The sequence below is a fragment of the Neotamlana nanhaiensis genome, from assembly GCF_000943555.1.
Taxonomy (GTDB): domain Bacteria; phylum Bacteroidota; class Bacteroidia; order Flavobacteriales; family Flavobacteriaceae; genus Neotamlana; species Neotamlana nanhaiensis.
In genome coordinates this window covers 1-57,671 of the sequence record NZ_JTDV01000017.1, presented here as the reverse complement: position 1 = coordinate 57,671, position 57,671 = coordinate 1, and the positions used below count along the sequence as shown (strand labels likewise).

Sequence of the window (57,671 nt, the reverse complement as noted above, 5' to 3'; positions counted from 1 at the left end):
AAGAAGTTACTGCCTTGGAAAACCGTTTCGAACGCACCAAAACTTATCGATTTTAGTTATAAATTAGATAAGAACGGCATCGTTTCCGCGAAAGCGCAATACGAATTAAAGGATGTATTTGCCAATTTAACTCTAAACTACACCTTTAACAGTTTAGGCGTTTTAAACGTTTCGCAAGATTTACAAATTGAAGCCGATAAAGAAACGCCGTTATTACCAAGATTCGGAATGAAATTAACACTTCCTGATGGTTTCGACGCTCTTAATTATTACGGTCGCGGCCCATTTGAAAACTACAGCGATAGAAATTACAGCAGCGATGTTGGATTATACAAACAAACAGTTAGCGAGCAATATTATCCGTACATAAGGCCACAAGAAACTGGTAACAAAACCGATGTGCGCTGGTTAACTTTAATGGGTAAAAACACACAACTTTTAGTAACCTCTAACGCATTGTTTAGCAGTACTGCATTACATTTTTTAGATGATGATTTAGATGATGGCCTTGAAAAAGACCAACGCAATGCTTCGGATATTTCCGAACAAGACCTAACCACATTAAAAATAGATTTAACGCAAATGGGCGTTGGAAGTATTGACAGTTGGGGCGCATGGCCAATGGAAAAATACTTACTAAGAGCCAAACATTACAATTACCAATTTACCATAACACCTTCAACGAAATAACAATGAATCGTTTAAAATATATTATTAGCTGTTTACTAATCGCCTTATGCTTTGCTTGTAAAGAAGACAAAGTGTTTACCGAAGCGGATATAAACATCATACCAAAACCGAAAGCTTTACAACTGAATAAAGGTAGTTTCGAGTTTAACGACAATACGGTATTTGTAGTTTCAACTGAAGCGCAAAAAACGATTTGCAACTCCTTTATAAATCAATTTAAAACCGCCACAGGTATTAGTTTGTCTATTGTAAACGAAGCGCCAAGTAATAATTTTATAGCTTTAAAAACAGACGATTCTTTAGCTGCTGAAGCTTACACTTTAAACGCTAACAATACGAATGTTAACATTTCGGCAAGCAGCGATGCAGGCTTTATTTACGGCCTTGAAACGCTATTGCAACTTTTACCAACCGAGATTGAAAGTACTGAAGTGGTTACTAACATCGAATGGATCATTCCAGCAGTAAGCATAACCGATGAACCTCGTTTTAAACACCGCGGTTTGATGTTGGATTTATCGCGTCACTTTTTCGAGAAATCGTACATAAAACAAACCATTGACCGTCTTGTAAAACATAAAATGAATGTGCTACATCTGCATTTGGTAGACGACCAAGGTTGGCGTATAGAAATTAAAAAGCATCCAAAACTTACCGAAGTTGGCGCATGGCGTGTAAACCAAGAAGATGCTGCTTGGAACGCCAGAACTACCAACAGTCCTGACGAAAAAGGCACTTACGGTGGCTTTTTAACCCAAGCCGATTTACGAGAAATTGTAGCGTATGCCGAAGAAAAAAATATAGAGGTTATTCCAGAAATTGAAATGCCCGCACACGTGAGTTCTGCCATTGCTGCTTACCCAGAATTATCGTGTTTTGAAAAACCTATTGGTGTACCTTCTGGTGGCGTTTGGCCAATTACCGATATTTATTGCGCTGGTAAAGACAGTACGTTTGAATTTTTAGAAGATGTATTGCTAGAAGTGATGGCTATTTTTCCATCGGAGTACATTCACATTGGTGGCGATGAAGCCACAAAAACCAATTGGGAGGTTTGCCCACATTGTCAAAAGCGTATAAAAACCGAAGGACTTGAAAGCGTTGAAGAACTGCAAAGCTATTTTGTAAAACGCATGGAAAAATTCATCAACTCTAAAGGCAAAAAATTAATTGGTTGGGATGAAATTTTAGAAGGCGGCCTTTCGCCAAAAGCAACAGTAATGAGCTGGCGCGGAACAAAAGGTGGTATTGAAGCTGCTAAACAAGGGCACGATGTAATTATGACGCCCGAAGCCTATTGCTATTTCAACTTTTATCAAGGCCCACAAAATGAGGAACCAACAGCTTTTAACGCCTATTTACCATTAAATAAAGTGTATGAATTTAATCCGGTTCCAGAGGAATTTACCGAAGATCAAGCGCAACATATTTTAGGTGCTCAGGCAAATTTATGGGCAGAATTTATTGCAAGCGATGATGCTTCAGAATACATGATGTTCCCTAGACTTGCCGCTTTAAGTGAAGTCCTTTGGTCGCCACAAGACCAAAGAAATTGGGAAGATTTCTCTAAACGTTTATTCACTCAGTTTAAGCGTTACGATTATGCTGGTATTAACTATGCAAAAAGTGCTTATTTGGTAACGGCTTCAGCGAAAGCGGATATCGAGAATAACAGTGTAAAATTAGCCTTGAAAAATGAGTTTCCTAATCCGGATATTCGATATGTTTTCAATGATGATTCCATAGAAAACAATGCTACAAAATACACCGATACGCTTACCATAAACGAAACTACTATTGTAAAAGCATCGTTATTTAAAGACAATAAACCTGTTGGCAAAACCTATGTTGATACGATTAAGTTTCATAAAGCGTCTGGTAGTAAAATCAGTTTTGCTCATCCTTATCACGATAACTATCAAGCTGACGGTATTCAAGGATTAGTGAATTCCATTCGTGGTTCTAAAAACTTTCATGACGGACAATGGCAAGCGTGGATTGGCAACCCTATGGAAGCTACAATTACACTTGATAATATCACCGAAATTGAATCGGTTAGCGTTGGTTTATTAGAAAACCAAGGTGCTGGTATTTATTTCCCAGAAATGGTTGAAGTATTGCTTTCTTCCGATGGTAAAACGTTCGAAAAAGTGGGCGAAGTAAAAAGTACCTTATCAAAAAGTACTGGCGCACTCTTAAAAGATTTAAAAATAACCTTCAATAAATCCGAAGTAAAATTCATAAAAGTGATTGCAAAACCGCATGATGCTGGTTTTAAAGGCAACAATACTTTTGTTTTTGTTGATGAAATTATAGTAGAATAAATAAAACGATATAAATTAAAAACCCTATGAAGAAAAGACTAGCATTAGTAGTATTAATATTTTCTGCAAAACTATTTTCGCAGGCCATTTATGAAGATGAGCGCTATATTCCTGAAACCGATCCATTAGTACTTGAAAAATTAGATGAATGGCAAGACCTTAAATTCGGACTTTTAATGCACTGGGGCACGTATAGCCAATGGGGTATTGTAGAGTCTTGGTCGTTATGTCCTGAAGATTACGGTTGGTGTGAGCGCACAAAAGGTAGCGATCCATCTAACTACAATCAATATGTAAAAGATTACGAGGCTTTAAAAAAGACGTTTAATCCTATTAAATTCGACCCAACAAAATGGGCAAAAGCCGCTAAAGATGCGGGTATGAAATACATGGTTTTTACCACAAAACACCACGATGGTTTTAACATGTTCGATACGCAATACAGCGATTACAAAGTAACCGATCCTGAATGTGCGTTTAGCAGCAACCCAAAAGCAAACATTGCTAAAGAGGTATTTAGCGCTTTTAGAGATGAAGATTTATGGATTGGTGCTTACTTTTCTAAACCAGATTGGAACAATAAAAGTTACTGGGATCCTTACTTCCCTGCATTAGACAGAAACGTAAACTACGACCCGCTGGCTTATCCTGAAAAATGGCAGAGTTACGTAGATTTTACGCATAACCAAATTTTAGAATTGTTAACCGATTATGGTAGCGTAGATATTTTATGGCTTGATGGCGGTTGGGTGCAAAAACTAGCTCCAGAAACCATTAAAAAAGATTACGAAGCTAAATTTGCCGAAAACAAATCGGGTAACGGTTTTATAAAACACCGTGTGGTTGATCAAGATGTTAAAATGGACGAACTTGTTGTAAAAGCGCGTGAAAAACAACCAGGTTTAATTGTGGTTGATAGAGCGGTACACAGCAAAAACCAAAACTATTTAACGCCGGAAAACCGCGTTCCTGAAAAAACATTGCCTTACCCATGGGAATCTTGTATTACTTCTGGCGGCGGATGGTCGTACACTCCAGATGCTAAATATTTAACTGGAAGAGAAGGTATTCATATGCTTGTTGATGTTGTCGCAAAAGGCGGAAACTTACTATTAAACGTAGCGCCTAGTCCTGAAGGCGAATGGCAAGAAGGTGCTTACGATTTATTAGAAGCTTACGGCGATTGGTTAGATGTAAACGGTTCTGCCATTTACAACACAAAACCTATTGCGCCTTTTAAAGAAAACAACATTTGTATGACCCAAAATAAGGACGAAAATGTGTTTTTATTTTATCTAGCTAAAGAAGGTGAAACTAAAATACCGTCAGAAATTGTTATAAAATCAATCAACCCAAAAAGAGGTGCAAAAATTACCATGTTAGGTTCTAAAACACGCTTAAAATGGGAGAAATTAGATGAAGGTTTTAAAGTAACCATTCCAGAAAGCTTAAGAAACAATTTACCTTGTAAAGAAGCTTGGACGCTTAAAATCAATAAAATTCAATAATATAAAGTAGTCTGTTTTCTTGACTTCAAAACACCATTGTTTAACTTAAAAACCATGAATAAATATATAACTGAAGTTGTTGTAGATGCTGTAGATTCAGCTTTAAACGCCCAAAAGGCGGGTGCAAACCGTATTGAATTATGCGATAATTTAATTGAAGGCGGCACCACACCAAGTTACGGTATGTTGGCTGTTTTAAGAGAACTGCTAGATATAGATATTCATGTGATGATAAGACCTCGTGGTGGCGATTTTTTGTATTCGCATGTAGAATTTGAAGTCATGAAAAGGGACATTGTAGCCGCAAAGCAATTGGGTGCCAATGCGGTTGTTTTTGGTATTTTAACTAAAGATGGACATATTGACAAAGTTAGAACTCAAGAACTTTTAGAACTGGCTCACCCGCTTTCGGTAACTTTTCACCGCGCTTTTGATAGCGCCAAAGATCCTTTTGAAGCCTTAGATGATTTAATTGAAATAGGCGTTTCGCGATTGCTTACTTCAGGGCAAGAAGCCACAGCATTACAAGGCGCTAACACCATTAAAGCATTAAAAGCGCAAGCAAATGGAAAAATTACAATCATGCCAGGTAGCGGTATTAATCCAGAAAACATAACAGAGCTCGCAAACATTACCAACTGTAACGAGTTTCATTTTAGTGGTAAAACAACCATTAAAAGCCATATGGAATTTTCTAAAACTTTAAATGTTGGGCGTAAGCAAGATGATGATGCCAACGACCGACAAATAGCCAGCACTAAAATCATTAAATCGATTATTGACAAACTAAACACCGTAACATTTTAGCATAAAAATGAGTGTAAACAAAACATATATCGTTGCTATATTGATAGGTTTTATCAGCCTCTCAATTACAGCGCAACAACCCGCCGATTACGTTAATCCGTTTATAGGAACATCAAATTACGGCGCAACTTACCCGGGCCCAATTGCGCCACGTGGTATGGCGAGTATTAGTCCGTTTAACGTTGCAGGTTCACAAAATAAACTCGAAAAAGATAGTCAATGGTTATCCAACCCTTATGTTCACGAAAACACCTTTTTAACTGGTTTTTCTCATGTAAACATGAGTGGTGTGGGTTGCCCAGAACTTGGCGTACTTTTACTCATGCCCACAACTGGTGAGGTAGAAACCAATCATTTAAAATACGGTTCAACCTACTCTAACGAAGAAGCAAAAACCGCATATTACAGTTCTACCATCGATAAATATGATGTTAAAGCTGAATTTACGGCATCAACGCGAGTTGGTGTAAGTAAGTTTACGTTCCCTAAAGGACAAGCCAATGTGCTTTTAAATCTTGGTTTAGGTTTAACAAACGAAGAAGGCGCCATGGTAAAAGTGGTGTCGTCAACAGAAATTGAGGGTATGCGTAGCGTAGGCACATTTTGTTATAATAGTCCAGAAGATGCTTATCCAGTATATTTTGTGGCAAAATTTTCGAAACCTGCCGATAGCTTTGGCGTGTGGAAAAAACCAGAAACCTACGAAGGTGTTGAAGCCCAATGGATGACCTACAACGGAAAAACCCGCCTGATGGAAGGCACTAAAAAAATGGTTGTTGGTGATAGTATCGGTACTTACTTCTCATACAATTTTAAACAACCCGAAACTGTTGAAGTTAAAATTGGCGTATCGTACGTTAGCATTGAAAACGCTCGCGAAAACCTTGAAAAAGAAACTCAAAACAAAACTTTTAACGAGGTTTACCAAGAAACTTACAACGCCTGGAACGAGCAATTGTCGAGAATTTTAGTGGAAGGCGGCACCGAAGACGACAAAACCATATTTTACACAGCGTTATATCACACGCTTATTCACCCCAATACTTTAAACGACTTTAACGGTGAATATCCAGAGATAAAAACCAATAACATTGGTAAAACCGATGGCACACGTTACACAACCTTTTCGTTATGGGATACGTACAGAAATTTACATCAACTGATGAGTTTGGTGTACCCAAAACAACAATCGAATATGATTAAAAGCATGCTCGATATGTACGATGAAAATGGCTGGTTACCAAAATGGGAACTCAACTCTACCGAAACTTTCACAATGGTTGGCGATCCTGCAAGTATTGTAATTACTGATACTTATTTAAAAGGTATTCAAGATTTCGATGTTAACAAAGCTTACGAAGCCATGTTAAAAAGCGCTGATGCTTTAGAAGATAATCCGTTACGAAATGGCATTAAAAATTATATTGAAAAAGGCTACGTAACGACCAACGAAAAAGGACCAGTTTCAACCACTCAAGAATACAATGCCGCAGACTATTCTATTTCACTTTTAGCGGATGCTTTAGGTAAAAAAGATGATTACAACCGATTTAAAAAACGTTCGATTTCTTACCGTAAACTCTACGATAAAAACCTTAAACTATTACATCCAAGAAATGCCGATGGCAGTTTTTACGAACCTTTCGATCCAAATTCGGGTGCTAATTTTGAAGAAAACGTTGGCTTTATTGAAGGTAATGCTTGGCAATATGCTTTTATGGTGCAACATGATGTAAAAGGACTTATAAAATTAATGGGCGGCAAAAAGCCATTTGTAAATCAGCTTCAAAAGGTATTCGATATTAATCAATTTGATATGGCTAACGAGCCAGATATTCATTATCCGTATTTATTCAACTACATCAAAGGTGAAGAACACCGTACTCAAAAATTAGTCGATCAATTAATTCATAAATACTTTACCAATCAACCAGCAGGTTTACCAGGAAATGACGACACAGGTACCATGAGCGCATGGTTAGTCTATTCCATGATGGGGTTTTACCCAATTACACCAGGCGAACCCGTTTACACAATTACGACACCAGTATTTGATGAGGTAACTATTTCTCTAAATCCGGAATATTACAACAGCAAAAACATTACAATAACCCGTAAAAAGAATAACAACAACGCCATAAAAACCATCAAATTAAATGGAAAAACGCATAACAGTTATTTCGTTACTCATGACCAATTGGTTAATGGCAAGGTGTTAGAAATCATTCAGAACTAATAATAGCAAACAATAAAAATGAAAAAAATAGCAATTGTAGCATTTTTAATTTCAAGTTTTTACACCAACGTAAATGCGCAGAAATATCCGTATCAAAATGCGAAACTTTCGGTTGAAGACCGTGTAACCGACCTTTTAAGCCGTATGACTTTAGAAGAAAAAGTGCGTCAAATGGATATGTATAAAGGCGAGTTTTTCAAGGAAAATGAAGACTTTTCAAAATCGAAAACAAAAGCTAAAATTGGCGATTTAGGTGTTGGTGCCATCCACGATATTTATCCGCGTTCAGCGAAAATGATAAACGACCTTCAAAAAAACGTCATTAAAAGTAACCAATGGGGTATTCCTGCGCTAATTATGTGTGAAATGCTACATGGTTATTTAGATGAAGGTAGCACCGCATTCCCTATGAATATTGGTCTTGGAGCCACTTGGGATACCAAATTACTTGAAAAAGTAGGTAAAGTTATTGGTAGCGAAGCGCGTGCGCATGGTGTACATTTTGGTTTAGGTCCCGTGTTAGGTATAGGTCGCGAACCACGTTGGGGTCGTGTGGCCGAAACTTTTGGAGAAGATACTTATTTGGCTGGCGAACTTGGTTTAGCAATGGTAAATGGTATGCAAGGCGATACTTTGGCATCGAACAGCTCGATAATTTCAGAACCTAAACACTTCGCAGTGCATAGTCAACCACAAGCAGGTGGAAATTCATCGCCTGTAATTGTTGGAGAACGTACTGCTCGCGAGGACTTTTTGGCGTCTTTTGAAAAAGTATTTACCAAAGGTGGCGCGTTAGGAACTATGTGTGCTTATTCAGAATTAGACGGCGTGCCTTGTGCCGCAAACCATTGGTTACTTACCGACGTGTTACGAAACGAATGGGGTTTTAAAGGAATCGTGGTGTCTGATTTAGGCGCAATAAAATACATCCAAACCACGCATTACGTAGCCGATTCTCCAAAGGAAAGCATCCGTCAAGCGGTTGAAGCTGGTGTAGACATGCAGTTCTACGATTTTACAAACGAATTTTGGCAAGATACTTTAATCGAATTAGTAAACGAAGGCAAACTATCAATGGAAGCCATCGATCGTGCTGCAGGTGGCGTGCTTCGTTTAAAATTCACTTTAGGTTTATTCGAAAATCCTTATACCGAAAAAGGCTTAATTGAAGCGCGTTTTCATTCGCAAGCACATCAAGATATTGCGCTTGAAGCAGGTAGAAAATCAATCAGTTTACTAAAAAACAAAGACAACGTTTTACCGCTTAGCAAAGATTTAAAAACTATTGCCGTTATTGGTCCAAATGCCAATGCATCACGTTTAGGCGGTTACTCGGTAAAAAACAAAGTAGCAACCACAGTTTTAGAGGGTATTAAAGAAACTGTTGGCAGTAATACCGAAGTACTTTACGAAGAAGGCGTGCCGTTAATTATAAAAGGACAAATTATTCCATCAAAATATTTATTTACTCCAGATGGGAAACAAAATGGCTTGAAAGGTGAATATTTTAACAACCGTAATGTTGAAGGTGAGCCTGCATTAACTCGAATTGATGACAAATTAGAATTCGATTGGCCATGGAACCCAGGTGAAGGTGTTAACGATGATGATTTTTCTATCCGCTGGACAGGAACTATTAAATGCGACCAGAGTTTTGATGGTTGGATTGGTTTAAGTTCTGATGATGGTATTCGTATGTGGATTGATGATGTTTTAGTTATCGACAACTGGACCAAAGGAGCAACAAGCATTGTTACAACGCCTAAAAAAATTGAAGCTGGTAAAAGCTACAACGTTCGCATAGAAATGTGGGAAGGCGGCTGGGGTGCCCGTGCGCACTTACGCTGGAATTTAGAAAAAATCAATTTGCAACCTGCTATAAACATTGCTAAAAAGGCTGATGTTGCCGTTGTAGTTATTGGTGAATCTCGCGAGCTTGTTGAAGAGAATCGTGATGTCGCTACTTTAGACTTACACGGTATGCAACAAGAATTAATTGAAGCTATTGAAGCTACTGGAACACCTGTTGTTTGTGTATTAATGAACGGAAGACCTTTATCTATAAATTGGATAAACGATAATGTTCCTGCCATTCTTGAAAGTTGGTTCCCAGGTGAAGCTGGTGGTAGCGCTGTTGCCGATGTACTTTTTGGTGATTATAACCCAGGCGGACGTTTACCGATAAGCTTCCCAAAATCGGTTGGACAATTACCAATTTATTACAACCAAAAGCCATCTGCGATTCATCGTTATGTGAGCGAAAGTGAAAATCCGTTATACACATTTGGTTACGGATTAAGTTATACAACTTTTGAGTATTCTAATTTAAAATTGAGTTCTAACTCCATTTCAAAAACAGGTAGCTTAACGGTAAGTGTTGATGTAAAAAACACAGGGCATTATGACGGCGATGAAGTGGTGCAGCTTTACATTAATGATATTTATAGCAGTGTAACCACTCCAAAGCAAACCTTAAAAGGCTTTGAGCGTGTGTTTATTAAAAAAGGAGAAACAAAACATATTGAATTTACACTAGCACCAGAAGAATTAGCCATCTGGAATCGAGACATGAAACGTGTAGTAGAACCAGGTGAATTTAAAGTTATGGTTGGTGGTAATACCAAAGACGTTTTAAGCGCAAATTTTAACGTAAAAGAGTAAATTAACCTTAGTTTAACAAAAGTCTTAACTAAAGATTTTTTAAACAAAATCGGTTTTTAAAGAAGAAGTATTAATAATTATATTTTATTTCTTCTTTTTTTGTACAAAAAATCGTGTTTTTATAGGTTTTCAATAATCATATCATTACCTTAAAAAACAGTATTCACAGGTATTTTCTCGCAAGAAAGTGTGTTTTTTGCACCCTCAAATTAAAAAAAACTACCAACACCTTTTCAGAATTGTTGTTGGTCGAAATTATGCAAATCTTAACGTTTTAGATTTATAGATTTAACGTATTAATAACCTATTAAAAAAAACTAAAAATTATTAACTAAAAATGAAATTATGATTCAAAACGTATTAAAAGTACTGTTCGTATTTTGCATTTTTTGCTTTCAAAATAGCAATGCTCAAACTACTGTAACAGGAACCGTAACCGATGCCGGTAACGGTTTACCATTGCCAGGTGCTAGTATTCTAGTAAAAGGCACCACCAATGGTGTCTCGACTGATTTTGATGGAAATTATTCTATCGATATTTCTCAAAGTACAGCAACATTAGTTGTATCGTATGTTGGGTATGCTTCAAAAGAAGTAGTTTTTACAGGTCAAACTTCTATTAACGTAATACTTGCAGAAGATGCAGAACAACTTAATGAAATTGTAGTTACAGCATTAGGTATTAAACGTGAGAAAAAATCGTTAACCTATTCAGCCCAAACAGTTTCTACCGAAGAACTTTCAGAAGCAAGATCGCTTAACGTAGCTAACTCATTATCTGGTAAAGTAGCAGGTTTAAACTTCTCTACATCTAGCAGTGGTGTTGGTAGTTCTTCAAGAATTACAATTAGGGGTAACCGTTCGTTAACTGGTAATAACCAACCATTATATGTTATTGATGGCGTACCAATGGACAATACGGTTTCTTCACCTTCTACAGATATTGGTGGGTTTACTACCTTTGATGGTATTTCAAACATAAATCCAGACGATATCGAGTCTTTATCTGTATTAAAAGGTCCTTCAGCTGCTGCTTTATATGGTTCACGTGCAAGTAATGGTGTAATTGTTATTACTACCAAAAAAGGTTCGGCATCAGATAAAGCAAGAATTACAGTTTCTTCTAACTTTACCACATCAAAAGCCTATAACCTACTAAACTTACAAAACGAGTATGGACAAGGTAACACTGGTATATACGACGCTAATAGCAAAACAAGTTGGGGACCTGCTATGGAGGGTCAATCGGTTTCTGCATGGCAACTAGAACACAACCCTAATTATAATGGTCCTGCTACTTATGCTTTTAATGCTCAACCAGATAATGGTATGGATTTTTTCCAATCGGGTTACAACTGGTCACGAGGTATTTCTGCTTCAATGGGTAGCGAAAAAACTCAAGGTTATTTCTCTTATACCAACACAGAAGCTGAGGGTATTGTTGGTGGTAATGAGTTAGACAGACACAACCTAGCATTACGCTTAACAAGTGATTTAACAAATAGATTACATTTAGATGTTAAAACCAACTTTATATCTCAAAAAATTGAAAATGCTATTGGAGCTGGTGAAGGGCAAATTGGTGAAGCTGTTTACACCATGCCAAGAAGTTTACCTTTCAATCAATACAGTGACTATGAATATGTTGATGATTCTGGACAATTACAATACAACTACATTAATGCTAACACTTTAAGCACACTTGGTAACAACCCATTTTGGCTAGCAAATAGAAACTTAAGAACAGATGAAAGAAACAGAATTATAACATTTGCGTCTTTAACTTACGATTTTACAGATGAATTAAGCTTAATGGTTAGAACAGGTTTAGATCAATATACAGATAAAACAAATATTTCTCGTCATGCTGCTGTAGCAATTTTAAATCAAGATTTTGGTTCGTATTCTGAAGCTATTACAGAAGTATCTGAAATAAACTCTGATTTCTTGTTAAGCTATAATAAAGATTTAGGAGATTTTAAATTAAATCTAAATGCAGGTGGTAATGCATTAATTCAAAAAAGAAATGGAATTAGTAGCGGTGGTACTTTAAGTAAAAGAAACTATTTTGCTTTAACCAACTTGCAAACAACAAGTGTAACTCCAGATTATAGTCATAAAAAAATAAATTCACTTTACGGTTCTGCTCAATTAGCTTTTAAAGAATATTTATTTTTTGATGTTACAGCTCGCAACGACTGGTCTTCAACACTTCCTGCTTCAGACAGATCGTATTTTTATCCGTCATTTGGTTTAACAGCTATTGTAACCGATATGTTCGACATTAAATCTGATGCGTTATCCTTCTTGAAATTAAGAGGCTCGTTTGCGCAAGTTGGTAACGACACAGACCCTTACCTTTTAGCAAACCAATTAACCTATTACGGTTTTAATGGAGGTGTCGCACAAACATCAACATTACTAAACAATCCAAATTTAAAACCAGAAATTTCAAGCTCTACAGAATTTGGTTTCGATGCACGTTTTTTAAAAAATAAAATTGGTTTAGATTTTACTTGGTTTAAAACAAACACATCTGATCAAATTTTTACAATTAATGTTCCTGAATCATCAGGATATTCAAGACAAGTTGTTAATGGTGGAGATATCGAAAACACAGGTTTCGAAGTTGTACTTAATGCAAGTATTGTAGAAACTGATAGTTTTTCATGGGATGCTACGGCAAACTTCTCAACTTACGAAACAAAAGTTATCGATATTTTAGAAGGACGTGACCAACTTAATCTTTCTACTGGTTCTGAAAGACTTGCTCAAGCCATTATTACCAAAGGAGGTAATTTTGGAGATTTATATATTCGTGGATTTGCTCGTAATGAAAATGGTGACATTCTTGTTAATGCTGACACTGGTTTACCACAATTTACATCTGGTTTTGATGTACTAGCAGGTAACTTTAACCCTGATTGGACTGCTGGCCTAAATAACCAATTTAAATATAAAGATTTCTCTTTAAGCTTCCTAATAGATTTCCGTATTGGAGGTGAAGTAATCTCATACTCTCAAGCTAGAATGGCTGGTGCTGGTGTTAGCGATATTACACTTGCTGGTAGAGATGGTTTTGTTGTAAATGGAGTTATCGATAATGGCGATGGTACTTACTCGCAGAACACAACCTCTGTAACTGCAGAAACTTACTGGAGCGAAGTAGCTAGTAGAGACCCTAAATCTGCCGAAGACTTTGTTTTCGATGCTACAAACATAAGATTACGTGAATTAATTTTTGGATATTCTGTACCAAATAAATTCTTAAATAAAACACCATTTTCAGGTATTGATTTATCAATAGTAGGTAGAAACTTATTCTTCTTTGTAAATAAAGCTGAGTATTTCGATCCAGAACAAGGTGTTAGTGTTGGTAACCTTCAAGGTATCGAATCTTTTAACATTCCATCTACTAGAGATTTCGGATTCAATGTTAAATTAAACTTTTAAAAAATAAACTATGAAAAATTACATCATTAAAATTTTTGCAATCGCATCACTATTACATGTAACAGGTTGTACATCAGATTTTGACGAAGTTAATACCAATCCTAATACATTAACTTCTGATCAATTAGACGAAACACTTGCTGGACCAACATTTGCCAATGCTCTTTACAAAGGAACTGGTAATGCCTCTTGGAGTTTACCTGGAGACGATTATGGTACTTACGGTTTAGCTACTGCATTACACTCAATGGTATTTGCTCATTATATGACACCAGGCTGGGCGGCAGAAACCGATGCTAACGGTATTAACGACGGTTGGAGAAGTAGAGGTTGGTTACGTTTTTATACGCTTGCAGTACCTTCACTTTTAAACACCTACAGCGCAACAGAAGGAAATGCTGAAGCTACAGCTATTTTAGACATTTGGAAAGTATATATGTTTCATCGTTTTACAGACCACTGGGGACCAATACCTTACACCGAAGCTGGTATTGGAGGTTCTAGTGTACCTTATGATGCTCAAGAAGATATATATGCCGATTTTTTTAATCTTCTAGAAAATGCCAATGCAACATTAAGTGCTTCAAGCGATAGTAGTGTTGGTGTATTTAGAGATTATGATGCTATTTATAGTGGCGATGTTGAAAAATGGAGAAAATTTGGAAACTCTTTACGTTTGCGTTTAGCATTAAGAATTTCAGATGTAGATCCTTCGTCTGCAAAAACGCATGCAGAGGCTGCTGTAGCTGCTGGTGTAATGACAACAAATGATGATAGTGCTATTTACGAAGTTACACCTGATACCTATAATAACTTTGTTGATATTATGAAATATTGGGGCTTTTACATGACTGCTGATATGGAAAGTATTTTAAAAGGATATAACGACCCAAGAATGGCTATTTGGTTTGGTAAAGTATCTGATGAAGATTCTCCTTACTACGAAGACTATGTTGGTTTACCTAACGGCGGAGGCGCTTTGTTAGACAGAACAGCTAGCAATTTAAGTTTAACGAACCAAGAAACAACATTTGCCGAAGCTACAACAAAAGATATTGAAATTATGGTAGCTTCTGAAACTAACTTCAACAAAGCCGAAGGAGCTTTAAAAGGCTGGAATATGTCTGGAAATGCACAATCATTTTACGAAGAAGGTATACGCTTATCGTTAGAGCAATGGAATGTTGATGCCGATGCTATTGCTCCATACCTATCAGGAACAACAACTGCAGTAGTACCTACTTTTGGTGATTTGTATGCAGACTCTACTCCTCCTGTTGATGTTCCTGTAGCTTGGGCTTCAACTGAATCCGATCAATTAAAACAAATTGCAGTACAGAAATTTTTAGGTTTATACCCAGAATCTTGGGAAGCATGGGCTGATTTACGTAGAACTGATGCCGATATTTTATACCCACTAATTACAACTCTAAATGCTTCGATAGGTACTGGTGTTATGAAACGTATTACTTACTTACCAAACGAGTATAGTACAAACGGTAATGCTGTGAACGAAGCTACTTCTTTATTAGGAGGTGCTGACAATGGTAACACAAACCTATGGTGGGACGTTAACTAATAATATTCACTAACCATTTCATTTTATAAATAAAAAAGGAGAGATTTAAAACAACTCTCCTTTTTTTAATCATAAAAATTAAACACCAAAACCTTAAATAGCAGGCTAATACATTTTCTTATGTCTAATCAAAATAACAACAACACACTTATCCCCATTTTTATTATAGCGGGACTATTTTTTATCTTCGGATTTGTTACTTGGATTAACGGTGCACTCATTCCGTTTATGAAAGCTATTAACGAGCTTACCTCAGCACAATCACTACTGGTTGCTTCGGCGTCTTACATTTCGTTTGTGGTAATGGCTATTCCATCATCTAAAATATTAAGTAAGGTAGGTTACAAAAAAGGTATGTCTTTAGGATTATTCATCATGGGTATTGGTGCCCTAGTTTTTATTCCTGCCGCCGAAGCCAGAACCTATTGGATGTTCTTAACAGGTATTTTTATTCAAGGTGCAGGCATGACCTTGCTTCAAACTGCTTCCAACCCATACATAACTATTTTAGGTCCCATTGAAAGCGCTGCGAAACGTATTTCTATTATGGGTATTGCCAATAAAGTGGCTGGGGCTTTGGGGTCTTTAATTTTTGGAGCGCTTTTACTATCTGGAATCGACGAAATTAATGCTAAACTAAACACGGTTTCAGATTCAGAAAAACAAACCCTGTTAAACACCATGGCAGACAGTGTAGTTACGCCTTATATTGTTATGGCCTTAATATTATTCATTTTAGGTATTTTAATACGAAAAGCGCCTCTTCCAGACGTTGAAGCAACCTCAACCGATGATTCTGCCGATGGAAAAACCTCAAAAACCTCAATATTTCAATTTCCCCATTTATGGTTAGGTGTTATCACCCTGTTCTTATACGTTGGTGTTGAAGTTATTGCCGGCGATACCATTATTGCATACGGTATTTCTTTAGGTTTTCCTGCGGCCGATGCTAAATTTTTTACCACGTTTACCCTAATGGCTATGGTGGCGACTTATATTTTAGGTGCGATACTTATTCCTAAATACATATCCCAAACGCTTGCTTTAAAAGCTAGTGCTATTTTAGGAGTAATCTTCTCGCTTTGTATTGTATTTACAACCGGATTTACTTCTGTTGCTTTTGTAGCTGCTTTAGGAGTTTCGAACGCTTTAGTATGGCCTGCAATGTGGCCTTTAGCATTAAATGGCCTTGGAAAATTTACTAAAACAGGTTCGGCTTTATTAATCATGGGCATTTCTGGTGGTGCTATTATTCCGCCGTTATACGGAAAATTGGCCGATACACAGAAAGCGACTTATCTAGCCGAAGGTGTTGCAGAATCAGTAGCTACAGCAAATTCAGCTACTTATGGTTATTGGGTTTTACTGCCTTGTTATTTAGCTATTTTTTATTACGCAGTTCATGGTCATAAACTAAGTACAAATAAATTTAAATAATATTCTATGGCTTTTTCATTGAAATATATTTCTCTTTTACTGATAATTACAATTGTTTCCTGTGATAAAGAGGGTGAAAATCCAAAAATTAGCAGTATTCAAAAATCTTTTGTTTTCACAAAAAAACCAACCAACAATTGCCATGCGGCAACCTTAATAGAGACAAAGCCTAATAATTTATTGGCGGCTTGGTTTGGCGGAACTTATGAAGGCGCCAAAGATGTCGGTATTTATACATCTTTCTTTAAGGATGATTCGTGGTCTACTCCGAAGTGCTTGATAGAACCTCTAATAAAAGAAAAGGATACCTTGCCCTGTTGGAACCCGGTTTTGTTTAAAAGTAAGAGTAATAACGTGTACCTGTTTTATAAGGTTGGTAAAAACCCAAGAGAATGGTTTGGAGCAATGATCGTTTCAAAAGATGATGGGGAGACTTGGAGTGATCCAGAATATCTGCCTGAAGGAATTTTAGGTCCTATTAAAAATAAGCCTATAGAGATATCTCCTGGGATACTTTTATGCGGTAGCAGTAAAGAAAATATAAAAAATAATGAATGGCGTGTGCACATAGAAAAGTATTACGAAAGAAATAAAAAATGGCAAAAGATACCCATTGAAAATAAAAAGAATTTTGATATAATTCAACCTACATTTTTAGAGCATTCTGGTATTTTGCTCCAGATACTTTGTAGAAGCAAACATGGCAAAATAGTAAGTTCTTGGTCTGATGATTCTGGAAATACTTGGAGGCGTACAGATACAATAGATATTATTAATTCAAATTCTGGAATTGATGCTTTAACTTTAGGGAAGAAATCTTTTTTAGTTGTTAATAATCCATTGTCACCAGGAAATGATTGGTATAATGGGCGTAATGTTTTAGACGTTGAACACTCTAATGATGGATTGAAATGGAAAAATATTTTAACTCTTGAAAAGAAGGAAACGGGGCAGTTTAGTTATCCTGCCATAATCCAAACTAAAGATGAAAAAGTACATGTTTTATATACTTATAACAGGGAATATATTAAACATGTTTCATTCAAATTTAGGGATTAGTATGTTGTTTTTTAGTTGTGTAAAATGCTGATATAAAAATAATTAAGTTGGGTAAGTTGGCTCCTGTTACCATTGCTCTCATCAAAATCTGTGTAATTAGGCTTGCAGTACTGGAAGCCTCTGTTGGAATGATGAATGAGCTTTTGATTGGGGTATTTCCTGTTTTTAATGCCATATCGAGCGCATCTGTGCAAAGCGATGTTCTCATATGATTTCTAGCTTGTAGCCCATAATTTTCTAAGAATAGGCATCAGCAACCAAAGCTAGATAGTAGTGTCCTTTTTCAGTTTTAATGTAGGTTATGTCTCAGACCCACAGCTGTTCAGGTCGGGTATGAAGGTGGTCTTGGACTAGGTTTTTATATTTTTTATACAGCTTTGAATAAATTTGATAAGTGAATTTCATAAACTCAATTGGTAGAGTGTCCTATTTAAAATTTTGTTTTTAAATAACTAAAAATAAGTGATTTGGGTTTTATTTCAGAATCCTGTCATCCCGACATAAAAAAAAGCCTGAAAGTTTATATTTTCAGGCTTTTTTTATTTCAAAAAGTTATTACTAATCTTCGTTCGAAGGTTTTCCAATGGTTGCTAAAATACCACCATCAACATAAATGACTTGTCCGTTAACAAAGTCGCTTGCTTTCGAGCTTAAAAATATAGCAGCACCTTGTAAATCGTCAGGATCTCCCCAACGCGCAGCAGGTGTTCTATTCACAATAAATTCGTTAAAAGGATGACCATCAACCCGAATAGGAGCGGTTTGGCTTGTAGCAAAATAACCTGGGCCAATACCATTAGTTTGTATGTTGTGTTTTGCCCACTCCGTAGCCATATTTTGAGTAAGCATTTTTAGGCCACCTTTTGCAGCAGCGTAAGCACCAACGGTATTTCTGCCTAACTCACTCATCATTGAGCAAATGTTAATAATTTTACCTTCCTTACGCTTAATCATGCCTTTTACAACGTGTTTCGACATAATAAACGGACTTACTAAATCTACTTTAATAACAGCTTCGAAATCTTCAACTTCCATTTCTTCTAGTGGCGTTCTTTTAATAATTCCAGCGTTATTCACTAAAATATCAATATTACCAACTTCCTTTTCAATAGCGGCTATATTCTCTATTACTAAAGCTTCATTTGTAACATCAAATAAATAACCGTGAGCTGTAATACCAAGTGATTTATAGTAATCAACAGCCTTGTCTAGTTTATCTTGCGATGAAGCACCATTAATAACTAGTGTAGCTCCAGCTTTACCTAAACCTGTAGCCATGGCTTGTCCTAAACCATGCGTGCCACCTGTTACTAGCGCTACTTTTCCTGTTAAATCGAATAAATTTATAGACATGGTGTTATTTATTTTAATTCGTTAATTTTACAATGATCCATATCGCCATAATCTAAATTTTCACCAGCCATTCCCCAAATAAAGGTATAATTACTAGTACCAGAACCAGAGTGAATAGACCATGCTGGAGAAATTACAGCTTGGTTATTTTGCATCCAGATATGACGTGTTTCTTGTGGTTGCCCCATAAAGTGACACACCGCTTGGTCTTCAGGTACATCAAAATAAAAATAAACTTCCATTCTACGGTCGTGTACGTGCGCAGGCATAGTATTCCAAACGCTACCAGATTTAAGCTCGGTCATTCCCATTTGTAATTGGCAAACATCAACAACACTATTTACAATATATTTACGAAGCGTTCTTGCGTTTGCAGTTTCTGGTGCTCCAAGTTGAACAACTTCAACATCGTTAATACCTATTTTTTTAATAGGATAGGCTTTGTGAGCTGGTGTAGAGTTTATGTAAAACATAGCAGGTTCGCTTTCAGATTTACTTGTAAAGCTAACCGCTTTGTTACCTTGGCCAACGTATAAGGCTTCTCTGTTATCTAGGTCGTAGGCTGTTCCATCTACGGTAACAGTACCAGAACCACCAATATTTATAATTCCTAACTCGCGTCTTTCAAGAAAATATTCTGCCTTTAAAGGATCGATAGTTTCAAGTTTTAATTCAGATTTAACGGGTACAGCACTTCCTGAAATAAAACGATCGAAATGCGAATACACCAAATTTAATTCATCTGGACGCATTAAATTATCAATTAAAAACTCGTCTCTTAATCGTGTTGTATCGTAAGATTTAACGTCTTGAGGCGACGATGCATACCTTACTTCATAGTTGTTTTTCATTTTATTTAGTTTTAATAAATTTTCTAATTAGTAAAAACATTGTAAATATACTAAAATTTGCTAATATACAATCGATTGGATTTTATATATTTGTAAAAAATAAGCTAAATTTTTCAATCTACTAATTGAATAGTAAACCTACCATACACGATATTGCCAAAGCATTAGGCATAGATAGCTCTACGGTTTCTAGAGCTTTAAATGATAGCCCAAGAGTAAGCCAAAAAACCAAGAAAAAAATAATAGCAAAGGCGCAAGAACTTGGTTATCAGCGAAATTTATTGGCTTCAAATTTGCGAAAAAATGTTAGCCGAACCATTGGGGTGGTTGTTCCTAGAATTTCGCGATATTTTTTCTCGTCTGCCATTCAAGGTATTGAAGAAGCCGCATATTTGGCTGGTTATAACGTTATTATTTGTCAGTCGTTAGAAGAGTTGGAACGAGAGCAGAAAATTGTAGAAGGTTTAATAGCAAACCGTGTTGACGGATTACTCATTTCCATATCTATGGAAACCTTAAATTACAATCATTTACAAGCGGTTATAAATAGCGATATTCCACTCGTTTTTTTCGATCGATACTGTAATTTGCAAGGTTGTAGTAATGTATTAATTGATGATTTTAACTGTGGGTTTAATGCTACCGAACATTTAATACAACAAGGTTGTAAAAACATTGTTCATTTTTCTGGACCGCAGTATTTAAAAATATACGAAAACCGTCTTGAAGGTTACAAAGCTGCATTAAAAAAATATGAGGTAACATTTCAGCATATTATAAGTTCAAAACTTATGGAAGTTGATGGTTACAATAGTATGATATCTGCTTTAGAAGCGCATCCAAATATTGATGGTGTGTTTTCTGCAAACGATGTTGCTGCCGTAGGAGCCATGACGTATCTTAAAGCACAGCAAATTAAAATTCCAGACGATGTGGCTATAGTTGGTTTTAGTAACGAACCTATTTCTAGAGTTATTGAACCAGCTTTAACAACCATCGATCAATCTGGGTTAAAAATAGGCGAAAAAGCAACAGCCTTATTGTTAAATTATATTGCAAATAAAGAAGCTTCAAACGAAACGCAAACTGTTATGGTCGATTCAAATTTAGTAATTCGATCGTCTTCTAAAAAAATGATTTAAAAGTTAAGCGGAAGTGTTTTCGGACTAAATAAATATCTCAGGCTATGAAATTACATTTATTAGATAGAAGTAGCTTAAACAACAGTTCGTTTAGAGCCCGAATTAACGAATATCCTAATTTTTTAAAGGTATGGCATTATCACCCCGAAATGGAATTGGTAGTTGTTTTAAAAAGTGAAGGCACTTGTTTTGTTGGCGATAAAATTGAAAAATTTCAGCCTAAAGATGTCGTTTTATTAGGCGAAAACCTGCCGCATATGTGGCAAAACGATGCCAAGTATTTTAAACCAGAATCTACATTAACAGCAAAAGCGATTGCTGTACATTTTAGAAAAGATTTTTTGGGTCAATACTTTTTTGAAACCCCAGAAATGATTCATCTTTTAGAATTATTTGATCGCTCTAAGTTCGGTCTAAAATTTATAAATGTTTCTGAAGCATTAATCAATGACATTACTAATTTGTTAGAGTTAGAAGGCTTCGAAAAAACCATTACACTACTGCATATTTTAAACAAACTGGCTAAACATAAACAAGCTATAAAATTGGCAAGTCAAGGTTATGTAAGCGCTTTTAATGTTGCTAAAGGCGAGGTTTTATATAACGTACAAGCCTATATATTTAAAAACTTTAATAAAGATATTACCTTAGTTGATGTTGCTAAAATTGCCAATATGAACAGTTCGGCATTCAGCAGATATTTTAAACGTGTTAATCGTAAAACATTTTCAAAATATCTTACCGAAATTAGGGTAGGTTATGCCTGCAAGATGCTTTTAGAACATAAATACAATATCGCTGCGGTTTGCTATGAGTCTGGTTTTAAAAATATATCGAATTTTAATAGACAATTTAAAACCGTAATGGACTGTACTCCAACCCAATTTAAGGCGAATTACAAAACAGAATCGTCAATTGAGTGATTTGCGATTTTTGCGCCAAAAAATTCATTTTGTTTCATTTAAGCAAAAAAAGTATCAGTATTTATCAAATTATAGTTAGATATGTTGTTTGTTACAGTGTAATATTGCCTCAATAAACAATTAAATTAAATACGACCCAGAACAATTTATACTTCTCGGTTTTTATAAATACCAACTAATTACATGTCAAAATTTAGTTTAAAAAATAAAGTTGCCATAGTAACTGGCGGCGGTAGTGGTATAGGAAAAGCTATATCGTTAACATTTGCTCAACAAGGCGCGCAGGTGCATATTTTAGATTTTAATTTAGAAGCAGCTCAAGAAACTGTTAAAGAAATTGAAGTGACTCAAGGCAGTGCTCAAGCTCATAAATGCGATGTAGCCAATAAAGCAAATGTAGATAGCATTATAAAAACTATTACCCAAAACGGCAACATCGATATTTTAATAAATAATGCAGGAATAGCCCATGTTGGCAATATTGAAGCTTGCGAAGAAGAAGATTTAGATCGTTTGTATAACGTTAACATTAAAGGCGTTTACAACTGTATAAAATCCTGTTTACCAGCTTTAAAAAAATCGGGGAACGGGGTTATTTTAAACTTAGCCTCAATAGCTTCAACTGTTGGTATTAACGACAGGTTTGCCTATTCCATGACCAAAGGAGCGGTTTTAACGATTACTTATTCGGTTGCAAAAGATTATTTAAAAGATGGCATTCGTTGTAATTGTATTGCGCCAGGTCGGGTACATACGCCTTTTGTTGATGGGTTTATCAAGAAAAATTATCCAGGAAAGGAAAGCGAAATGTTTGAAAAATTATCGCAAACACAGCCTATTGGTCGTATGGGGAAACCTCAAGAAATGGCCGATTTGGTGTTGTTTTTATGTTCAGATGAAGCTGGATTTATAACAGGGTCAAACTACGCCATCGATGGTGGTTTTGTGACCTTAAACGGAAATTAATAAAAATACTCAATAAAAATATTTAAAAATGAAACTAATAAGATTTGGAGCTGTAGGAGAAGAAAAACCTGGGGTTCAATTAGCTAACGGAACAAAAATAGATGTCTCTGGTTTTGGACAAGATTACAATGAAGATTTTTTTGGAAATGAAGGCATAGAAAAATTAGAAAAATGGCTAGAAACTAACCAAGCTAGTTGTCCTGAGATTGATGATAGTGTACGTCTTGGTGTGCCATTAACGCGACCATCAAAAATTGTGTGTGTGGGCTTAAATTATGCGCAACATGCAGCCGAAGCAGGCATGGATATTCCTAAAGAGCCTGTATTGTTTTTTAAATCTACCACTGCACTAGTTGGGCCCAATGATGATGTTGTCATCCCTAAAAACAGTGAGAAATCCGATTGGGAAGTTGAGCTTGCCATAGTTATTGGTAAAAGAGCTTCGTATGTTGAGGAAGCCGATGCGTTTGATCATATTGCTGGCTATGTGTTGCATAACGATGTTAGCGAACGTGCTTTTCAAATTGAAAAATCTGGACAATGGTGTAAAGGTAAAGGTTGCGATACATTCGCACCAGTAGGTCCTTTCATTGCGACAAAAGATGAAATTAAAGATCCAAATAATTTAAACCTATGGTTAAAATTAAATGGCGAAGTGATGCAAAATAGCACCACATCCGATTTCATTTTTAATGTACAACACGTGGTAAGCCATATCAGTCAGTTTATGACGCTTTTACCAGGAGATATTATTTCTACAGGTACGCCGTTTGGAGTTGGTTTAGGTTTAAAACCGCCAATGTATTTAAAGGAAGGAGACGTTATGGAGCTTGGTATTGAAGGCTTAGGCGTCTCAAAACAACAGGTTAAAGCCTATAAAAAGTAAAGTTTATAACTTTCTCTTTTACCAACTAAACTGAACCAACCACCTAAAGACCTAAACTAAATTTTTATGAATACCGTTAAGAAAACACCCGTAGTTTCAAAAAAAGTATTATTTCCATTTATTCTAGTTACCTCACTTTTTGCACTTTGGGGTTTCGCAAATAATGTTACCGATCCTATGGTAAAAGCCTTTAAAAAGGTATTGGAACTTTCAAATGCCCAAGCTTCTATGGTGCAAGTTGCTTTTTATGGGGGCTACTTTTGTATGGCTTTACCGGCAGCTATGTTTATGCGAAAGTACTCGTATAAAGTTGGTATTTTAATAGGTTTAGCGCTATTTGCAACAGGAGCCTTGTTATTTTATCCGGCGGCGCAATCGGAGAGTTTTATGTTCTTCTGTTTAGGGCTTTATGTTTTAACTTTTGGTTTAGCTTTTCTTGAAACGGCAGCAAATCCGTATATCTTGTCAATGGGCGATAAGGAAACTGCAACGCAAAGATTAAACTTGGCACAGGCTTTTAATCCTATTGGTTCCATTTCAGGATTATTTGTTGCTCAGTATTTTGTGTTAAAAAAGTTGCAGTCTGATGATGTTTCAAATTTCGATACGCTCAACGAAGCTTCAAAAACCGCGATTAAAACAGCCGATTTATTAGTAATTAGAAATCCGTACGTAATTTTAGGTGTTGTGCTTATTGCCGTTTTTGTGCTTTTTTTAGTGAGTAAAATGCCGCAAACTAAGGAACAAGGTGCTATCCCAAGTATATCTGAAACTTTTAAAAGTTTAGCTAAAAATAAGAAGTATGTTTTAGGGGTAATTGCCCAAATATTATATGTTGGCGCGCAAATTATGTGTTGGACATACATTTATCAGTATGCTGAGGCTATTCAAATTAACGATGTTACCGCTGGAAATTACCAAATGGCAGCACTCATTTTGTTTATAGTAGGTAGAGCTGTAGGAACGTATTTACTAAGGTTTGTAAGTGCTGGTAAATTACTTATGTATTTTGGTTTATGTGCGCTAGTCCTTGTAGTAATAACTATTTTAGTGCAAAATGTTTACGGCCTGTACGGTTTGGTTGGTGTCTCGTTTTTTATGTCTTTAATGTTTCCTACCATTTACGGAATTGCCTTAGGTGATTTAACCGAAGAACAATCAAAAGTTGGGTCTGCTGGTTTAATTATGGCTATTGTTGGTGGTGCCTTAATGCCGTTTCTTCAAGCCATGATAATTGATGCTGGTGGTAACGGGGTTGCCGATACCTTAATAATGGGCGTTGCCGAGGTGAATTTTTCGTTTATTTTACCACTTGTTTGTTTTGTATATATTGCTTGGTATGGGTTTCATGTGTTTAAAAAGCATGAAAATTTAGACGTATAATTTAAGCAGATTCATTTATGAAAAGACACTGTTTTGCACTCGATTTAAAAGACAATGTAACGTTAATTGAAGCTTATAAGGAGTATCATAAAAATGTATGGCCCGAAATATTAAAAAGTATTAAAGACGCAGGTATTAAGATGCTTGAGATTTATTTAGTAGCCAATCGTTTGTTTATGATTATGGAGGTGAATGATTCGTTTTCGTTTGAAAAGAAGAATGCTATGGATGCGCAAAATCCAAAAGTACAAGAATGGGAAACTTTAATGTGGCAATATCAACAAGCTTTACCTGTTGCTAAACCTGGTGAAAAATGGGTGCTTATGGATAAGATTTTTGAGTTATAGATAAAATAAAAGGCCTCAATATAAAATTGAAGCCTTCTCGTTTTTTTGATTGATTGTTTTTTGTGTTTACTGCTGTTTTATACTGCCTGCAGAACTATCGCTTTTATCTACTGTTTTTGGGTTTCCATAATATTTAACATCGCCACCGCTAGTAGCTTTTGCTATTAAAGTTTCAGTGGTATTTACTGTTATACCAGCACCGCTTGTAGCTTTAACATCACTGCTTTGGGCAACTAAATCGGCAGCTGTAATATCGCTTCCGCTAGTGGCTTCGGCATGTAATTTTAAGGTTTTTCCGCTTAAGCGTAAATCGCTACCACTAGTAGCTTTACAATTTAAGGTTTGGGTGTTAACATCGAGTTTCATGTCGCTACCACTGGTAGATTTTAAACTTAAATCATCAACCGTTATGGTGTTTTTAGAATATACATCGCTACCACTGGTAGAAATAATACTATTTATATTGGTGAAACTTACATTTACTTTTAGTACTGTTGAAAAGCCAATACTTTCTTTACAGTGAATTTTTAAAACACCATCCTCAATGTCGGTTAAAATAAGGTTTTGTAAATTTTCGTCGGCTTCAACCGAAATACTTTCGTTGTTGCTTTGAGTAAGATACACATCTAAACCTTCGGTAGCTTTAATCGTGTTAAAGGTTTCGGTAACAGGTCTGGTGCTAGTTGTAACGTTTCCATTACCGCGTACGCCCATATCGAATCGGCAAGAAAATAGCGAAAGACTTAATATCGCCGCTAAAATAATTTTGATTAGTGTGGTCATGATTTTTAGTGATTTAATTTGATTGATTTCTTTTTTACTTCAGCAAATATCTATTGAAATGATTATCAAAACGAATCATTATAACTCAATTGTAATATTTACATGATGAGTTGTTAGTTTTCAGATTCTATTTCAATGCCATTCGAGCTAATATTGACGCGCACAGATTCTGATTTAGCTTTTACACCATTTTCATCAATTTTTACATTATTTTCATCGGTGTTAATTTCAAGGCTATTGTTATCAATTTTTAATTCTGGTGTATCAATGTCAACTTCAAAATCTTCCTTAGGGCAATCTAAACAAGTAACATCATCGGCATTAATTTGTAAATAATGATTGGTTGATTCGCGCGAAACTAAACTATTGTTGTTTTTGTAATACGATAAAAATTGTTGCGTGCTATTGTTAAAATAAACCGCCATGCCTTCTGGCAAATACAAGTAAATGTCAACCTTTTGATCGCTAAATTTATTGCGAGTATCGGTGGTTAAATAATCGTTTAAAAACAGCGTGTTGTTGTTAAATGTATAGTTGTAGTTTATCTTTTTTGCACGGTTAAGAGCGATTTCAAAGTCGCTACCATCGGCACGTTTTTCTATAACTATTTTGGCAACATCGTCGGTAGTCGATTTTACACGAATATCAATATCGGTCGAGTAAATTATTTTTTCGCCATCTTCGTTATGTCTAATTTTAAAGCCATTATTTCTGTAATAACTGGTATGGAAACTATCGCTACCAGTCATTTTTACCATTAGCGTATCGGTAGCAGTAATAGGTAATTCGGCTTTTTCAACATAACTTTCTTCAAAGGCATGCTCGCTTGCTTGTCTTATTCCAACAACAACTAAAGCAATAACCGATAGTAGCCACAACCCTAATAAGGTGAATTTAGCAACATTACCGATAGATTTTAAATTGGTGATTAAAATTTTTAATCCTAAATAAAACAGGAAGAAAAATGGAATGCCAATTGCAAAAAAGCTAAGTAAGGATACCAGCCAAATTGGGGTGTTCCCAGTATTTGCAATATCTACAAGATCTAAACCAGGAATATGTATAATATCGACTGCGCCTACAGATAATAACCCAATAATTAATGCAATTAACGCTACAGCTCCAATAAAAATTAATAGGATACCCACAAATTTGGCAATGAGCTTAACCATAAACATGATAACATTGCTCAAGGCATCAAAAAAGGTTTGCGACGACGATTTTATGTTGCTCGTTTGCTTTTTAAAATCCGCATTTTTAGCCGCATTCGATACCGAATTGCCCACATTTTTAGCTACTGCACCAACCGATTCGGTTACATTTTTTGCGGCATTACCAACGGTATCAGTTACGTTTTCAAAACCATCTTTAATTTTTTTTTCAATGTTGGTTATGTTAACAGGCTCTCCAGTCATTGTAATTTTTTCGGCGGTGGTTTTAGCTTCAGGAACTAAAATCCAAAGTAAAATATATAGTAAAATACCTGTGCCGAGTCCAAAAATTAAAATAATCCAAGCTAAACGAATCCAAATAGTATCAATGCCAAAATAATGAGCCAAACCAGACGATACACCACCTACATACGAATTGTCGGCATCTCTAAAAAGCTTTTTGCTTTTAGTGGTTTTTTTAGTGTATGTTGTACTTGGTTCGTCTTCAAAAATTTCATCATCAACAATATAATCTTCCGGTTGCCCCATAATGGCAATAACCTCATCTACTTGTTTAATGCCAATAACTTGTTTGTCGTTTTGTACGCGCTCGTTAAAAAGTTCGGCAATGCGTGCTTCAATATCGGCGATAATTTCCGATCGGCCTTGAGAGTCTGTAAACGAACGTTTTATAGCCTCTAAATAGCGTTGTAGTTTTAGGTAAGCGTCTTCATCAATATGAAAAAATATACCTGCTAAATTTATGTTGACTGTTTTATTCATTTTTAGGTGTTTTTTGGGTAGTTACAATGGTTACGGCGTTGTGCAATTCGCTCCAAGTGGTGTTTAATTCTTTTAAAAATAATTTTCCGGTTTCGGTTAAACCGTAGTATTTTCTTGGTGGTCCCGAGGTCGATTCTTCCCAGCGGTAATTTAATAATCCCGCATTTTTTAGGCGTGTAAGTAAAGGGTAAATGGTACCTTCAACTACAAGCAATTTGGCGTTTTTTAGGGTGTCTAAAATTTCTGCAACATAAGCATCTTCGTCTTTTAAAACCGAAAGTATACAGAACTCCAAAACGCCTTTTCGCATTTGTGCTTTAGTGTTTTCTATCTTCATAGTATCATGCGTTTAATGTTTTTAAAACTGTTCATTTTTTGATTGATTGATTGATTGATTGATTTTTTTTGGCGGTTCCCCAAGGGTCGGGCTTTACGCTATATCTTTTTTTTTTCGTGCCTTCAAAAAAAGGATGTCGCTGCAATCCCTAACGCGCTTCATAGTTTTTTTTAAAGCTTTTAGTTAATTATAAGTTGAGTGTCGGCTCTAAAAAAGGTGTGTTACTCACTATTTTAAAAAATTAATAGTAAACGGATATTCATACAACTCGCCATCTCTAGCTTTTAAACTTGCAAGTACAATTAGCACTAGCTCAATTATAAAACCAATAACGGCTAATGCTCCTAAAGCACCGCCAATGTATAACAGCGGTGATGGCTTGCCTATATTTATATGGAAATTGTTAAATCCATTAAAATCTATAAAGTCTATACCATTAAATATTTTGAAAACAAAAAACGGTACAGAAAGTGTTCCTAAAATTACGGCATAAAGCAAAATGCTTATTTGAAAGTTTATAGCTTGTTTGCCATGTTCGTCTATAAATTCACTTTTATCTTTATTTATAGCCCATAATACTATTGGCCCAACAAAATTTCCAAACGGAATTATAAACCTGCTGAAAGTAGATAAGTGAATAAATGTTGCGATGTTTTTTTGATGTGTGTCTAACATGATTTTTGATGATTGATGTAAAACATATAATAGTTTCTTATGCAAATATATGTCTAAAAACAGGTACTTTGTTACGCATAGTACCTAAATTTAACAAAATATTAACAAATTAAAATTTATATCATAAATTTTTAGACTGTTGTTTTATAGGAGGTTAAGTGTTTTTTAAGGGTGTTTAATCGGTAAGCGCATTAATACGAATCCAAAGTTCGTTGTCAAAACTACTAGGGCCAAAAGTACTACTGCCAGCGGCATCGCCAAGTCGAACCACGACTAAGTTTTGGCTTGGTACTACATATAGTTTTTGGTCATCTTTACCTAAACCTGCAACTAAATCGGTAGGTGCATCGGGTATTAACGATCCTGTAAATGTATTTTCGTATTGCGGGATTTTAAAATTGTTTTTTCCGTTTAACCACCATAAATAACCGTAAGCTTGGTTTAAGTTTTGCGATCTTGAGGTCATGGCGTTTAAATAGTTAATATCACTAATAATGGTCGTGTTGTCCCAAACACCTTGGTTTAAATTAAGCAAACCAAAACGTGCCATACTTCGTGCGGTACTAAAGTAGAGGTTAAAACATCCAACAGGAAGCCAAAACCCTTGCATACCTATTTTATTTTTAATTTTTGTGTTAAAATAATTGGTAAAATCGGTCTCTGTGGCGTTGGCTATAATATCTAAATTTAAGCGATAACCAGCATTATGGTAATACCAAAAGGTAGCTGGTTCGTTTTTGTAAAGTAAATCGGTTGAGTTCGTACACGAGTTATCCTCAACGGTGTAATCCATACCCGTTGTCATGGTTAAATGGTGCCAAATGCTAATGTTTTTTTCTTGGGCATCGGTCATGCTCGACCAGTTTTCACCTAAATAAATTTGAGAGCTTTCATTTATATTTAAAAAGCCTTCTTCTTGCGCAATGCCCATAGTGTATGCTACAAGCGTTTTTCCGGCCGAATTCCAAGTGTGGTTTTTGTCTTTATTAAAATCTTCACTATACCATTCTAATGCTATTTTACCATCTTTTAAAATAATAAAGGCTTTAGAGTTTCTAGTTTCAACAAAGTCTAAAAGTGGCTGTAATTCGTTTTCGTTCCAGTTTAATTCATTTAAAGTGTAATTTTCCCAGTCGTCGCTGTTAGTGGGAGGAAAGTATAATTGGGTTTCGGGTAATTGTTCTGGTGCATCGTTTGTTGGGCTTGAACAGCTAAAAAATAGGCCTATAAAACATATAAAAATTGAAAGTCGAAAAACAGGTGTCATAGCATTAAGTTTATTTTTTTTAGACTTTTAAAAATTTAAAAGGTTTATTGGTTTTTAGATTTACTCCAGTGATTTTCGACAAGATTTAGTTTGTAAACATAAAATATTAAAAAGTATAGGGATAAGATGTAGAAAATACGATTGAATAAATATAACGTGTCCGATTGCAGCCCGTAAGCCATAACGTTCAATATGTCCGAAACAATATATAACACCACAAAATGGGTAAAATACGTGGATACATCCGATTTGTTAAGGCTTAATTTAAAGGTTAGTATCGCTAAAATAATATGCATGCCACCCATGGTATATATGCCTAACGAACTGTAGTTTTGAGGGCCTGAATAATAGTCTACCAAATCACTTATAGAGCTTAGTATGTATAAATTTATAAGTACTAAAACGCTTATAACTATATAAAAATCGGCGGTTTTAAATTTAACCTTTTTCTGTTTCGGGAATATGTGAATGATAAAAAAGATATTAGCAAGTATTCTAAAAATATGTAAAATTAGTCGGTAAAAGCCATCATCATAAGCCATAATGAAGTAGGAGCTACATAACAGAAAAAAGAAGCCAAATTTTAATAAATTTATCTTTTTTGCATAAGCTAAAAAAATTACAAACAGTAGTGTTGTGGCCAAATTATGGCATAAGGCCATTTGTACCCTGTTAAAGAAAAAACAGGCTATTCCATTTAGTGCGATTAAAAAAATAGTTGTTGCAAATATTTTTTTATTGAATAGAAACATTGCTAGTAGGTTGAATAGGAATTGCAAATATAGAAAAAAGCCTACTTTAAACCTGTCTTGATAGCTTTTATCCTGAAAATCATTTGTTTTGTGGGGTTTTTGTTAGTGTTTTTTCTTTCTTACAATGTAGTTATGCGAATTTAACTAGTAGGAAAACTTGAAAATATAAAATTTTGATTTGTTCAAAGATATTTTACTCTGAAAATCATTTTTTATCTTTGCACACTTAATTTTTTGCTATGCGAACGAAAACTCTAAAAAAAAATAAAATAAACGTGATTACCCTTGGGTGTAGTAAAAACGTTTACGACAGTGAGGTGCTTATGGGGCAGCTTAAAGCTAGTGGTAAAGATGTGGTACACGAAAAAGAAGGAAACATTGTGGTAATTAACACTTGTGGTTTTATAAATAATGCCAAAGAAGAAAGTGTAAATACCATTTTAGAGTATATGCAAAAAAAGGAATCGGGCGATGTAGATAAAGTTTTTGTAACTGGATGTCTTTCTGAGCGTTATAAACCCGATTTACAAAAAGAAATACCAGATGTAGATCAATATTTTGGTACTACCGAATTACCAGGTTTATTAAAAGCGCTTGGTGCCGATTATAAGCACGAACTTATAGGTGAACGCTTAACTACTACGCCAAAAAATTATGCGTATTTAAAAATTGCAGAAGGTTGCGATCGCCCGTGCAGTTTTTGTGCCATTCCATTAATGCGCGGTAAGCACCGAAGTACGCCAATTGAAGATTTGGTTACTGAAGCTGAAAAACTGGCCGCCAACGGTGTTAAAGAACTTATTTTAATTGCTCAAGATTTAACTTATTACGGGCTCGATTTATACAAAAAAAGAAACCTTGCTGAATTACTTGAAGCTTTAGTAAAAGTTGATGGTATCGATTGGATTCGTTTACATTATGCATTTCCAACAGGCTTCCCAATGGATGTGTTAGATGTTATGAAGCGCGAAGCTAAGGTTTGTAATTATCTCGATATTCCGTTACAGCATATTGCCGATAGTATTTTAAAAAGTATGCGTCGTGGTACAACTCAAGCCAAAACCACAAAGCTTTTACAGGAGTTTAGAGCAACGGTGCCAGATATAACTATTCGTACTACTTTAATAGTAGGTTATCCTGGTGAAACCGAGGAGGATTTTCAAACACTAAAGCAATGGATTAAAGATATGCGCTTTGAGCGTTTAGGGTGTTTTACCTATTCGCACGAAGAAAATACGCATGCCTATAATTTAGAAGATGATGTGCCTGAAGAAGTGAAAATAGATCGTGCTAATCAAATTATGGAAATTCAGTCGCAAATTTCATGGGAACTTAATCAAGCTAAAATTGGGGAGGAATTTAAAGTGATTATTGATAGAAAAGAAGGAAATTATTTTGTGGGTAGAACCGAATTTGATTCGCCCGATGTAGATAATGAAGTTTTAATTGATTCCACCAAGACCTATTTAAAAACTGGTGAATTTGTAAATGTAACCATTACTGAAGCTGAAGATTTCGATTTGTATGCCGAGGTTGTAACTAGCTAAGAAAAGGTTGTTGTATTCTTAAACTATGAGTTTCAATTCGTCTTCAGAATTTATAAAATCACTTTCGGTTGATGTATTTCCTGTTTTGGGAAAATCTATTAGTAAAGTCGATTTTGTAGCTATCGATTTATCCGAAACCAATGAAGATTTAAATAAGGTTGATGTTTCTTCGTCGCAAAAACTTTCAGAATTTGTAGATGCTCATATTAAAAATAATCAAGCAAAAGTGGCTTATGGCGGTTATTTGGAGGTTAGAAATATTTATAAACGTAGCAATCATTTTAATAAACAAGCACAAACCGAACGTAACATTCATATCGGTTTAGATTTGTGGTGCGATGCCCAAACAACCATTTTTGCACCTTTAGATGCTGAGGTACATAGTTTTAAAAATAATACCAATTTTGGTGATTACGGACCAACCATAATTTTAAAGCACCAATATGGCGAAGAGGTGTTTTATACACTTTATGGGCATTTAAGTTTGCAATCGATTAAAAACTTACAAGTAGGGCAAACAATTGCAAAAGGAGCTCCCGTGGCAACTTTGGGTGATGCCAGCGTAAATGGCGATTATCCGCCGCATTTACACTTTCAAATTATAAAAGATTTACAAGGAAATTTAGGTGATTATCCAGGAGTTTGCAGTAAAACAGATGTTGCATTTTATAAAACCAATTGCCCCAATCCTGAGTTGTTGTTAGGTTTGTAAAATGTATGCTTTTTGTTGTGTGGTAGAATTATGTTTATTCGTTACCGTGAAGTTGCATATTTTCGTTTAACCCTTCAATGTAGTTTAAAACCTCGTCTTGTCCAATATTTTTAGTCGATGAGGTTACAAAATAATTCGGCATAGCTTCCCAGGTTTCAAGCATGATATTTTTGTAATCATTTATATGATTTTCAATAGCTTTAGGTTTAAGTTTATCGGCTTTTGTGAAAATAATTGAAAACGGAATGCCATTTTCGCCCAACCATTGCATAAATTCTAAATCTATGGGTTGTGGGGTATGGCGAATATCAACTAAAACAAAAGCGGTAACCAATTGCTCGCGAAAACTAAAATATTGCGTTATAAACTTTTGAAAAACCTTTTTTTCGCTCTTAGAAACTCTGGCGTAACCATAACCTGGTAAATCTACCAAGTGCCAGTTTTTGTTTATTAAAAAATGATTAATAAGTTGTGTTTTTCCTGGCTTTCCCGAAGTTTTTGCTAAATTTTTTCGGTTGGTAAGCATGTTTATAAGCGACGATTTTCCAACATTACTACGCCCAATAAAGGCGTATTCGGGTAATCTGCTTTTTGGGCATTTTGCCACATCAGAATTACTTACTACAAATTCGGCATATTTTATAACCATGGCATTTTTTCCGCGAAAGCGATATATTATAAATTAAGATGCGGTTTATATAGAATATTTTTAATTAAAACCCTCGTTTTTGTAACCAAGTATCTAAAATGCTGTTAAACTCGTTGGGGTGTTCCATCATAGCTGCATGCCCGCATTTGTCAATCCAAAATAGTTCAGAATCAGGTAGTAAATCGTTAAATTCTTCGGCTACTTCTGGTGGTGTTACGTTATCATTTTTACCCCAAATAATACAAGTTGGCACGTGCATATGTGGTAAATCTTTGGCCATATTATGGCGTATGGCACTTTTGGCAATGGCAAGTGTTTTAACCAGTTTGTTACGGTCGTTTACTGTAGCGTAAACTTCGTCTACAATCTCTTTTGTAGCGACTTCTGGGTCGTAAAACACGTCCTGTGCTTTTTTCTTAATGACTTCATAATCACTACGTTTTGTGTAGCCACTGCCCATGGCACTTTCATAAAGTCCAGAACTGCCAGTTATTATTAATGCTTTTACGCTTTCTGGAAAAAGTTTGGTATGGTATAAACCAATGTGCCCGCCAAGGGAATTTCCTAGTAAAATAACTTCTTTAAGATCTTTAAATTCAATAAAATCATGTAAATACTTGGCAAAACTTTTTACGTTCGTTTTAAGTAAAGACATGGTGTAAATAGGAAGTTCGGGAATAATTATTTTGTAATCTTTCTTGCTAAAAAATTCCGATACAGCACTAAAATTACTCAATCCTCCCATCAGGCCGTGCAAAACAATAATTGGTGTACCTTTTCCTTCTTCAAAGTAACTGTAAATGCCTTCTTTTTTTAATCTGTGCGCCATTAATTAGTTCGTCATTGCTTTAAAAACAAATATAGGTATTTCATTCTTATTTCCTATTAATATCACTTTTATCGCTAAAAAAAAATGAAAACCTAAATGTTGATAACTCTGTGCTGTATTATGGGGTGGAGTGTTGTTTGGTAAAACCTTTTAAATAAAGGGGTTTTGGGGTTTTTTAACTGGAAAAGCGCTTTAGAATAGCAAAATTTATCAACAAAGTGGTATAAAGTGGTAAAATGTGGTAATATTTTCAATATCTTTGAATTGTAAACGTTATAGCTATAAAATTTCATATTGGATTTAATCACAGGAACATACGATTGTAAGGTTGATGCAAAAGGCAGGTTAATGATGCCGGCTGCCATCAAAAAGCAATTATCTGCTGTGTTGCAGGATGGTTTTGTGTTGCGTCGCTCGGTGTTTCAAAAGTGTTTGGAATTGTATCCAATGAGCGAGTGGCAAGCTTTAATGCAAAAAATGAATAAGCTTAATAAGTTTAAAAAGAAGAATAACGATTTTATAAGACGTTTTACTGCGGGTGCAAAAATTGTAGAAGTGGATGTGAGTGGGCGATTGCTAATTCCAAAAGATTTAACGGTTTTTGCGAGTATTTCAAAAGATATTGTGGTGGCTTCGGCTATTAATATTATTGAAATTTGGGATAAAGATTTGTATGAACAAGCCATAGATGATGCAGCTTTAGATTTTGCAGATTTAGCTGAAGAGGTTATGGGGCAAGATGATGATGACTATGGAATATCATAACCCAGTATTGTTAAAAGAAACGGTTGATGGTTTAAATATTAAGCCTAACGGTGTGTATGTGGATGTAACTTTTGGTGGTGGCGGCCACAGCAAAGAAATTTTAAAACGACTTGGGGAAGACGGAAAACTCTTTGCTTTCGATCAAGATAAGGATGCGCTCGAAAATGCGCTTGATGATGATCGATTTACATTAATACATGAAAATTTTAGGTTCATAAAACGGTTTTTAAGGTTTTATGGCGTAAAGCAGGTTGATGGGGTTTTGGCAGATTTTGGTGTGTCGTCGCATCAGTTTGATGTTGCAGAGCGTGGTTTTTCAACACGATTCGAAGCGAAACTTGATATGCGAATGAATCAAGAAGATTCGTTGTCGGCGTTTCATGTGGTTAATGAATATAGTGAGGAGCAACTTAGGCAAGTGTTATTGCAATACGGTGAATTAAGGCCGGCTCCTGCAATGGCGCGATTAATCGTTGAGTTTCGAAAAGCCGAACCAATTGTTACAAGTGAGCAGTTAAAGCAAGTGCTTAAAAAGTTTTTGCCACCAAGACACGAAAATAAGGTGTTGGCTCAAATTTATCAGGCTATCCGTATTGAGGTGAATCAGGAAATAGAAGTGTTGAAAGAGTTTTTGTTGCAAACACCAGAGCTGCTAAAGGAGAATGGACGGTTGAGTTTTATTTCTTATCACTCTTTGGAAGATCGATTGGTGAAGCGTTTTATTAGAAACGGCATGTTTGAAGGTGAGCCAGAGCGCGATATGTTTGGGAATTTTGAGGTGCCCTTAAAAAAAGTAGGAGGCTTAATTGTGCCAACAAAAGAAGAGATTAAAATTAATAATAGAGCGCGAAGTGCGAAGTTGCGAATTGCTGAAAAAGTGTAAATGAAGAAAAACATTTATAACATATTAAAAGGAACCTTTTTAGTAAGTGATGATGCTTTTAAAAACTGGCGTTTCATTTTGTTTGTGTCCTTTTTGGCAATAGTAATGATTGCGAGTTCGCATAGCGCGGATAAAAAAGTGTACGAAATTGCAAGAATGAAGGAGCAGGTTAAGGAGCTTAGGTCGGAGTTTGTTGATGGGCGTTCTAGGTTAATGAAAATAAAAATGGAATCTTCGGTAGTGGAGATTATGAATAAAAAGGGTTTGGCGGTTTCTGTAATTCCGCCAAAAAAAATAATAGTAAAAGCACAAGAGTAATTAAGTGGCGGTAAACGAAAAAAACATATTAAACCGATTGTACTTTGTGGCAGGCTGTATGTTTGTGTTTGGGGTGGCTGTGGTGTTTAAATTGGTAAGCATTCAGTTTTTTCAAGGTGACAAATATAAGTCTATGGCTACAAAAGAAGTGGTTAAAGATGTTGTTATTCCTGCTAACAGAGGTAATGTGTATTCTGTTAATGGGAATTTGTTGGCTACTTCGGTTCCAAAATATACTATTCGTATCGATGCGGTAACATCTAGAAGTTCAGTGTTCGAAGACAATGTAAAGCCGTTAAGTGATTCATTATCTCGATTTTTTAAAAATCGATCTTCAAGTTATTTCGAAAAGCAACTAAGAAAAGCGCGTGCTAATAAAAATAGATACTATTTGTTGGCTAAAAATATTGGCTATTCCGATTATGTAAGAATGCGCAATTTTCCACTGTTGGAAAAAGGAGCGTATAAAGGCGGGTTGATTGTTGAGCAAACTACCATGCGAGAGCATCCAATGGGTGATATTGCGCATAGAACCATTGGTTATGAGCGTTTTGATCAGGAAGGAAATGTAACGCGTCCTGGAATTGATGGGGCGTTTGGCATTAAATATTTGCGCGGTGTTGATGGAAAGCGAAAAAAGCAATTAATAGGAAAGAAGCAGTGGAAGCCATTGCAAGATGCTAATGAAGTAGAACCGCAAGATGGTTATGATGTGTATACAACTATCGATGTTAATATTCAGGATATTGCACATCATGCTTTGTTGGAGCAGTTAGAATACTATGAAGCTGACCATGGTTGTGTGGTGGTTATGGAAACGAAAACAGGTGAAATTCGTGCCATTTCAAATTTAGGAAGAAATAAAAACGGAAAATATATTGAACGCTTAAATTATGCTGTAGGTGAAAGTCATGAGCCAGGTTCTACATTTAAAGTTATGGCGTTGTTAGCTGCTTTAGAAGATAAGGTGGTCGATACATCAACGGTTATTGATACGAAACTGGGGTATAAGCAATTTTATGGTCGTGGTATTTATGATACGCATGGTCATGGAAAAATTTCTGCAGCAAGAGTGTTGGAGGTGTCCTCAAATATTGGGCTTGCAACTATTGTAGATGATGGGTATGCGGCGAATCCTAAAAAGTTTATTAACCGATTAAAATCTTGGGGTTTAAATAAACCTATTGGGTTGTCTCTTATTGGAGAAGGGCAGCCGGTTGTTCCTGAGCCGGGTGATAAAATTTGGAGTAAAAATGCATTGCCATCTATAGCTTATGGGTATAATTTAAAGTTAACGCCATTACAAACGCTTACTTTTTATAATGCTATTGCTAACAATGGTGTTATGGTGAAACCGCGATTTATTCAGTCGGTTCGTGAGTTGGATCGTGTTGTTGAGCGTTTCGATGAAGAGGTGATTAATGAGAAAATTTGTTCTGAAAAATCCTTAAAAGAAATGCAGGCTATTTTGAAAAATGTGGTGGTACGAGGAACAGGTCGTTCTCTGTATCTCGATTATTTTTCTATGGCTGGAAAAACGGGGACGGCAAGAACAGAATATTGGATGAAAGACTGGAATAAGAACAGGCGTTATATTTCATCTTTTGCTGGTTATTTTCCCGCTGAAAATCCGAAGTATTCATGCATTGTAGTTATTCATAAGCCAAGTGTGAAAAAAGGATTTTATGGTGCTGACGTTACGGGACCAGTGTTTAAAAAAGTGGCTCAAAAAATTTATATCGATACGCCAGATGTTGAAGAGCTTGAAACTTTGAGTGTGAAAAAAGCTTCAGTGGAAACAGAATATGAAGGTTTTTATAATACAGCTCAAAAATACAGAACCATTATGCCGGATTTGGTTGGTATTCCAGCTATGGATGCAGTGGTTTTGTTAGAAAATATGCAGGTAGATGTTAAGGTTAAACTGAAAGGTAATGGAGTGGTAAAAGAGCAATCGATAAATAAAAATACCAAATTAAAGAATAATCAAACCGTAGTATTAACAGCGTCATGATGGTTTTAAAAGACATATTATATAAGGTGGCTATAAATGCTGTGGTTGGTAGTACCGCAACAAAAGTTCGTGAGCTTAATTTCGATTCGCGAAAAATAGCGGCAAACCATCTGTTTGTGGCAATAAACGGTGTTGTTGTAAATGGTCACGACTATATTGATGTTGCAATAAAAAATGGAGCGACTTGTGTGGTTTGTGAGGAGCTTCCAAGTATGCTTGTAGAGGGAGTAGTGTATGTTGAGGTTGCAAATTCTAGTCAGGCGTTAGCTGTTATGGCTTCGAATTTTTACGGTAATCCATCTGAGAACTTAAAGCTTGTTGGTGTTACAGGAACTAACGGTAAAACCACTGTGGCTAGTTTGTTGTATCAACTTTTTAAGAATGCGGGGTATAAAGTAGGCTTGTTGTCTACGGTTAAAATAATGGTTGATACTGTTGAGTATAAAGCAACACATACTACGCCAGATTCTTTAACTATAAATAAGTATTTAAGTGAAATGAATGATGCTGGTGTTGAGTTTTGCTTTATGGAAGTTAGCTCGCACGGTATTCATCAGTATCGAACCGAAGGATTGCATTTTGAAGGTGGCATATTTACAAATCTATCGCACGATCATTTAGATTATCATAAAACCTTTGCGGAATATCGCGATGTTAAAAAGAAATTTTTCGATGATTTGTCTCCAAAATCTTTTGCGTTAGTTAATATCGACGATAAAAATGGCTTGGTAATGTTGCAAAATACCAAGGCTAAAAAATACACTTATGCTTTAAAAGAGTATGCAGATTATAAAGCGCAAATTCTAGAGAATCAATTAAGTGGTTTGTTGTTAAAAGTGAACGATAGTGAAGTGTGGACACGCCTTATCGGGAATTTTAATGCATATAATGTGTTAGCGATTTTCGCTACAGCAGAATTGTTAGGACTTGAAAAAGTTGAGGTTTTAAGGTTGATTAGCGATTTGGAAAGTGTAAGCGGTCGTTTTCAATATTTAATTTCAGATACAAAAATTACGGCCATTGTAGATTATGCACATACACCTGATGCATTAAAAAATGTGTTAGAAACCATAAACAGTATCCGTACCAAAAACGAAGAACTAATTACGGTTGTTGGTTGTGGTGGCGATCGCGATAAAACCAAGCGTCCTAAAATGGGGCATATTGCTTCGGCTTTAAGTACTAAAGTCATTTTTACAAACGATAATCCGCGAAACGAAGATCCGAATGAGATTTTAAATGAAATTGAAGCTGGTGTTGAAGCTCAAAACTATAAAAAAATGCTAATCATTGCCGATAGAAAACAGGCTATTAAAACAGCATGTCAAATGGCGCAACCTAACGATATTGTGCTAATTGCAGGTAAAGGGCATGAGAACTATCAAGAAATTAAAGGCGAACGATTTGATTTTGATGATTATAAAATAGTAAAAGAAATATTAAAAAAACTAGAAAAATAATTGTCACGCTAAGAGCAGTGGAAGCGCAATTAAAAATTAATAAAGATCAATAAAAGCGTAAGCGAAGAATCTCAAAAAATAAAGAATGTTATACTACTTGTTTGAATATTTAGAAAAGCAGTTTCAGTTTCCTGGAGCCACACTATTTGGGTTTTTAACCTTTAGGGCGGCTTTAGCTATGATTTTGTCTTTGTTAATATCAACTATCTACGGAAAGCGCGTTATAGCATTTTTGCAAAAAAAGCAAATGGGAGAAACCATTCGCGATTTAGGATTAGCTGGTCAAGCAGAAAAAGCAGGCACGCCAACAATGGGTGGAATTATTATAATTATCGCCACTTTAATACCAGTATTGCTTATTGCGAAGCTTGAGAATGTATATATCATTTTATTGATTGTAACTACACTCTGGATGGGTGTAATTGGTTTTGTAGACGATTATATTAAAAAGTTTAAAAACGACAAGGAAGGCTTAAAAGGGAAGTTTAAAGTTATGGGGCAAGTTGGTCTTGGCGTTATTGTAGGTGCTACTTTATACTTTAGTCCAGCTGTTACCATGAAAGAAAAATTGCCAGTAGAGCAGCAGCAAATACTTTTAGCAGAGAGTCCTGAAATTGCTCCGTCAAAACTATTTAAAGCAGAAGAAAAATCAACAAAAACAACTATTCCATTTTTTAAAGGTAACGAGTTTGATTATGCCGATTTAATCACATGGATCAGTCCTGACCTTGAAAAATATTCATGGGTTATTTTTATTATCGTGGCTATTTTTATCATTACAGCGGTTTCAAACGGAGCAAATCTAACCGATGGAATTGATGGTTTAGCGGCTGGTACTTCAGCAATTATAGTGCTCACATTAGGGATTTTTGCTTGGGTATCGGGTAATATTATTTTCTCGGAGTATTTAAACATTATGTACATCCCAAGGGTTGAAGAAATCACCATTTATATCACCGCATTTGTGGGGGCGTTAATAGGCTTTTTGTGGTACAATACCTATCCGGCACAAGTGTTTATGGGAGATACGGGAAGTTTAACCATAGGCGGTATTATTGCGGTTATAGCTATTGCGGTACGTAAAGAATGGTTAATTCCTGTGTTGTGTGGCATCTTTTTAGCCGAAAATTTATCGGTGGTTATGCAAGTGAGTTGGTTTAAGTATACCAAGAAAAAATATGGTGAAGGGCGTCGCATTTTTAAGATGTCACCATTGCATCATCATTATCAAAAATTAGGATATCACGAAAGTAAAATAGTAACACGATTCTGGATTGTGGGTATTCTTTTGGCAATACTTTCAATTGTAACCTTGAAAATTAGATAAAATGATACGCTTAGTGCAGTCGAAGTGTTTCGGGTATTAAAAAAGTGAAAATTAAATGAATAAACAAAGACTTGTGATTCTTGGTGGTGGAGAAAGTGGTGTAGGTACAGCGCTTTTGGGTAAAGCAAAAGGTTACGAGGTGTTTGTGTCAGATAAAGGAAAAATTAAAGAAAACTATAAACAAGTTCTTATACATAATACGATTGAATGGGAAGATGAGCAGCATAGCAAATCTAAAATTTTAGATGCTGATGTGGTTATGAAAAGCCCAGGAATTCCAGACAAAGTCGCTTTGGTAAAACAAATTCGCGAAAAGGGAATACCAGTGGTTTCCGAAATTGAGTTTGCATCAAAATATACCAATGCAACTATAGTGGGAATTACAGGAAGTAATGGTAAAACCACTACGGCAAGTTTAACACATCATATTTTAAAACAAGAATTAAATGTGGGGCTTGCGGGCAATATTGGTGACAGTTTTGCGAAACAAGTTTTAGATGAGGATTTTGAGAATTATGTGCTGGAAATTAGCAGTTTTCAGTTAGATGATATCAAAGATTTCAAGCCTAAAATTGCGGTGATTACCAACATCACACCCGATCATTTAGATCGATATGATTATAAGTTTGAAAACTACATTGCTTCAAAGTTTAAAATAGCAATGAATCAAACAAAAGATGATTATTTGATTTATGATGCCGATGATGAAGTAATAGTGAATCATTTAAAAAATCATCCAGTTCAATCCACATTATTGCCATTTTCACTAGTAAAAACAATTGAAAATGGCGCGTATTTAAAGAACGAAAACATAATAATAACAATAGAAAAAAGTCAGATAATTATGCCAACATCAAACTTGACATTAGAAGGGAAGCACAACGTAAAAAACGCTATGGCGTCGGCAACGGTTGCTCATTTATTAAAAATTAGAAAGCAAACCATTCGTGAGAGTTTGGAGAATTTTCAGGGTGTTGAGCATCGCTTAGAAGAAGTGCTAAAAATTAATAAGGTAAAATATATAAACGACTCAAAGGCAACCAATGTAAATGCAACATATTTTGCCTTAGAAAGTATGGATGCACCTACCGTATGGATTGTTGGTGGCGTAGATAAAGGTAATAATTACGAGGAATTGTATCGTTTTGTAAACGAAAAAGTAAAGGCTATTATTTGTTTAGGAGTAGATAATAAAAAGTTGTTTGATGCTTTTGGTAGTATGGTAGATATTATTGTTGAAACACAATTTATGAGTGAAGCGGTTAAAATTGCTTATAAAGTTGCCGAATCTGGAGATAATGTGTTATTGTCGCCAGCATGTGCAAGTTTTGATTTGTTTGAAAATTACGAAGATAGAGGGCGTCAATTTAAAGATGCTGTTAGAAATTTATAAACCGTGACTGTTTATTAGTCATACTGAGCGCAGTCGAAGCATATTTAGATAAGCGAATATAAATAAGAAAGCATAAAATATAAAGTTCTTATAAGAAGTAAGAAATAAAGAATGCAATCACTATTTAAAAACATAAAAGGAGATCGGTTAATTTGGGCCATTGTGGCACTATTAGCTATTCTGTCGTTTTTGCCCGTTTATAGTGCGGCGAGCAATTTAGCTTATAAAGGCGGTGGAAGTAATACGTTTACCTTCTTTTTAAAACATTTTATGCATTTGTTTTTTGGCTTTGTTATTATGTTTGGTGTGCATAAAATACCCTATCGTTATTTTAGAGGCTTGTCTTTAATAATGATTCCTGTGGTGCTCGTGCTTTTAGTAATTACGATGCTTCAAGGTACCACAATTGATGGCGCTAATGCAAGCCGATGGATTCAAATACCATTTGTAGGTATGTCGTTTCAAACATCAACCTTAGCAGCGGTTGTTTTAATGGTTTATGTGTCGCGTTACATGTCGAAAATTAAAGATAAAACCGTCACATTTAAAGAATCAATTTTACCGCTTTGGATGGTTGTTTTTTTAGTACTTATTTTAATTTTGCCAGCCAACTTTTCAACAGCGGCCATAATGTTTTTAATGGTGTTAATGTTGGTGTTTTTAGGAGGCTATCCAGTGAAATATTTGGCGGTGATTGTAGGATCGGGGTTATTGGTTTTGGCGTTGTTTGTTTTAATAGCAAAGGCTTTTCCTGATGCTATGCCAAACCGTGTTGATACTTGGATGGGACGTATTGAAAGTTTTGCTAATCCTGAAGATACGGAATCTGATTATCAAATTGAAAAAGCTAAAATAGCTATAGCTACTGGTGGCATTCAGGGTGTTGGTCCTGGTAAAAGTATGCAGAAAAACTTTTTACCACAGTCGTCTTCCGATTTTATTTTCGCCATCATTATTGAAGAGTATGGTTTAATAGGCGGTTTTACAATTATGATTTTGTATTTGTGGTTGCTGTTTAGAATTGTAATTGTTGCGCAAAAATCAGACACTATTTTTGGTAAGCTGTTGGCGCTTGGTGTTGGTTTGCCAATTGTGTTTCAGGCCTTAATTAATATGGCGGTTGCCGTGGAATTATTTCCAGTTACAGGCCAAACCTTGCCATTAATAAGTAGTGGTGGAACCTCAATTTGGATGACCTGTTTGGCGCTTGGTATTATATTGAGTGTTAGTGCTAAACGTGAAGAAATTAAAGAACAAGAACATATAGAAGATAATCCTTTAGAAATTTTATCTGAAACTATTTAATAATATAAATATTAAGAGAATTAAGAAATTTAGATGGCACTTAGAGGTGTAAAGTGTTAAAAAAAACAACAGCGAATTAGTGACGAAAAAAGAAACATATAAAATTATTTTATCTGGAGGTGGTACAGGAGGTCATATTTATCCAGCCATCGCGATTGCTAACGAAATAAAATCGCGCTATCCTGATGCTGAATTTTTATTTGTTGGAGCAAAAGATAGAATGGAAATGGAGAAGGTGCCACAAGCAGGATATAACATTGAAGGCTTGTGGATTTCTGGTATTCAGCGAAAGCTAACCTTGAAAAACCTTATGTTTCCCGTAAAATTGATTAGTAGTTTGTGGAAAGCTCGTAAAATTGTAAGTGCCTTTAAGCCCGACTTTGCCATTGGTACAGGTGGTTTTGCGAGTGGTCCGCTGCTTAATGTGGCGGCATCAAAAGGTATCCCAACCTTAATACAAGAACAAAATTCTTTTCCAGGAATTACCAATAAATTATTAGCTAAAAAAGTTAATAAAATATGTGTGGCTTATGATGGTTTAGAGCGGTTTTTTCCGGAAAGTAAAATTGTAAAAACAGGAAATCCTGTCCGAAAAGGGCTTTTAAATATCGAAGAAAAAACAGTTGAAGCCAAAAACTTTTTCAATTTAAAACATGGTAAACACACGCTTTTAGTTATTGGTGGAAGTTTGGGTTCGCGTCGCATTAATCAGCTTATAGAAAAAGAATTGGATTTTTTCGATACCCAAAATGTGCAAATTATTTGGCAATGCGGTAAGTTGTATTATCAGCAATATAAAATTTATAATAACACTAAAAATGTACAGGTTTACGAGTTTTTAAATAATATGGATTTTGCTTACGCTGCTGCCGATATTATTGTGTCGCGTGCTGGTGCGAGTTCGGTGTCCGAATTATGTATTGTAGGTAAACCGGTTATTTTTATTCCGTCTCCAAATGTAGCTGAAGATCATCAAACCAAAAATGCCATGGCTATTGTTGAAAAAGAGGCGGCCTTATTAATTAAAGAAGAAGATTTAGATGCTGATTTCGAAAATAAATTTTCACAATTAATAGCGTTATCAGAAAAGCAAAACATCTTAGGTGAAAATATAAAAAAACTGGCATTAGTAAATGCAACAAATGATATTGTAAACGAGGTTGAAAAACTTTTAAAAAAATAATGAATTTAAGTAACGTACATACTGTTTATTTTATTGGCATTGGCGGCATAGGCATGAGTGCTTTGGCGCGTTATTTTCATGCGAATGATAAACATGTTGTGGGTTACGATAAAACCGAAACCGAGATTACGCAAAGTTTGGTTAATCTTGGTATAAATGTACATTACAGCGATGACGATTTGTATGCGTCATCCTTTTCAAAAGATAAAACTTTAGTGGTTTATACGCCGGCTGTCCCAAAGAATCATGCCGAATTAAATTATTTTATAGATAAAGGTTTTCAGGTGTTAAAGCGCTCTCAAATTCTTGGTTTAATAACCGAAAATACCTTTTGTTTAGCCGTTGCAGGAACACATGGTAAAACCACGACAACAAGTATTTTAGGGCATTTATTACATGAGTGTCAAGTGCCAGTAACTGCTTTTTTAGGAGGTATAAGTGAAAATTATAATTCAAATCTAATTCTAAACGGTACAGCGGTTAGCGTTGTTGAAGCCGATGAATTCGATAGATCGTTCTTAACCTTATCTCCAAATTTGGCATGTATTACCTCAATGGATGCCGATCATTTAGATATTTATGGAAGTAAAGAGGCGTTAACGGAATCTTTTAAAGATTTTTCAAAACGATTAAAACCTAACGGAAAATTATTCGTAAAAAACGGATTGCCCTTACAGGGGATAACTTATGGTATTGAAGATGATGCCGATTATTCGGTTCAAAATATAAAAATAGAAAATGGTACGTATGTTTTTGATGTTAAAACACCAACAACAGTACTTAAAAATTTACACTTTAACCTGCCTGGGAGACATAATTTGTCGAATGCATTAATAGCCTTGGCGATGTCTGTAGAGTATGGTTGCCCTCACCAGCAGCTCGCCAAAGCTTTAGCATCTTACAAAGGTGTGAAACGTCGTTTTACCTATCATATTAAAACCAATGATTTTGTTTTTATAGATGATTATGCGCATCACCCAGAAGAAATAAATGCAGTGCATCAAGCAGTTAGAGAAATGTATCCTAATAAAACGGTTTTGGCTGTTTTTCAGCCACATTTATTTAGTCGAACACAGGATTTTGCAGACGAATTTGCGCTTAGCTTAGCAAAATTTGACAGCCTGTTTTTGTTAGATATTTATCCAGCACGTGAGTTGCCTATCGAAGGTGTAACCTCAAGTTGGTTGCTCGATAAAATCAAGAATAAAAATAAAAAACTGGTAAATAAAGAAAATTTAATCAGTGAAATAAAAGATAGTCAAGCCCATGTGGTTTTAACCATTGGTGCAGGCGATATTGGTGCAGAAGTTAAACATATAAAAAACGCGTTACAAGTTGCAAGTTAAATGGTATCACATAAAAATGGTGTTGTTACTAGGTTTAGTAACATTTTTGTTTGCCTTTGCGTCGGGTAGAAATGCTAAACGATATGTGGCAAAGCCTAAGGTTAATTTTTTAGGTGAAAATAATCTGTTTATAACCAGCGAAAATGTTAGTAAATTGTTAATACAAAATTACGCAGGTCTTGAAAATGTACCTAAAGAAACTTTAGATTTGAATGTGTTGGAAAATACCCTCAAATCTAACGCCATGATAAAAAACGCCGAAGTGTATTTGTCTGTAAATGGTACACTTAATGCCGATATTGTGCAGAAAACACCAATTGCGAGGGTAAACACAAATGCATCTTATTATATCGATGCCGATGGCCAGTACATGCCATTGTCAAGTAATTTTTCGGCGAGAGTTCCACTAGTTACTGGTTATGTAGAAAAAAATAATTTAAAAAGCGTCCATACGGTTGCTCAAAAAGTAATGAACGATGATTTTTTAAAAACACATGTTTTTGAAATTCATCGAGACCAAAACCATAAACTTTACCTAAAACTGCGACAATGTCATTTTATGGTAAAATTAGGAGATGTAAATTTTATTGATAAAAAAATTAATAACCTAAAAGCATTTTATAAAAAAAGCTCAAAGGAAAAAACATTAAACAGTTATAGTGTTGTGAATTTGCAGTTTGAAAACCAAGTAATTTGTACCAAAATTTAAACCATGGAAAATTATCGAGCAGCTGTTTTAAATAAAGACGAAACACATAAGGAAGCGATGGAACAAGATATTGCCGTTGGATTAGATATAGGAACCACAAAAATTGTGGCCATGATTGGTCGTAAAAATGAATATGGAAAACTTGAAATTTTAGGCATTGGAAAGTCTAAAAGTTTGGGCGTGCATCGTGGTGTGGTAAACAATATTACGCAAACTATTCAATCTATTCAACAAGCTGTACAACAGGCCGAAGAAGCTGCCGATGTTAAAATTGATGATGTTACCGTAGGTATTGCGGGACAGCATATTCGTAGTTTACAACATAGCGATTATATAACACGAACCACTAGTGATACGGTAATTGATGATGATGATATTGATCGATTAATAAACCAAGTACATAAATTAGTAATGCTTCCTGGTGAAGAAATTATTCACGTACTGCCACAAGAATATAAAGTGGATGGTCAAGGCGAAATTCGTGAGCCTATTGGTATGTATGGTGGTAGATTAGAGGCTAATTTTCATGTGGTTGTTGGGCAGGTGTCGTCTATTAGAAATATCGGGCGCTGTGTACAAAGTGCTGGTTTAAATTTAGAAGGCATCACTTTAGAACCTTTAGCTTCAGCAAACGCTGTTTTAAGTCAAGAAGAAAAAGAAGCTGGTGTCGCATTAATCGATATCGGCGGTGGTACTACCGATTTAGCCATTTTTAGAGATGGTATTATCCGCCATACAGCAGTTATTCCGTTTGGAGGCAATGTTATTACTGAAGATATAAAAGAAGGTTGCTCCATTATAGAAAAGCAAGCTGAATTATTAAAAATAAAATTTGGTTCGGCATGGCCTGGAGAAAATAAGGACAACGAAATTGTTTCTATTCCAGGACTTAGTGGACGAGAACCAAAAGAAATCACTTTAAAAAACCTTTCTAAAATTATAAATGCAAGAATGGTTGAGATTGTAGAGCAGGTTTTTGCCGAAATAAAAAACTACGGTCACGAAGTGCAAAAGAAAAAACTTATTGCGGGTATCGTGTTAACAGGTGGTGGTAGCCAACTAAAACACTTAAAGCAATTAGTGGAATATATCACAGGAATGGATACCAGAATAGGCTATCCAAACGAACATTTAGCAGGCGATAGTGAAGACGATTTAACAAGCCCGCTTTATGCTACGGCAGTAGGTTTGGTGTTAGATGGATTAAAGCGTCAAGATAGAAAAAGGAACGAGTTTCGCCAAAGTCAAATAGTACAGGAGGAAGAAGCAAAAGCTTCCGAAGAGGCGTCAATAGAAGAAGATGTTGAAGAAGACATCCAACCACCAAAGGAACGGCTTTCCTTTCTAGATAAATTAACGCAACGTGTTAAAGATTTTCTAGATAACGCCGAATAATTAAGATAATCAATCCAAAGAATTAAAAAGATAAAAAGTACAAAACCCCAGAAAATAGAATTTTATGAGCAGTAACAAAGAATTCGAAAGCATTTCATTCGATTTACCAAAAAACCAATCCAACGTAATTAAGGTTATTGGAGTTGGTGGTGGAGGTAGCAATGCTATTAACCACATGTTCCAGCAAGGTATAAAAGGTGTCGATTTTTACATCTGTAATACCGATTCGCAAGCCCTTCAAAATAGTGGCGTACCAAACAAAATTCAATTAGGTGTAAATCTAACCGAAGGTTTAGGTGCCGGTGCAAACCCAGAAATTGGTGAGCAAGCCGCCATTGAAAGCTTCGATGATATTACAACCATGCTCGATACCAATACAAAAATGGTTTTTATTACTGCTGGTATGGGCGGTGGTACGGGTACCGGTGCAGCACCAATAATTGCTAAAATGGCTAAAGATTTAGATATTTTAACCGTTGGTATTGTAACCATGCCTTTTCAGTTTGAAGGAAGAATGCGTATAGAGCAATCGCAAAAAGGTATCGAAAAATTACGCGAGGTAGTCGATTCTTTAATTGTAATTAACAACAATAAATTGCGTGAAGTTTATGGGAATTTAGGCTTTAAAGCTGGTTTCTCTAAAGCCGACGAAGTTTTAGCCACAGCTGCTCGTGGTATTGCCGAAGTAATTACACATCACTACACGCAAAACATCGATTTACGCGATGCAAAAACCGTATTAAGTAATAGCGGTACTGCCATTATGGGGTCGGCATTAGCTTCTGGTCAAAACCGTGCTCAAGATGCTATTCGAAAAGCACTCGACTCACCGTTATTAAACGATAATAAAATTAGAGGAGCCAAAAACGTGTTGTTACTAATTGTTTCAGGTTCGCATGAAATTACTATTGATGAAATAGGTGAAATTAACGACCATATTCAAAATGAAGCAGGTCATGGCGCCAATATTATTATGGGTGTGGGTGAAGATGATGCTTTAGAAGAATCAATTGCAGTAACTATTATAGCAACAGGTTTCGATGTAGAGCAACAAGACGAAATTTCTAATACCGAAACCAAACGTGTGGTTCACGATTTAGGTGCAACTGCCGAAACCGAAACCAAAACTAAAGAAGCTGAGCCTGTTATAATCGCGCCAGTTATAGAACTTGAAGAGAAAAAAGAGCCGCCAGTTGTGCGCCATACTTTAAATGTTGATGAAGAACCAGACGAGTTAAGCGAACTTGAAAAACGCATGATTAATAAACAGAATCTTGAAGAACCTGTTATAGAGGTTGAAGAAGATTTCGATATTATTCCTACGTCGAGCTTAATTAAAAACATTGACGTGGTTTACGATGAAGTACAAGCTAATTTTGAGGATGAAGATTTTATAATTAAGCCAGTAACTACAATGCAGGAAACGCAGGTAGAAGAGGTTGTTGAAGACGAAGAAGAAAAACAATTTACACTGACTTTCGATTTACCTTTATTCGATAAAAAAGAAGAGGAGCCTGCTGCTGAAAAATCGATAGTTTCGCATCAATTAACCGACGATGAGGTTAATAATATTGAAGTTGAAGAATATGAAGAAATAGTGCCCGCTGTTAAACAAGATGCTAAAGGGAATATTCGTTATACCCTTGAAGATTTTAATGAGGAAGAACAAATGTCAGCTTCAAAAGCAGTTGTAAAAAATGAAGCGGTTGAAGCTATAGATAAAGATGTCGTTTTCGAGAAAAAAGTAGTAAATAAACCTGTTGAAGAAGCACCAGTAACCGACGATGTAGACCCAATGAATACGCCAATTTCTGAAGTTTTAAAAGACAGAGCTGCTGAACGTCGTCGTAAAATGAAGGATTTTAATCATAAATTTCATAACGGGAAAATTGATGATATAGAAAAAGTGCCTGCATACAAGCGACAAGGTATTAATTTAGATGCTGCAAAACACTCGTCGGAAACCAACATGTCTAGAACCAGCGTAGGTTTAGATGATAATGACGATATTCAAATACGAAAAAATAATTCATTTCTTCATGATAATGTGGATTAATTTTTGAATCTGATCATGTTAATAGCCAACCCGAAATGTTACTCTCACCATTTCGGGTTTTTTCTTTCAGGTATTATTTCTTAAACGTTTAGAATCTTAGTATCTTCGCATTCCAAAAAAATATTATAATGAGTTTACAGCAAGAGGTCATGACTGCGTTAAAGGACGCAATGAAATCTAAAAATCAAACGGCATTAACGGCATTAAGAGCTGTAAAGTCGGCAATTTTGTTGGCTCAAACCGAAAGTGGGGCTAAAACAGAGTTAACCGAAGAGCAAGAGCTTAAAATATTACAAAAGCAAGTGAAGCAACGTCGTGATAGCGCAGCGGTTTTTACAGAGCAAGGTCGTGAAGATTTGGCGGCACCAGAATTAGCAGAAGCCGAAGTAATTGAACAATTTTTGCCAGAAGCATTAAGCGAAGAAGAAATTGAAAAAGTTGTTGTTGCAGTTATCGAGCAAACAGGAGTAGAAGGCATGAAAGATATGGGAAAAGTTATGGGCTTAGTGAGTAAAGAACTTGCAGGACAAGCCGATGGAAAAACCATATCGACCATAGTAAAAGCAAAATTAGCTTAAAAATATATTTTTTAGGTAAAAAGGCCCCGTGGCGCAACTGAATAGCGCATCAGATTTCGGCTCTGAGGGTTGGGGGTTTGAATCCCTCCGGGGTCACGAATAAATAAAAAATTCCCACGTCAAAGCAAGCTCGCTTGAATTTGTAAGTGAGAGTTTTTTATTTTCAAAGCGGAGCTTTAAGGGATATTTAATCCCGGTATTTCAATTGTTAAATAAGTTATTAGTCATCAATTCACTTGAATTTGTAAGTGGCCGTTTTTTATATTCAAAGCGTAGCTTTGAAGAGATATTTAACTTATTTAAAAAAAACAAAACACCCACATATCAAAATATGTGGGCGTTTATATTTATTAAGTTACTTGATTATTTTTTTTACTAGCATCATAATGCTATATTTTTTTAAAATGCTAAATCCAGTTTGCATCCATTGGTAAGGTTGTAAAGTTTCTTTAAAATCGTTTTTGCAACCTTTTAATTCTTCCCATGCAATTTGTTTTTCAAGATCTAATTGTTTCAGGTGTCGTTTTATATCTGCTTCATTTTTGTATTGCTTTACCATAATTATTCAAAAAAAGTTTTAGATAGTGCGCGTATCACTATATTGTTGATAAAACCTCTAGCGAAATAAAATATAATAGATAATAATAAAAATACACCACCAACAATTAAGTAGCCTAAAGGCACGCTATTTAAAGCGTTACCAATAGCTACCGCTGCCGATATAGCTAAGAATAAAAATGCTACAAGAACCAAGGCTCCCATACAAATAGTTTTAAATAGGAGACTCATAGATGAGGTTAGTTGTTGAAATACTTTTAACCTATAATATTCTTGCGATTTTTTTAAATATTCTTCGCCTTTATCTATGGCTTTATTTGAGGTTTCGTTTATATGTTCAAAAACCGACATATTACTTCTGTAATTGTTTGTTTTTATCTTTTAAATCTTTAAGCTTTTTCTCTAGCGTCGTAATTACATCTTCAGCTTTATAACTAGCATCAGAAACTACATGCTCTAATTGGGCATCTAAAGTTGCTTTTTTGGTAGTTAATGTGCTTGCTACTTGATTTTTTAAATCTTCGGCTGTCGAGGCTATATTATCCTTGGCAGCTTCAGCTTCTTCTCTTAATTTTTTTCTAGTATTGGTTCCTTTATCTGGAGCAAAAAGAATTCCTAATGTGGCACCTATAGCTCCACCTAATAAAAGTCCTAATGCAGAATTTGTGTTGTTACTCATAATCTTGTTTTTTTTAATGATTAAACTTTAATTTTTCAACTATTATAATCTATCATTATTTACGTAAAAACACTCTTAAAGAAGTTACAATGTTTTAATAAACTTATGTTAAACAGTCTTTTAGAATATGGACTTTAAAGCATTATGTGTAATTTCAAATAAAAACAGTATGACTATGAAAAATAAAATTGAAACTATAAATCCGTATAACCAAGAACCTTTACAAACCTATAACTATCATTCTAAAAATGAAATTGACGATATTTTAAAACAGGCAGATTCAGCTTTTGAAGATTGGCGGAACATAAAGATTAAAGAACGGCTAAAGTTATTGGAGAATTTAGCGAACTTAATGGAAGATAATAAAGAAAAGTACGCTAAATTAATGACTGCAGAAATGGGAAAGCCTATTAGCCAAAGTATTGCAGAAATTGAAAAATGTGTTTGGTTGTGTGATTTTTACATAACTAATGCCGAAGGGTTTTTAGCAGACAGTATAATTGAAACCGATGCTCACGAAAGTTTTATAAGCTACGATCCTTTAGGGGCAGTTTTGGCTGTTATGCCCTGGAATTATCCGTTTTGGCAAGTCATGCGTTTTGCCATTCCGTCACTCACGGCCGGTAATGTTGGGCTATTAAAACATGCTTCTAGCGTATCGGGAACAGCTATTGCCATTCAAGAATTATTTGAGGAGGCCGGTTATCCAAAAGGGTGTTTTCAAACCTTATTAATAGGCCATGAGTTAATTGAAGATATTATAGCTAGGGACACTATAAAAGCGGTTACACTTACAGGAAGTGAAGCGGCAGGAAAAAGTGTAGCAGCCATTGCTGGTAAAAATTTAAAGAAAACAGTTCTAGAGCTGGGCGGAAATAATGCATGTGTGGTTTTTGATGATGCTAATTTGGATGAACATTTAGAAACCATGGTAAAGGCCAGAATGCAAAATACTGGGCAAAGTTGTATTGCAGCCAAGCGTTTTATAGTATCCGAAGGTATTTACGATGAATTTTTAGAGTGTTTTACTAGAAGCGTTTTAGAACTTAATTCTGGTAATCCTGAAGATAACGACGTTTTTATGGGAGTTATGGCTAGAGAGGATTTAGCAGAAGAATTAGAAGAGCAAGTTAACCAATCTGTAAAAATGGGAGCCAAAATTATAACCGGAAACAAACGCCATAAAGCTTATTTTGAGCCTACTATTGTTGCAGAAGTAACTACCGATATGCCTGTTTTTAAAGAAGAGACTTTTGGGCCAGTAGCTGCAATTATAAAAGCAAAAAATAATGAAGAAGCCATTGCATTGGCTGCCAACTCAAGGTTTGGTTTAGGTACCATGATTTTTACAGAAAATATAGATAGCGCTTATAAAGAAATAGGAAATATACCCGATGGCGCTTTGTTTGTAAACGATATGGTGAAATCTGACCCAAGATTGCCATTTGGAGGTACAAAAGCCTCAGGTTATGGTAGAGAATTATCTAAAGAAGGTATCATGGAGTTTGTTAATGTAAAAACAGTGTACATTAAAAAATAGCATAACCAAAAAAAGGTTTTTCTACTATTTTAATTTCTTAAGTTTTTAATTGAAATTAGTAACTGCTAAAAGTGTTTTTATATTTTAGTGATTTTAGTTTATATGGATTTAGAAAAGTTAAATATTGGGGTTATAATTCTTATTTTTTTTATAGCTTTTTTATTATTTAAAATATTTAGTTTTTCCTTTAAGTTATTGGAAACGGCTTATGTTATTAAATTTAGAAAACCATTTTACAATCATTTATACTTACGATTAAAACGGTTAAAACCAGAAGAAAAGTTAATTTTAGAAAATAATTTTTCATTTTATAAACGATTAAATAAAAAAGAGCAGCGTTATTTTGAGCATCGTTTACATAAATTTTTGGACGAAAAAGATTTTGTAGGGCGAGACGATTTGATAATTACTACCGAAATGCGTGTGTTAATTTCCGCGACAGCTGTAATGTTAACTTTTGGCTTTCGCGATTTTTATATCGACATTATTTCTCGTATCGTTGTTTATCCTAAAATATTTTATTCCACGAGTAACAAAACATACAATAAAGGTGAGTTTAACCCTCGATTAAAATCATTGGTGCTTTCGTGGGACGATTTTAAAAAAGGCTATGCCATTAATAATGATAATATTAATTTGGGTATTCACGAATTTACACATGCTATACAAATTAATAGTTTAAAGTCGCGCGACGTTAGCTCGGTTATTTTTACCGATTCGTTTTCAGAGCTATCAAAACTTTTAAATACAAATAAGCGTTTAAAAAACAATTTAATGGCGTCTAATTATTTTCGTAAGTATGCTTTTACCAATCAATTTGAGTTTTTAGCTGTGGCTATTGAAACTTTTATTGAAACCCCAAAAGATTTTAGGAATCAGTTTCCCGAAGTATATCGTAAAATAAAGCAAATGCTAAATTTTAATATTGCAGGATATTAGTACTTGCTATTTAATTGTTAGCCGCAGCCTTTAAATCTTCAATAGTTTTTTTAGGCGTTTTACTATTAAAAACAAAACTACCTGCAATTAACACGTCGGCACCAGCTTGGGTCAATAATTTTGCGTTTTCAGTATTTACACCACCATCAATTTCAATAAGTGTTGAGGCGTTTTTATCTGTAATAAGTTGTTTTAGTTTTTTTATCTTCTGGTAAGTGTTTTCAATAAAGGTTTGTCCGCCAAAACCAGGGTTTACACTCATAAGTAAAACAATATCAACATCATTAATAATATCTTCTAAAACATTAACGTTTGTATGCGGATTTAGAGCTACTCCAGCCTTCATACCTTCAGCTTTTATAGCTTGAATGGTTCGGTGTAAATGTGTGCAAGCTTCATAGTGAACCGTTAGGTTATGGCTTCCTAAATTTGCAAATGTTTTAATGTAGCGGTCGGGGTCTACAATCATTAAATGCACATCCAAAGTTTTGGTAGCATGTTTATTTATAGCTTTTAAAACAGGCATTCCAAAGGATATGTTAGGCACAAAAACACCATCCATAACATCAATATGAAACCAATCGGCTTCACTATTATTAACCATTTCTATATCGCGTTGTAAGTTGCCAAAATCGGCAGCTAGTAAAGATGGGGCTATTAGTTTATTGGCCATATTGGTTAAGCATATAAATTATACTAGCAAAACTAATGCTTTTATTCGTCTTCATCTAAAAGTGATTCTATATTTTGAAGAAAAATAGAAATATTTTGGTTTGAAGATTCCAATTTTGAAAGGTAATTTTGCAAATCAAAAAGTGAACTTGCTTCTTGAATAATGCAGTATCCAGCCTCGAAGTTAGTGAAGCTAAGAGATGAAATAGGGGTGTTTAATAATGTTTTAATGTTTGAATGTCTGCGATCCTTTTCAATTTTAGCAAAAAGCAAGTCTAGATATTCTGCCGAACCTTCAAGTATTTGAAAAAAAGTATCGCTACGTTTTACCAAAACACCCGAAATTTTATTTTCATCGTTCGTCTTTTTTGTTTCTAGAAAAAGTTTTTCAATATCTAATATGCTTAAGTTATTTCGTGCAGTGCTTTTGTAACAGATGGTTTTTAACATACAATAAATATAATCATTTTAATCTATTGAAAATTAAACTGATAAAAAAAAATAAACCCGCGGTAATCAGCCGCGGGTTTATTTTTTATTCATAACGCAAACAGTTATATCTCTGTGAGTTTTATTAAAAATAAAACTCATCTTTTTTCAATCATTATTTTAACTAATTAATGATGATTTTTTTTGTTATAAAATTGCTGTTTATGGTTTGTAGTTTTAATATGTACACTCCTGTAGACAGTTTAGATAAATCAAAACTATTTTTTTTGTTAATCGTTGATCTATTAAAACATCTTTTACCAATAAGAGAGTAGATTTCAATACTTGCTTTTGATGTAACTCCATTAACAAGTAAAGTTTTGTTTTTGGTGTAAATTTGAATGTTGTCTAGCTCAGAGTTAGTTTCGTTAATGTTAAGTGATTCATCTTCAATAGTAACTTCGAATGTTGATGAATTTTGGCAAGAGCCTGAACTAGTGTAGGTTACAGTATAGGTGTCAGGTGTTGACGCCGAAACATCTATGGTACCTGTTGACGCGTTAATACTAAGTCCTGCTGAAGAGCTAAACATGCCACCAGTTATACCTGTTATTGTTGGCGTAGGGTCGCTATCACTTGTACTGTAGGTTGACATTGAATAACTAAAACTCGCATCATCTAAAGCATTAATAGTCACATCAAATGTTGAAGAATTTGGACAGGTTCCAGCAGTCGTGTATGTTACAGTATAGGTGTTAGGCGTTGAAGCCGACACATCAATAGTACCATTACTAGCAATACTTAATCCCGCAGTAGAGCTAAATGTTCCGCCAGTAGTACCAGTAATTGTTGGTGAAGGATCGCTATCGTTAGCACAAAAGGCAGAAGCGCTGTAGCTAAAACTTGAATCATCTGAAGCATTAATGGTCACACTTACATTTGATGAACTAGGACAAGTTCCTGCTGTAGTATAGGTTACGGTATAGGTATTTGGTGTTGAAGCTGATAAATCAATAGTACCATTACTAGCAA

The 57,671-nt window shown here is 35.2% G+C and carries 51 protein-coding genes and 1 tRNA gene (1 of these 52 running past the window's edge); 35 read left to right on the top strand and 17 right to left on the bottom strand.

The genetic code is table 11. The annotated features are described in order from the left end of the window. The 10 genes from lacZ to PK35_RS16120 form a co-directional block, all read left to right on the top strand. On the top strand, positions 1 to 690 hold the 3' portion of the coding sequence (lacZ, locus tag PK35_RS16165) for a beta-galactosidase, LacZ type (protein WP_044627622.1). The gene continues 2,454 nt to the left of window position 1, outside the view; only the last 690 of its 3,144 coding nucleotides appear in the window; the start codon falls outside the window, past its left edge; its stop codon occupies positions 688 to 690. A 2-nt stretch (positions 691 to 692) separates the two neighbouring features. Then, positions 693 to 3,014 (top strand): beta-N-acetylhexosaminidase, encoded by a 2,322-nt coding sequence (locus tag PK35_RS16160; protein ID WP_044627621.1) that lies wholly within the window; start codon positions 693 to 695, stop codon positions 3,012 to 3,014. 26 nt (positions 3,015 to 3,040) lie between these two features. Continuing rightward, a complete protein-coding gene (locus tag PK35_RS16155; RefSeq protein ID WP_044627620.1) occupies positions 3,041 to 4,522 on the top strand; it encodes an alpha-L-fucosidase in 1,482 nt (493 codons plus the stop codon). A gap of 54 nt (positions 4,523 to 4,576) precedes the next feature. Further along, positions 4,577 to 5,329, top strand: coding sequence for a copper homeostasis protein CutC (locus PK35_RS16150; RefSeq protein ID WP_044627619.1), 753 nt, complete (start codon positions 4,577 to 4,579; stop codon positions 5,327 to 5,329). Between the two features lie 7 nt (positions 5,330 to 5,336). Then, on the top strand, positions 5,337 to 7,565 hold the full coding sequence (locus PK35_RS16145; protein WP_044627618.1) for a GH92 family glycosyl hydrolase: 2,229 nt from the start codon (positions 5,337 to 5,339) through the stop codon (positions 7,563 to 7,565). Positions 7,566 to 7,583: 18 nt separating this feature from the next. Continuing rightward, on the top strand, positions 7,584 to 10,226 hold the full coding sequence (locus PK35_RS16140; RefSeq protein ID WP_044627617.1) for a glycoside hydrolase family 3 N-terminal domain-containing protein: 2,643 nt from the start codon (positions 7,584 to 7,586) through the stop codon (positions 10,224 to 10,226). A gap of 345 nt (positions 10,227 to 10,571) precedes the next feature. Continuing rightward, positions 10,572 to 13,679 (top strand): SusC/RagA family TonB-linked outer membrane protein, encoded by a 3,108-nt coding sequence (locus PK35_RS16135; RefSeq protein ID WP_044627616.1) that lies wholly within the window; start codon positions 10,572 to 10,574, stop codon positions 13,677 to 13,679. Positions 13,680 to 13,689: 10 nt separating this feature from the next. Beyond that, positions 13,690 to 15,258, top strand: a complete 1,569-nt coding sequence (locus PK35_RS16130) for a SusD/RagB family nutrient-binding outer membrane lipoprotein (RefSeq protein ID WP_044627615.1) — start codon at positions 13,690 to 13,692, stop codon at positions 15,256 to 15,258. A gap of 120 nt (positions 15,259 to 15,378) precedes the next feature. Beyond that, positions 15,379 to 16,695 (top strand): sugar MFS transporter, encoded by a 1,317-nt coding sequence (locus PK35_RS16125; RefSeq protein ID WP_044627614.1) that lies wholly within the window; start codon positions 15,379 to 15,381, stop codon positions 16,693 to 16,695. A 6-nt stretch (positions 16,696 to 16,701) separates the two neighbouring features. Then, positions 16,702 to 17,754: a sialidase family protein gene (locus PK35_RS16120; protein WP_044627613.1), complete on the top strand. Its 1,053-nt coding sequence runs from the start codon at positions 16,702 to 16,704 to the stop codon at positions 17,752 to 17,754. On the opposite strand, the gene PK35_RS17565 is transcribed toward PK35_RS16120, so the two are convergent. The 3 genes from PK35_RS17565 to kduI form a co-directional block, all read right to left on the bottom strand. Next, entirely contained in the window at positions 17,744 to 17,962 is a 219-nt protein-coding gene (locus tag PK35_RS17565; protein WP_131474430.1) for a hypothetical protein, read from the bottom strand. The two genes, PK35_RS16120 and PK35_RS17565, sit on opposite strands and share 11 nt — an antisense overlap. A 350-nt stretch (positions 17,963 to 18,312) precedes the next feature. Beyond that, positions 18,313 to 19,107 carry a gluconate 5-dehydrogenase gene (locus tag PK35_RS16115; RefSeq protein ID WP_044627612.1) on the bottom strand — a complete coding sequence of 265 codons (795 nt, stop codon included), beginning with the start codon at positions 19,105 to 19,107 and terminating at the stop codon, positions 18,313 to 18,315. A gap of 8 nt (positions 19,108 to 19,115) precedes the next feature. After that, positions 19,116 to 19,958 carry a 5-dehydro-4-deoxy-D-glucuronate isomerase gene (gene kduI / locus PK35_RS16110; RefSeq protein WP_044627611.1) on the bottom strand — a complete coding sequence of 281 codons (843 nt, stop codon included), beginning with the start codon at positions 19,956 to 19,958 and terminating at the stop codon, positions 19,116 to 19,118. 125 nt (positions 19,959 to 20,083) lie between these two features. On the opposite strand from kduI, the gene PK35_RS16105 reads away from it, so the two are divergent. From PK35_RS16105 to PK35_RS16080, 6 genes are all read left to right on the top strand, one after another. Continuing rightward, on the top strand, positions 20,084 to 21,100 hold the full coding sequence (locus tag PK35_RS16105; protein WP_044627610.1) for a LacI family DNA-binding transcriptional regulator: 1,017 nt from the start codon (positions 20,084 to 20,086) through the stop codon (positions 21,098 to 21,100). A 44-nt stretch (positions 21,101 to 21,144) separates the two neighbouring features. Then, the gene (locus PK35_RS16100; RefSeq protein WP_044627609.1) at positions 21,145 to 22,023 is read left to right on the top strand and encodes an AraC family transcriptional regulator; all 879 of its coding nucleotides are present in this window, start codon (positions 21,145 to 21,147) and stop codon (positions 22,021 to 22,023) included. A 183-nt stretch (positions 22,024 to 22,206) separates the two neighbouring features. Next, the gene (locus tag PK35_RS16095) at positions 22,207 to 22,989 is read left to right on the top strand and encodes an SDR family NAD(P)-dependent oxidoreductase (RefSeq protein WP_044627608.1); all 783 of its coding nucleotides are present in this window, start codon (positions 22,207 to 22,209) and stop codon (positions 22,987 to 22,989) included. Positions 22,990 to 23,017: 28 nt separating this feature from the next. Next, positions 23,018 to 23,875 (top strand): fumarylacetoacetate hydrolase family protein, encoded by an 858-nt coding sequence (locus PK35_RS16090; protein WP_044627607.1) that lies wholly within the window; start codon positions 23,018 to 23,020, stop codon positions 23,873 to 23,875. A 66-nt stretch (positions 23,876 to 23,941) separates the two neighbouring features. Beyond that, a complete protein-coding gene (fucP, locus tag PK35_RS16085) occupies positions 23,942 to 25,258 on the top strand; it encodes an L-fucose:H+ symporter permease (protein ID WP_044627606.1) in 1,317 nt (438 codons plus the stop codon). Positions 25,259 to 25,275: 17 nt separating this feature from the next. Continuing rightward, on the top strand, positions 25,276 to 25,605 hold the full coding sequence (locus tag PK35_RS16080) for an L-rhamnose mutarotase (protein ID WP_044627605.1): 330 nt from the start codon (positions 25,276 to 25,278) through the stop codon (positions 25,603 to 25,605). Positions 25,606 to 25,671: 66 nt separating this feature from the next. Here the strand turns inward: PK35_RS16080 and PK35_RS16075 are convergent, their stop codons facing one another. From PK35_RS16075 to PK35_RS17635, 6 genes are all read right to left on the bottom strand, one after another. Continuing rightward, on the bottom strand, positions 25,672 to 26,388 hold the full coding sequence (locus PK35_RS16075; RefSeq protein WP_044627604.1) for a head GIN domain-containing protein: 717 nt from the start codon (positions 26,386 to 26,388) through the stop codon (positions 25,672 to 25,674). 113 nt (positions 26,389 to 26,501) lie between these two features. Continuing rightward, the gene (locus PK35_RS16070) at positions 26,502 to 28,322 is read right to left on the bottom strand and encodes a PspC domain-containing protein (RefSeq protein ID WP_044627603.1); all 1,821 of its coding nucleotides are present in this window, start codon (positions 28,320 to 28,322) and stop codon (positions 26,502 to 26,504) included. After that, positions 28,315 to 28,659: a PadR family transcriptional regulator gene (locus PK35_RS16065; RefSeq protein WP_044627602.1), complete on the bottom strand. Its 345-nt coding sequence runs from the start codon at positions 28,657 to 28,659 to the stop codon at positions 28,315 to 28,317. The genes PK35_RS16070 and PK35_RS16065 overlap by 8 nt, the downstream gene beginning before the upstream one ends. A 228-nt stretch (positions 28,660 to 28,887) precedes the next feature. Beyond that, positions 28,888 to 29,334, bottom strand: a complete 447-nt coding sequence (locus PK35_RS16060; RefSeq protein ID WP_044627601.1) for a DUF4870 domain-containing protein — start codon at positions 29,332 to 29,334, stop codon at positions 28,888 to 28,890. Positions 29,335 to 29,509: 175 nt separating this feature from the next. After that, a complete protein-coding gene (locus tag PK35_RS16055) occupies positions 29,510 to 30,601 on the bottom strand; it encodes a serine hydrolase domain-containing protein (protein WP_044627600.1) in 1,092 nt (363 codons plus the stop codon). 44 nt (positions 30,602 to 30,645) lie between these two features. After that, on the bottom strand, positions 30,646 to 31,263 hold the full coding sequence (locus tag PK35_RS17635) for a hypothetical protein (RefSeq protein ID WP_157841074.1): 618 nt from the start codon (positions 31,261 to 31,263) through the stop codon (positions 30,646 to 30,648). Between the two features lie 329 nt (positions 31,264 to 31,592). On the opposite strand from PK35_RS17635, the gene rimO reads away from it, so the two are divergent. Both rimO and PK35_RS16040 read left to right on the top strand, forming a co-directional pair. Then, a complete protein-coding gene (gene rimO / locus PK35_RS16045; RefSeq protein WP_044627598.1) occupies positions 31,593 to 32,900 on the top strand; it encodes a 30S ribosomal protein S12 methylthiotransferase RimO in 1,308 nt (435 codons plus the stop codon). 25 nt (positions 32,901 to 32,925) lie between these two features. After that, complete coding sequence (locus PK35_RS16040; RefSeq protein ID WP_044627597.1) at positions 32,926 to 33,612, top strand: peptidoglycan DD-metalloendopeptidase family protein; 687 nt, start codon at positions 32,926 to 32,928, stop codon at positions 33,610 to 33,612. A gap of 34 nt (positions 33,613 to 33,646) precedes the next feature. On the opposite strand, the gene yihA is transcribed toward PK35_RS16040, so the two are convergent. After that, the gene (yihA, locus tag PK35_RS16035; RefSeq protein ID WP_044627596.1) at positions 33,647 to 34,261 is read right to left on the bottom strand and encodes a ribosome biogenesis GTP-binding protein YihA/YsxC; all 615 of its coding nucleotides are present in this window, start codon (positions 34,259 to 34,261) and stop codon (positions 33,647 to 33,649) included. 64 nt (positions 34,262 to 34,325) lie between these two features. Beyond that, complete coding sequence (locus PK35_RS16030; protein WP_044627595.1) at positions 34,326 to 35,090, bottom strand: alpha/beta fold hydrolase; 765 nt, start codon at positions 35,088 to 35,090, stop codon at positions 34,326 to 34,328. Between the two features lie 294 nt (positions 35,091 to 35,384). On the opposite strand from PK35_RS16030, the gene mraZ reads away from it, so the two are divergent. The 15 genes from mraZ to PK35_RS15955 all read left to right on the top strand — a co-directional run bounded on the left by mraZ (position 35,385) and on the right by PK35_RS15955 (position 51,918). Then, complete coding sequence (gene mraZ, locus PK35_RS16025; RefSeq protein WP_044627594.1) at positions 35,385 to 35,855, top strand: division/cell wall cluster transcriptional repressor MraZ; 471 nt, start codon at positions 35,385 to 35,387, stop codon at positions 35,853 to 35,855. After that, positions 35,842 to 36,738 carry a 16S rRNA (cytosine(1402)-N(4))-methyltransferase RsmH gene (gene rsmH / locus PK35_RS16020; protein WP_044627593.1) on the top strand — a complete coding sequence of 299 codons (897 nt, stop codon included), beginning with the start codon at positions 35,842 to 35,844 and terminating at the stop codon, positions 36,736 to 36,738. Before mraZ ends, rsmH begins: the two co-directional genes overlap by 14 nt. After that, complete coding sequence (locus PK35_RS16015; RefSeq protein WP_044627592.1) at positions 36,739 to 37,056, top strand: FtsL-like putative cell division protein; 318 nt, start codon at positions 36,739 to 36,741, stop codon at positions 37,054 to 37,056. Between the two features lie 58 nt (positions 37,057 to 37,114). Continuing rightward, positions 37,115 to 39,070 (top strand): penicillin-binding protein, encoded by a 1,956-nt coding sequence (locus PK35_RS16010; RefSeq protein WP_044627591.1) that lies wholly within the window; start codon positions 37,115 to 37,117, stop codon positions 39,068 to 39,070. Further along, positions 39,067 to 40,530 (top strand): UDP-N-acetylmuramoyl-L-alanyl-D-glutamate--2,6-diaminopimelate ligase, encoded by a 1,464-nt coding sequence (locus PK35_RS16005; RefSeq protein WP_044627590.1) that lies wholly within the window; start codon positions 39,067 to 39,069, stop codon positions 40,528 to 40,530. Before PK35_RS16010 ends, PK35_RS16005 begins: the two co-directional genes overlap by 4 nt. An 85-nt stretch (positions 40,531 to 40,615) precedes the next feature. Continuing rightward, entirely contained in the window at positions 40,616 to 41,857 is a 1,242-nt protein-coding gene (mraY, locus tag PK35_RS16000; protein ID WP_044627589.1) for a phospho-N-acetylmuramoyl-pentapeptide-transferase, read from the top strand. Between the two features lie 55 nt (positions 41,858 to 41,912). Further along, positions 41,913 to 43,250 carry a UDP-N-acetylmuramoyl-L-alanine--D-glutamate ligase gene (gene murD / locus PK35_RS15995; protein ID WP_044627588.1) on the top strand — a complete coding sequence of 446 codons (1,338 nt, stop codon included), beginning with the start codon at positions 41,913 to 41,915 and terminating at the stop codon, positions 43,248 to 43,250. A gap of 111 nt (positions 43,251 to 43,361) precedes the next feature. Continuing rightward, the gene (locus tag PK35_RS15990; RefSeq protein ID WP_044627587.1) at positions 43,362 to 44,555 is read left to right on the top strand and encodes an FtsW/RodA/SpoVE family cell cycle protein; all 1,194 of its coding nucleotides are present in this window, start codon (positions 43,362 to 43,364) and stop codon (positions 44,553 to 44,555) included. A gap of 79 nt (positions 44,556 to 44,634) precedes the next feature. Then, complete coding sequence (gene murG, locus PK35_RS15985; protein ID WP_044627586.1) at positions 44,635 to 45,738, top strand: undecaprenyldiphospho-muramoylpentapeptide beta-N-acetylglucosaminyltransferase; 1,104 nt, start codon at positions 44,635 to 44,637, stop codon at positions 45,736 to 45,738. Then, positions 45,738 to 47,084 carry a UDP-N-acetylmuramate--L-alanine ligase gene (murC, locus tag PK35_RS15980; protein WP_044627585.1) on the top strand — a complete coding sequence of 449 codons (1,347 nt, stop codon included), beginning with the start codon at positions 45,738 to 45,740 and terminating at the stop codon, positions 47,082 to 47,084. Before murG ends, murC begins: the two co-directional genes overlap by 1 nt. Positions 47,085 to 47,100: 16 nt before the next feature. Further along, on the top strand, positions 47,101 to 47,793 hold the full coding sequence (locus PK35_RS15975) for a cell division protein FtsQ/DivIB (protein ID WP_238320934.1): 693 nt from the start codon (positions 47,101 to 47,103) through the stop codon (positions 47,791 to 47,793). Positions 47,794 to 47,850: 57 nt separating this feature from the next. After that, positions 47,851 to 49,188 (top strand): cell division protein FtsA, encoded by a 1,338-nt coding sequence (gene ftsA / locus PK35_RS15970; RefSeq protein ID WP_044627635.1) that lies wholly within the window; start codon positions 47,851 to 47,853, stop codon positions 49,186 to 49,188. Positions 49,189 to 49,252: 64 nt separating this feature from the next. Further along, complete coding sequence (gene ftsZ / locus PK35_RS15965; protein ID WP_044627583.1) at positions 49,253 to 51,244, top strand: cell division protein FtsZ; 1,992 nt, start codon at positions 49,253 to 49,255, stop codon at positions 51,242 to 51,244. 128 nt (positions 51,245 to 51,372) lie between these two features. Continuing rightward, positions 51,373 to 51,822: a GatB/YqeY domain-containing protein gene (locus PK35_RS15960; RefSeq protein WP_044627582.1), complete on the top strand. Its 450-nt coding sequence runs from the start codon at positions 51,373 to 51,375 to the stop codon at positions 51,820 to 51,822. A 22-nt stretch (positions 51,823 to 51,844) separates the two neighbouring features. After that, positions 51,845 to 51,918 (top strand) — tRNA-Arg (locus tag PK35_RS15955). Between the two features lie 259 nt (positions 51,919 to 52,177). Here the strand turns inward: PK35_RS15955 and PK35_RS15950 are convergent. Genes PK35_RS15950 through PK35_RS15940 form a run of 3 tightly spaced genes read right to left on the bottom strand, consistent with a single transcriptional unit; the run spans position 52,178 to position 53,059 of the window. Continuing rightward, a complete protein-coding gene (locus PK35_RS15950; protein ID WP_044627581.1) occupies positions 52,178 to 52,381 on the bottom strand; it encodes a hypothetical protein in 204 nt (67 codons plus the stop codon). A 2-nt stretch (positions 52,382 to 52,383) separates the two neighbouring features. Further along, positions 52,384 to 52,731, bottom strand: coding sequence for a hypothetical protein (locus PK35_RS15945; RefSeq protein WP_044627580.1), 348 nt, complete (start codon positions 52,729 to 52,731; stop codon positions 52,384 to 52,386). A gap of 1 nt (position 52,732) precedes the next feature. Beyond that, positions 52,733 to 53,059: a YtxH domain-containing protein gene (locus PK35_RS15940; protein WP_044627579.1), complete on the bottom strand. Its 327-nt coding sequence runs from the start codon at positions 53,057 to 53,059 to the stop codon at positions 52,733 to 52,735. 175 nt (positions 53,060 to 53,234) lie between these two features. Here PK35_RS15940 and PK35_RS15935 point away from each other — a divergent pair, with 175 nt between their 5' ends. Beyond that, positions 53,235 to 54,599 (top strand): NAD-dependent succinate-semialdehyde dehydrogenase, encoded by a 1,365-nt coding sequence (locus tag PK35_RS15935; RefSeq protein ID WP_044627634.1) that lies wholly within the window; start codon positions 53,235 to 53,237, stop codon positions 54,597 to 54,599. 195 nt (positions 54,600 to 54,794) lie between these two features. Next, positions 54,795 to 55,538, top strand: coding sequence for a zinc-dependent peptidase (locus PK35_RS15930; RefSeq protein WP_157841073.1), 744 nt, complete (start codon positions 54,795 to 54,797; stop codon positions 55,536 to 55,538). A 10-nt stretch (positions 55,539 to 55,548) separates the two neighbouring features. Here PK35_RS15930 and rpe read toward each other — a convergent pair whose 3' ends face one another. The 3 genes from rpe to PK35_RS15915 all read right to left on the bottom strand — a co-directional run. Beyond that, a complete protein-coding gene (rpe, locus tag PK35_RS15925; protein WP_044627577.1) occupies positions 55,549 to 56,211 on the bottom strand; it encodes a ribulose-phosphate 3-epimerase in 663 nt (220 codons plus the stop codon). 41 nt (positions 56,212 to 56,252) lie between these two features. Continuing rightward, entirely contained in the window at positions 56,253 to 56,660 is a 408-nt protein-coding gene (locus PK35_RS17235; RefSeq protein WP_052826045.1) for a BLUF domain-containing protein, read from the bottom strand. Between the two features lie 163 nt (positions 56,661 to 56,823). After that, positions 56,824 to 57,671 (bottom strand): T9SS type A sorting domain-containing protein (locus PK35_RS15915; protein WP_044627576.1); only part of this gene is annotated, 848 nt, incomplete at its 5' end.

Excerpts from the sequence above, each read along its gene's own strand:
- PK35_RS16135 (WP_044627616.1), top strand. The coding sequence starts at position 10,572 with ATGATTCAAAACGTATTAAAAGTACTGTTCGTATTTTGCATTTTTTGC.
- PK35_RS16145 (WP_044627618.1), top strand. The coding sequence starts at position 5,337 with ATGAGTGTAAACAAAACATATATCGTTGCTATATTGATAGGTTTTATC.
- rsmH (WP_044627593.1), top strand. The coding sequence starts at position 35,842 with ATGGAATATCATAACCCAGTATTGTTAAAAGAAACGGTTGATGGTTTA.
- PK35_RS16155 (WP_044627620.1), top strand. The coding sequence starts at position 3,041 with ATGAAGAAAAGACTAGCATTAGTAGTATTAATATTTTCTGCAAAACTA.
- PK35_RS16130 (WP_044627615.1), top strand. The coding sequence starts at position 13,690 with ATGAAAAATTACATCATTAAAATTTTTGCAATCGCATCACTATTACAT.
- yihA (WP_044627596.1), bottom strand. The coding sequence starts at position 34,261 with ATGGTTATAAAATATGCCGAATTTGTAGTAAGTAATTCTGATGTGGCA.
- rpe (WP_044627577.1), bottom strand. The coding sequence starts at position 56,211 with ATGGCCAATAAACTAATAGCCCCATCTTTACTAGCTGCCGATTTTGGC.
- PK35_RS16060 (WP_044627601.1), bottom strand. The coding sequence starts at position 29,334 with ATGTTAGACACACATCAAAAAAACATCGCAACATTTATTCACTTATCT.
- PK35_RS16030 (WP_044627595.1), bottom strand. The coding sequence starts at position 35,090 with ATGGCGCACAGATTAAAAAAAGAAGGCATTTACAGTTACTTTGAAGAA.
- PK35_RS16095 (WP_044627608.1), top strand. The coding sequence starts at position 22,207 with ATGTCAAAATTTAGTTTAAAAAATAAAGTTGCCATAGTAACTGGCGGC.
- PK35_RS16070 (WP_044627603.1), bottom strand. The coding sequence starts at position 28,322 with ATGAATAAAACAGTCAACATAAATTTAGCAGGTATATTTTTTCATATT.
- PK35_RS16150 (WP_044627619.1), top strand. The coding sequence starts at position 4,577 with ATGAATAAATATATAACTGAAGTTGTTGTAGATGCTGTAGATTCAGCT.
- PK35_RS16065 (WP_044627602.1), bottom strand. The coding sequence starts at position 28,659 with ATGAAGATAGAAAACACTAAAGCACAAATGCGAAAAGGCGTTTTGGAG.
- mraY (WP_044627589.1), top strand. The coding sequence starts at position 40,616 with ATGTTATACTACTTGTTTGAATATTTAGAAAAGCAGTTTCAGTTTCCT.
- PK35_RS16115 (WP_044627612.1), bottom strand. The coding sequence starts at position 19,107 with ATGTCTATAAATTTATTCGATTTAACAGGAAAAGTAGCGCTAGTAACA.
- PK35_RS15990 (WP_044627587.1), top strand. The coding sequence starts at position 43,362 with ATGCAATCACTATTTAAAAACATAAAAGGAGATCGGTTAATTTGGGCC.
- PK35_RS17235 (WP_052826045.1), bottom strand. The coding sequence starts at position 56,660 with ATGTTAAAAACCATCTGTTACAAAAGCACTGCACGAAATAACTTAAGC.
- PK35_RS16100 (WP_044627609.1), top strand. The coding sequence starts at position 21,145 with ATGAAATTACATTTATTAGATAGAAGTAGCTTAAACAACAGTTCGTTT.
- PK35_RS15935 (WP_044627634.1), top strand. The coding sequence starts at position 53,235 with ATGAAAAATAAAATTGAAACTATAAATCCGTATAACCAAGAACCTTTA.
- PK35_RS15975 (WP_238320934.1), top strand. The coding sequence starts at position 47,101 with ATGGTGTTGTTACTAGGTTTAGTAACATTTTTGTTTGCCTTTGCGTCG.
- murC (WP_044627585.1), top strand. The coding sequence starts at position 45,738 with ATGAATTTAAGTAACGTACATACTGTTTATTTTATTGGCATTGGCGGC.
- PK35_RS16160 (WP_044627621.1), top strand. The coding sequence starts at position 693 with ATGAATCGTTTAAAATATATTATTAGCTGTTTACTAATCGCCTTATGC.
- PK35_RS16055 (WP_044627600.1), bottom strand. The coding sequence starts at position 30,601 with ATGACACCTGTTTTTCGACTTTCAATTTTTATATGTTTTATAGGCCTA.
- PK35_RS15950 (WP_044627581.1), bottom strand. The coding sequence starts at position 52,381 with ATGGTAAAGCAATACAAAAATGAAGCAGATATAAAACGACACCTGAAA.
- PK35_RS16140 (WP_044627617.1), top strand. The coding sequence starts at position 7,584 with ATGAAAAAAATAGCAATTGTAGCATTTTTAATTTCAAGTTTTTACACC.
- ftsA (WP_044627635.1), top strand. The coding sequence starts at position 47,851 with ATGGAACAAGATATTGCCGTTGGATTAGATATAGGAACCACAAAAATT.
- PK35_RS16005 (WP_044627590.1), top strand. The coding sequence starts at position 39,067 with ATGATGGTTTTAAAAGACATATTATATAAGGTGGCTATAAATGCTGTG.
- PK35_RS15940 (WP_044627579.1), bottom strand. The coding sequence starts at position 53,059 with ATGAGTAACAACACAAATTCTGCATTAGGACTTTTATTAGGTGGAGCT.
- ftsZ (WP_044627583.1), top strand. The coding sequence starts at position 49,253 with ATGAGCAGTAACAAAGAATTCGAAAGCATTTCATTCGATTTACCAAAA.
- rimO (WP_044627598.1), top strand. The coding sequence starts at position 31,593 with ATGCGAACGAAAACTCTAAAAAAAAATAAAATAAACGTGATTACCCTT.
- kduI (WP_044627611.1), bottom strand. The coding sequence starts at position 19,958 with ATGAAAAACAACTATGAAGTAAGGTATGCATCGTCGCCTCAAGACGTT.
- PK35_RS17565 (WP_131474430.1), bottom strand. The coding sequence starts at position 17,962 with ATGAGAACATCGCTTTGCACAGATGCGCTCGATATGGCATTAAAAACA.
- murD (WP_044627588.1), top strand. The coding sequence starts at position 41,913 with ATGAATAAACAAAGACTTGTGATTCTTGGTGGTGGAGAAAGTGGTGTA.
- PK35_RS16015 (WP_044627592.1), top strand. The coding sequence starts at position 36,739 with ATGAAGAAAAACATTTATAACATATTAAAAGGAACCTTTTTAGTAAGT.
- PK35_RS16010 (WP_044627591.1), top strand. The coding sequence starts at position 37,115 with ATGTTTGTGTTTGGGGTGGCTGTGGTGTTTAAATTGGTAAGCATTCAG.
- PK35_RS15960 (WP_044627582.1), top strand. The coding sequence starts at position 51,373 with ATGAGTTTACAGCAAGAGGTCATGACTGCGTTAAAGGACGCAATGAAA.
- PK35_RS16075 (WP_044627604.1), bottom strand. The coding sequence starts at position 26,388 with ATGACCACACTAATCAAAATTATTTTAGCGGCGATATTAAGTCTTTCG.
- PK35_RS15945 (WP_044627580.1), bottom strand. The coding sequence starts at position 52,731 with ATGTCGGTTTTTGAACATATAAACGAAACCTCAAATAAAGCCATAGAT.
- PK35_RS16125 (WP_044627614.1), top strand. The coding sequence starts at position 15,379 with ATGTCTAATCAAAATAACAACAACACACTTATCCCCATTTTTATTATA.
- PK35_RS16040 (WP_044627597.1), top strand. The coding sequence starts at position 32,926 with ATGAGTTTCAATTCGTCTTCAGAATTTATAAAATCACTTTCGGTTGAT.
- PK35_RS16120 (WP_044627613.1), top strand. The coding sequence starts at position 16,702 with ATGGCTTTTTCATTGAAATATATTTCTCTTTTACTGATAATTACAATT.
- fucP (WP_044627606.1), top strand. The coding sequence starts at position 23,942 with ATGAATACCGTTAAGAAAACACCCGTAGTTTCAAAAAAAGTATTATTT.
- PK35_RS17635 (WP_157841074.1), bottom strand. The coding sequence starts at position 31,263 with ATGGCCTTATGCCATAATTTGGCCACAACACTACTGTTTGTAATTTTT.
- PK35_RS16080 (WP_044627605.1), top strand. The coding sequence starts at position 25,276 with ATGAAAAGACACTGTTTTGCACTCGATTTAAAAGACAATGTAACGTTA.
- PK35_RS16090 (WP_044627607.1), top strand. The coding sequence starts at position 23,018 with ATGAAACTAATAAGATTTGGAGCTGTAGGAGAAGAAAAACCTGGGGTT.